This is a genomic window from Geobacillus thermopakistaniensis, from assembly GCF_000498995.1.
Classification (GTDB): Bacteria; Bacillota; Bacilli; order Bacillales; family Anoxybacillaceae; genus Geobacillus; species Geobacillus thermoleovorans.
In genome coordinates, this window is sequence record NZ_AYSF01000024.1 from 1 (window position 1) to 55,262 (window position 55,262).

At 52.3% G+C, this 55,262-nt stretch carries 48 protein-coding genes, 12 tRNA genes, 2 pseudogenes and 1 riboswitch; of the genes and pseudogenes, 11 read left to right on the forward strand and 51 right to left on the reverse strand.

All coding sequences use genetic code 11. The features are described 5' to 3' along the window. Nucleotides 1-110: 110 nt before the first annotated feature. From T260_RS136360 to T260_RS136300, 13 genes are all read right to left on the reverse strand, one after another. A tRNA-Gly gene (locus T260_RS136360) sits at nucleotides 111-184 on the reverse strand. Between the two features lie 169 nt (nucleotides 185-353). Then, a tRNA-Pro gene (locus tag T260_RS136355) sits at nucleotides 354-427 on the reverse strand. Nucleotides 428-431: 4 nt separating this feature from the next. Continuing rightward, a tRNA-Arg gene (locus T260_RS136350) sits at nucleotides 432-508 on the reverse strand. A gap of 76 nt (nucleotides 509-584) precedes the next feature. Continuing rightward, a tRNA-Leu gene (locus tag T260_RS136345) sits at nucleotides 585-667 on the reverse strand. A gap of 15 nt (nucleotides 668-682) precedes the next feature. Beyond that, nucleotides 683-764 (reverse strand) — tRNA-Leu (locus tag T260_RS136340). Nucleotides 765-769: 5 nt separating this feature from the next. Further along, nucleotides 770-845, reverse strand: a tRNA-Lys gene (locus T260_RS136335). A gap of 294 nt (nucleotides 846-1,139) precedes the next feature. After that, nucleotides 1,140-1,214: transfer RNA gene (locus T260_RS136330), tRNA-Gln, on the reverse strand. 14 nt (nucleotides 1,215-1,228) lie between these two features. Beyond that, nucleotides 1,229-1,304, reverse strand: a tRNA-Asp gene (locus tag T260_RS136325). A gap of 32 nt (nucleotides 1,305-1,336) precedes the next feature. Further along, nucleotides 1,337-1,408, reverse strand: a tRNA-Glu gene (locus T260_RS136320). Between the two features lie 19 nt (nucleotides 1,409-1,427). Beyond that, a tRNA-Ser gene (locus T260_RS136315) sits at nucleotides 1,428-1,520 on the reverse strand. A 7-nt stretch (nucleotides 1,521-1,527) separates the two neighbouring features. Further along, a tRNA-Asn gene (locus tag T260_RS136310) sits at nucleotides 1,528-1,602 on the reverse strand. A 67-nt stretch (nucleotides 1,603-1,669) separates the two neighbouring features. Next, nucleotides 1,670-1,744, reverse strand: a tRNA-Asn gene (locus T260_RS136305). A 636-nt stretch (nucleotides 1,745-2,380) separates the two neighbouring features. Further along, on the reverse strand, nucleotides 2,381-2,830 hold the full coding sequence (locus T260_RS136300; protein WP_013144047.1) for a SprT family protein: 450 nt from the start codon (nucleotides 2,828-2,830) through the stop codon (nucleotides 2,381-2,383). An 89-nt stretch (nucleotides 2,831-2,919) separates the two neighbouring features. On the opposite strand from T260_RS136300, the gene cmpA reads away from it, so the two are divergent. Further along, the gene (cmpA, locus tag T260_RS1000000139370; RefSeq protein WP_013144046.1) at nucleotides 2,920-3,033 is read left to right on the forward strand and encodes a cortex morphogenetic protein CmpA; all 114 of its coding nucleotides are present in this window, start codon (nucleotides 2,920-2,922) and stop codon (nucleotides 3,031-3,033) included. Nucleotides 3,034-3,051: 18 nt separating this feature from the next. Here the strand turns inward: cmpA and T260_RS136295 are convergent, their stop codons facing one another. The 6 genes from T260_RS136295 to acpS form a co-directional block, all read right to left on the reverse strand. After that, a complete protein-coding gene (locus T260_RS136295) occupies nucleotides 3,052-5,217 on the reverse strand; it encodes a Tex family protein (RefSeq protein WP_020278947.1) in 2,166 nt (721 codons plus the stop codon). A 331-nt stretch (nucleotides 5,218-5,548) separates the two neighbouring features. Beyond that, entirely contained in the window at nucleotides 5,549-5,899 is a 351-nt protein-coding gene (gene ndoA / locus T260_RS136290) for a type II toxin-antitoxin system endoribonuclease NdoA (RefSeq protein WP_003253417.1), read from the reverse strand. A gap of 4 nt (nucleotides 5,900-5,903) precedes the next feature. Further along, nucleotides 5,904-6,185 (reverse strand): CopG family ribbon-helix-helix protein, encoded by a 282-nt coding sequence (locus tag T260_RS136285; protein ID WP_011229742.1) that lies wholly within the window; start codon nucleotides 6,183-6,185, stop codon nucleotides 5,904-5,906. A 126-nt stretch (nucleotides 6,186-6,311) separates the two neighbouring features. Continuing rightward, the gene (gene alr / locus T260_RS136280; RefSeq protein ID WP_011229741.1) at nucleotides 6,312-7,466 is read right to left on the reverse strand and encodes an alanine racemase; all 1,155 of its coding nucleotides are present in this window, start codon (nucleotides 7,464-7,466) and stop codon (nucleotides 6,312-6,314) included. Between the two features lie 248 nt (nucleotides 7,467-7,714). Continuing rightward, on the reverse strand, nucleotides 7,715-8,728 hold the full coding sequence (locus T260_RS136275; RefSeq protein ID WP_014194683.1) for a LolA family protein: 1,014 nt from the start codon (nucleotides 8,726-8,728) through the stop codon (nucleotides 7,715-7,717). A gap of 79 nt (nucleotides 8,729-8,807) precedes the next feature. After that, entirely contained in the window at nucleotides 8,808-9,197 is a 390-nt protein-coding gene (gene acpS / locus T260_RS136270; protein ID WP_011229738.1) for a holo-ACP synthase, read from the reverse strand. A gap of 113 nt (nucleotides 9,198-9,310) precedes the next feature. Here acpS and T260_RS136265 point away from each other — a divergent pair, with 113 nt between their 5' ends. After that, entirely contained in the window at nucleotides 9,311-9,928 is a 618-nt protein-coding gene (locus T260_RS136265; protein ID WP_014194682.1) for a rhomboid family intramembrane serine protease, read from the forward strand. Nucleotides 9,929-9,939: 11 nt separating this feature from the next. On the opposite strand, the gene cshA is transcribed toward T260_RS136265, so the two are convergent. The 7 genes from cshA to T260_RS136230 all read right to left on the reverse strand — a co-directional run bounded on the left by cshA (nucleotide 9,940) and on the right by T260_RS136230 (nucleotide 17,429). Beyond that, entirely contained in the window at nucleotides 9,940-11,343 is a 1,404-nt protein-coding gene (gene cshA / locus T260_RS136260; protein ID WP_014194681.1) for a degradosome RNA helicase CshA, read from the reverse strand. A 60-nt stretch (nucleotides 11,344-11,403) separates the two neighbouring features. After that, nucleotides 11,404-12,126 (reverse strand): alpha/beta hydrolase, encoded by a 723-nt coding sequence (locus T260_RS136255; protein ID WP_021322022.1) that lies wholly within the window; start codon nucleotides 12,124-12,126, stop codon nucleotides 11,404-11,406. Between the two features lie 72 nt (nucleotides 12,127-12,198). Then, on the reverse strand, nucleotides 12,199-13,575 hold the full coding sequence (locus tag T260_RS136250; protein WP_021322023.1) for a UDP-N-acetylmuramoyl-tripeptide--D-alanyl-D-alanine ligase: 1,377 nt from the start codon (nucleotides 13,573-13,575) through the stop codon (nucleotides 12,199-12,201). A gap of 6 nt (nucleotides 13,576-13,581) precedes the next feature. Then, nucleotides 13,582-14,685 (reverse strand): D-alanine--D-alanine ligase, encoded by a 1,104-nt coding sequence (locus tag T260_RS136245; protein ID WP_021322024.1) that lies wholly within the window; start codon nucleotides 14,683-14,685, stop codon nucleotides 13,582-13,584. 253 nt (nucleotides 14,686-14,938) lie between these two features. Then, complete coding sequence (locus T260_RS136240; RefSeq protein ID WP_023633370.1) at nucleotides 14,939-16,081, reverse strand: MGDG synthase family glycosyltransferase; 1,143 nt, start codon at nucleotides 16,079-16,081, stop codon at nucleotides 14,939-14,941. Nucleotides 16,082-16,093: 12 nt separating this feature from the next. Next, the gene (locus tag T260_RS136235; RefSeq protein ID WP_021322026.1) at nucleotides 16,094-16,690 is read right to left on the reverse strand and encodes a DedA family protein; all 597 of its coding nucleotides are present in this window, start codon (nucleotides 16,688-16,690) and stop codon (nucleotides 16,094-16,096) included. Nucleotides 16,691-16,700: 10 nt separating this feature from the next. Next, nucleotides 16,701-17,429, reverse strand: coding sequence for a polysaccharide deacetylase family protein (locus T260_RS136230; protein ID WP_014194676.1), 729 nt, complete (start codon nucleotides 17,427-17,429; stop codon nucleotides 16,701-16,703). Between the two features lie 273 nt (nucleotides 17,430-17,702). Between T260_RS136230 and murG the strand changes: the two genes are divergently transcribed. Continuing rightward, nucleotides 17,703-18,776: an undecaprenyldiphospho-muramoylpentapeptide beta-N-acetylglucosaminyltransferase gene (gene murG, locus T260_RS136225; protein ID WP_023633371.1), complete on the forward strand. Its 1,074-nt coding sequence runs from the start codon at nucleotides 17,703-17,705 to the stop codon at nucleotides 18,774-18,776. Between the two features lie 302 nt (nucleotides 18,777-19,078). Here murG and T260_RS136220 read toward each other — a convergent pair whose 3' ends face one another. The 8 genes from T260_RS136220 to T260_RS136190 all read right to left on the reverse strand — a co-directional run bounded on the left by T260_RS136220 (nucleotide 19,079) and on the right by T260_RS136190 (nucleotide 27,163). Beyond that, the gene (locus T260_RS136220) at nucleotides 19,079-19,900 is read right to left on the reverse strand and encodes an undecaprenyl-diphosphate phosphatase (RefSeq protein ID WP_013144033.1); all 822 of its coding nucleotides are present in this window, start codon (nucleotides 19,898-19,900) and stop codon (nucleotides 19,079-19,081) included. 183 nt (nucleotides 19,901-20,083) lie between these two features. Then, a complete protein-coding gene (locus T260_RS136215) occupies nucleotides 20,084-21,022 on the reverse strand; it encodes an ROK family protein (protein ID WP_011229727.1) in 939 nt (312 codons plus the stop codon). Nucleotides 21,023-21,175: 153 nt separating this feature from the next. Next, on the reverse strand, nucleotides 21,176-21,679 hold the full coding sequence (locus T260_RS136210; protein WP_011229726.1) for a spore coat protein: 504 nt from the start codon (nucleotides 21,677-21,679) through the stop codon (nucleotides 21,176-21,178). Further along, a complete protein-coding gene (locus tag T260_RS1000000139380) occupies nucleotides 21,672-21,848 on the reverse strand; it encodes a hypothetical protein (protein WP_156100176.1) in 177 nt (58 codons plus the stop codon). The genes T260_RS136210 and T260_RS1000000139380 overlap by 8 nt, the downstream gene beginning before the upstream one ends. After that, a complete protein-coding gene (locus T260_RS136205) occupies nucleotides 21,811-22,794 on the reverse strand; it encodes a sporulation protein (protein WP_023633373.1) in 984 nt (327 codons plus the stop codon). Before T260_RS136205 ends, T260_RS1000000139380 begins: the two co-directional genes overlap by 38 nt. Nucleotides 22,795-22,861: 67 nt before the next feature. Further along, on the reverse strand, nucleotides 22,862-23,500 hold the full coding sequence (ytaF, locus tag T260_RS136200) for a sporulation membrane protein YtaF (protein ID WP_023633374.1): 639 nt from the start codon (nucleotides 23,498-23,500) through the stop codon (nucleotides 22,862-22,864). A 105-nt stretch (nucleotides 23,501-23,605) separates the two neighbouring features. Then, entirely contained in the window at nucleotides 23,606-25,441 is a 1,836-nt protein-coding gene (locus T260_RS136195; RefSeq protein ID WP_023633375.1) for an APC family permease, read from the reverse strand. Nucleotides 25,442-25,535: 94 nt separating this feature from the next. After that, a riboswitch (cyclic di-AMP (ydaO/yuaA leader) is annotated at nucleotides 25,536-25,675 on the reverse strand. A 150-nt stretch (nucleotides 25,676-25,825) separates the two neighbouring features. Next, entirely contained in the window at nucleotides 25,826-27,163 is a 1,338-nt protein-coding gene (locus tag T260_RS136190) for a TrkH family potassium uptake protein (protein ID WP_023633376.1), read from the reverse strand. Nucleotides 27,164-27,613: 450 nt separating this feature from the next. Here T260_RS136190 and ltaS point away from each other — a divergent pair, with 450 nt between their 5' ends. Beyond that, the gene (ltaS, locus tag T260_RS136185; protein WP_021322035.1) at nucleotides 27,614-29,569 is read left to right on the forward strand and encodes a lipoteichoic acid synthase; all 1,956 of its coding nucleotides are present in this window, start codon (nucleotides 27,614-27,616) and stop codon (nucleotides 29,567-29,569) included. Between the two features lie 18 nt (nucleotides 29,570-29,587). Here the strand turns inward: ltaS and T260_RS136180 are convergent, their stop codons facing one another. The 7 genes from T260_RS136180 to T260_RS136150 all read right to left on the reverse strand — a co-directional run bounded on the left by T260_RS136180 (nucleotide 29,588) and on the right by T260_RS136150 (nucleotide 37,047). Next, the gene (locus tag T260_RS136180; protein ID WP_023633377.1) at nucleotides 29,588-30,916 is read right to left on the reverse strand and encodes a S8 family serine peptidase; all 1,329 of its coding nucleotides are present in this window, start codon (nucleotides 30,914-30,916) and stop codon (nucleotides 29,588-29,590) included. A 129-nt stretch (nucleotides 30,917-31,045) separates the two neighbouring features. Then, on the reverse strand, nucleotides 31,046-31,729 hold the full coding sequence (locus tag T260_RS136175) for an N-acetylmuramoyl-L-alanine amidase family protein (protein WP_011229719.1): 684 nt from the start codon (nucleotides 31,727-31,729) through the stop codon (nucleotides 31,046-31,048). 210 nt (nucleotides 31,730-31,939) lie between these two features. Then, nucleotides 31,940-33,085: an ABC transporter permease gene (locus tag T260_RS136170; protein WP_023633378.1), complete on the reverse strand. Its 1,146-nt coding sequence runs from the start codon at nucleotides 33,083-33,085 to the stop codon at nucleotides 31,940-31,942. Nucleotide 33,086: 1 nt separating this feature from the next. Continuing rightward, nucleotides 33,087-34,190, reverse strand: coding sequence for an ABC transporter permease (locus T260_RS136165; protein WP_023633379.1), 1,104 nt, complete (start codon nucleotides 34,188-34,190; stop codon nucleotides 33,087-33,089). 37 nt (nucleotides 34,191-34,227) lie between these two features. Further along, nucleotides 34,228-35,163, reverse strand: a complete 936-nt coding sequence (locus T260_RS136160; RefSeq protein ID WP_023633380.1) for an ABC transporter ATP-binding protein — start codon at nucleotides 35,161-35,163, stop codon at nucleotides 34,228-34,230. A 102-nt stretch (nucleotides 35,164-35,265) separates the two neighbouring features. After that, nucleotides 35,266-36,372 carry a sensor histidine kinase gene (locus tag T260_RS136155; RefSeq protein WP_023633381.1) on the reverse strand — a complete coding sequence of 369 codons (1,107 nt, stop codon included), beginning with the start codon at nucleotides 36,370-36,372 and terminating at the stop codon, nucleotides 35,266-35,268. 9 nt (nucleotides 36,373-36,381) lie between these two features. Continuing rightward, nucleotides 36,382-37,047: a response regulator gene (locus T260_RS136150; RefSeq protein WP_011229715.1), complete on the reverse strand. Its 666-nt coding sequence runs from the start codon at nucleotides 37,045-37,047 to the stop codon at nucleotides 36,382-36,384. Nucleotides 37,048-37,155: 108 nt separating this feature from the next. Between T260_RS136150 and T260_RS136145 the strand changes: the two are divergent. Then, nucleotides 37,156-37,413, forward strand: a pseudogene (locus T260_RS136145) (sensor histidine kinase); the annotation flags it as partial. A 64-nt stretch (nucleotides 37,414-37,477) separates the two neighbouring features. Next, nucleotides 37,478-37,942 carry a DinB family protein gene (locus T260_RS136140; RefSeq protein WP_013144019.1) on the forward strand — a complete coding sequence of 155 codons (465 nt, stop codon included), beginning with the start codon at nucleotides 37,478-37,480 and terminating at the stop codon, nucleotides 37,940-37,942. Between the two features lie 111 nt (nucleotides 37,943-38,053). On the opposite strand, the gene T260_RS136135 is transcribed toward T260_RS136140, so the two are convergent. After that, entirely contained in the window at nucleotides 38,054-38,761 is a 708-nt protein-coding gene (locus tag T260_RS136135; protein ID WP_031212168.1) for a DsbA family oxidoreductase, read from the reverse strand. A gap of 140 nt (nucleotides 38,762-38,901) precedes the next feature. On the opposite strand from T260_RS136135, the gene T260_RS136130 reads away from it, so the two are divergent. Next, on the forward strand, nucleotides 38,902-39,303 hold the full coding sequence (locus T260_RS136130; protein WP_023633383.1) for a DoxX family protein: 402 nt from the start codon (nucleotides 38,902-38,904) through the stop codon (nucleotides 39,301-39,303). A 105-nt stretch (nucleotides 39,304-39,408) separates the two neighbouring features. On the opposite strand, the gene T260_RS136125 is transcribed toward T260_RS136130, so the two are convergent. The 5 genes from T260_RS136125 to T260_RS136105 form a co-directional block, all read right to left on the reverse strand. After that, nucleotides 39,409-40,620, reverse strand: a complete 1,212-nt coding sequence (locus T260_RS136125; protein WP_023633384.1) for an iron-containing alcohol dehydrogenase — start codon at nucleotides 40,618-40,620, stop codon at nucleotides 39,409-39,411. Nucleotides 40,621-40,636: 16 nt separating this feature from the next. Next, nucleotides 40,637-42,178, reverse strand: coding sequence for an aldehyde dehydrogenase family protein (locus tag T260_RS136120; protein ID WP_023633385.1), 1,542 nt, complete (start codon nucleotides 42,176-42,178; stop codon nucleotides 40,637-40,639). A 37-nt stretch (nucleotides 42,179-42,215) separates the two neighbouring features. Then, entirely contained in the window at nucleotides 42,216-42,470 is a 255-nt protein-coding gene (locus T260_RS136115) for a hypothetical protein (protein ID WP_011229708.1), read from the reverse strand. 388 nt (nucleotides 42,471-42,858) lie between these two features. Then, nucleotides 42,859-44,019, reverse strand: a complete 1,161-nt coding sequence (locus T260_RS136110) for an acyl-CoA dehydrogenase family protein (protein ID WP_011229707.1) — start codon at nucleotides 44,017-44,019, stop codon at nucleotides 42,859-42,861. After that, a complete protein-coding gene (locus tag T260_RS136105; protein WP_013144012.1) occupies nucleotides 43,991-46,063 on the reverse strand; it encodes a sigma-54-dependent Fis family transcriptional regulator in 2,073 nt (690 codons plus the stop codon). The genes T260_RS136110 and T260_RS136105 overlap by 29 nt, the downstream gene beginning before the upstream one ends. Before the next feature lie 864 nt (nucleotides 46,064-46,927). On the opposite strand from T260_RS136105, the gene T260_RS136100 reads away from it, so the two are divergent. The 4 genes from T260_RS136100 (at nucleotide 46,928) to T260_RS136085 (ending at nucleotide 50,713) form a co-directional block, all read left to right on the forward strand. After that, nucleotides 46,928-47,719 carry an ABC transporter ATP-binding protein gene (locus T260_RS136100; RefSeq protein WP_023633387.1) on the forward strand — a complete coding sequence of 264 codons (792 nt, stop codon included), beginning with the start codon at nucleotides 46,928-46,930 and terminating at the stop codon, nucleotides 47,717-47,719. A 6-nt stretch (nucleotides 47,720-47,725) separates the two neighbouring features. Next, on the forward strand, nucleotides 47,726-48,652 hold the full coding sequence (locus T260_RS136095; protein WP_023633388.1) for an iron-hydroxamate ABC transporter substrate-binding protein: 927 nt from the start codon (nucleotides 47,726-47,728) through the stop codon (nucleotides 48,650-48,652). Between the two features lie 67 nt (nucleotides 48,653-48,719). Beyond that, nucleotides 48,720-49,727, forward strand: a complete 1,008-nt coding sequence (locus tag T260_RS136090; RefSeq protein ID WP_011229702.1) for a FecCD family ABC transporter permease — start codon at nucleotides 48,720-48,722, stop codon at nucleotides 49,725-49,727. Then, on the forward strand, nucleotides 49,724-50,713 hold the full coding sequence (locus T260_RS136085) for a FecCD family ABC transporter permease (protein WP_011229701.1): 990 nt from the start codon (nucleotides 49,724-49,726) through the stop codon (nucleotides 50,711-50,713). Before T260_RS136090 ends, T260_RS136085 begins: the two co-directional genes overlap by 4 nt. Before the next feature lie 198 nt (nucleotides 50,714-50,911). On the opposite strand, the gene T260_RS136080 is transcribed toward T260_RS136085, so the two are convergent. The 4 genes and pseudogenes from T260_RS136080 to T260_RS136065 form a co-directional block, all read right to left on the reverse strand. Continuing rightward, nucleotides 50,912-51,520, reverse strand: a complete 609-nt coding sequence (locus T260_RS136080; RefSeq protein ID WP_011229700.1) for a DedA family protein — start codon at nucleotides 51,518-51,520, stop codon at nucleotides 50,912-50,914. A gap of 236 nt (nucleotides 51,521-51,756) precedes the next feature. Continuing rightward, nucleotides 51,757-52,995 (reverse strand): Glu/Leu/Phe/Val family dehydrogenase, encoded by a 1,239-nt coding sequence (locus tag T260_RS136075; protein WP_014194643.1) that lies wholly within the window; start codon nucleotides 52,993-52,995, stop codon nucleotides 51,757-51,759. A 26-nt stretch (nucleotides 52,996-53,021) separates the two neighbouring features. Then, on the reverse strand, nucleotides 53,022-54,221 hold the full coding sequence (locus tag T260_RS136070) for an ornithine--oxo-acid transaminase (protein ID WP_011229698.1): 1,200 nt from the start codon (nucleotides 54,219-54,221) through the stop codon (nucleotides 53,022-53,024). A gap of 115 nt (nucleotides 54,222-54,336) precedes the next feature. Beyond that, nucleotides 54,337-55,233: pseudogene (locus T260_RS136065) on the reverse strand (aldehyde dehydrogenase family protein); the annotation flags it as partial. Nucleotides 55,234-55,262 lie beyond the last annotated feature (29 nt).

Here is a 55,262-nt window from a genome sequence, read left to right on the forward strand (position 1 = left end):
TTGGCTTTTTGCTTCAGCCGCAGCACCAAAGGCGCTAAACGACCTCCGCTTTTCGTCGCGCTTCGTTTCGTTCAGTTTTCAAGGAACGAAATAATCCTATGGACTCTTCATGGAGCGGGTGATGGGAATCGAACCCACGACATCAGCTTGGAAGGCTGAGGTTTTACCACTAAACTACACCCGCATAATTTTTGATGAAACACCCATCACAATCTTTCATGCCCCTTCCTCTGCCAGCCGATTCAAAGAAGCTGGATGCGTCGGGGCAACTCGAAGCGTATTCGGCGAAGTGAAGGCTCGTGGCTGAGGTTTTACCACTAAACTACACCCGCATAATATTTAGTTTAACAAAATCGGGAAGACAGGATTTGAACCTGCGACCCCATGGTCCCAAACCATGTGCTCTACCAAGCTGAGCTACTTCCCGATGATGGCGCGCTCGAGAGGATTCGAACCCCTAACCTTCTGATCCGTAGTCAGATGCTCTATCCAATTGAGCTACGAGCGCAATAGATTATTGCACCAAAGAGACGGATTATATTTTAGCAACTCGCTGTGTTGCTGTCAATAGTTTATCTAAAAAATGCGGTCGAGAGGACTTGAACCTCCACGGGGTCGCCCCCACTAGGCCCTCAACCTAGCGCGTCTGCCATTCCGCCACGACCGCATATTGACTAATCAGTGCGGGTGGAGGGACTTGAACCCCCACGCCGTGAGGCGCCAGATCCTAAGTCTGGTGCGTCTGCCAATTCCGCCACACCCGCTAATATGGTGAGCCATGGAGGACTCGAACCTCCGACCCTCTGATTAAAAGTCAGATGCTCTACCTACTGAGCTAATGGCTCATGGTTGGGTATACACTCACAGTGAACGTTGTCCCTTCCTCTGCTAGCATATTCGAAGATGTCGGATGCGTCGGGACAACTCGAAGCAAATCTGAAGATGCTTTGCTCGTTGCTCTACCTACCTGAGCTAATGGCTCATGGTGATCATAACACTCTAAGTACTGATGAACTCTACCTGCCTCTTCCTCTACCAGCTGTTTCAAGGAAGCCCGGTGCGTCGAGGCAACTCGAAGCAAACTCGAAGATGCAGCGCTCGTTACTGAGCTAATGGCTCATGTATTTAACACATAAAAATGGCTGGGCCAGCTGGATTCGAACCAGCGCATCACGGAGTCAAAGTCCGTTGCCTTACCGCTTGGCTATGGCCCAGCGATTTAGTGCAATGGCGGTCCCGACGGGACTCGAACCCGCGATCTCCTGCGTGACAGGCAGGCATGTTAACCACTACACTACGGGACCACAAATCGCGGGGATCACCCCGCGCTATTCAGTGACCCGTACGGGATTCGAACCCGTGTTACCGCCGTGAAAGGGCGGTGTCTTAACCACTTGACCAACGGGCCACGCATATACGTATTGGAGTGGCGGAGAAGGCGGGATTTGAACCCGCGCGCCGTAAAGCCACGACCTAACGGTTTAGCAAACCGTCCCCTTCAGCCACTTGGGTACTTCTCCAAAGAAATGGCTCCGCAAGTAGGATTCGAACCTACGACCTACCGGTTAACAGCCGGTTGCTCTACCGCTGAGCTATTGCGGAATGATGAANCGACCTAACGGTTTAGCAAACCGTCCCCTTCAGCCACTTGGGTACTTCTCCAAAGAAATGGCTCCGCAAGTAGGATTCGAACCTACGACCTACCGGTTAACAGCCGGTTGCTCTACCGCTGAGCTATTGCGGAATGATGAAAAAATTATATGTCATGCATATCTTTACGATGTGCTCGTTGCCTCTTCCTCTGCCAGCTAATTCAAGGAAGCGAGATGCGTCGAGGCAACTCGCAGCCAATTCGAAGATGTGAGGCTCGTCGCTGAGCTATTGCGGAATGATGTTTGACAATCGACATTGTTTATTATATTGAGCAACTTGTCGTTTGTCAATACGTTTTCCCGCAACTTCCTCTGCTGTTTTCCGCCGTTTAGCGACGACTTTTATAATTTAGCACACGATCATCCTGATTGTCAACCTTTTTTCGCAAAATGTTTTGTTTGATTATTGGCATTGACTGGACATTATAGTTTAACAATTCCTGACGAAAAGGCAGCTTGTCTATTTTCTCGACTGACGAACACCAAGGCGTGACGGAAGAACGAACAACCACCCGCTTCACAGACCCATGCATGGGTCTGAAAGCGGCATTGTTCAGTCGCCCGACAGTCGATCAAATGCCGAGGCTATGGAAAAGCTGCAAATGTTAAAGTTTCAAATTGCATCTACTCTGAAAATACCTGAGCTTCAAAATGTGTAAAATTGTAATATTCGACATAGAGATATTTTCATCCTTCCGATGGCAACCAAATTTTTCTGTCATGGAAGCCTAGGATCGTTTGAGCTTGCTTCGGCAGCGGCCGCAAACATAACGGTCTATGTTGATCCGTCTTTTGCGGCGGTAGGTGAGGCCGCATGACGTGCAAATGTATGTGTAGATCGTTTTCGGCGCTTTTGTATTTCGAGCAAGCGGACGACAATAGCGAGGCGCCCCCACTTTTTGCAGCAGTTCGCGGAAGTCGCGGTCGCGGTGGCGGTAGCCTTTTCCCTCAAGGTGCAAGTGGTAATGGCAAAGCTCGTGTTTGATGATGGCGATCAATTCTTCCTCGCCGAACTGCTCGTAATGTTTTTTATTGAGCTCAATGTTGTGCGTTTGCAACATGTAGCGCCCGCCGGTGGTGCGCAAACGAGGGTTGAAGAAAGCGGTATGGCGAAACGGCTTGCCGAACACGCGAATGGAAATTTGTTCGACAAGGGCTTGCAGCTGCTTTTGGTCCATGGCGGGTCTCTCCTTCATCTTTTGGCACAGGACAATTCACCATTACATACATATATATTACCTTTCCACTGTCAGGGAGGTGACTGATTTTGCCTACATGGCTGAAAAATCAGATGAGACGAGCCTACTATGAGAAAAACCGTGAGCAAATTAAACTGTTGAACCAATGCTGGTTTTTTTATCGGAGAAAACACTGCTCCTAAGGCAGTGCTTTCTCCATTTCACTCTTTCGGCGGCACCATCGACAGCGATATTCTTCCCTTCGCCACATCGACATGCTCGACCCATACTTTGACGACGTCGCCGACCGAAACGACATCGAGTGGATGGCGCACGTATTGTTTGCTTAGTTTGGAAATGTGCACGAGCCCGTCCTGTTTGACCCCAATGTCGACAAAGGCGCCGAAGTCAACGACGTTGCGCACGGTTCCTTCCAGCTCCATGCCTGGCTTCAAATCTTCCATCTTCAACACATCTTTGCGTAATAGCGGCTTGGGCAGCTCGTCGCGCGGATCGCGCTCTGGGCGGCACAACGCGTCAATGATGTCGCGCAACGTCAGTTCTCCGATGCCGAGCTCGGCAGCCACCATCTCGACTTCGATGGCTTGCAGCGCCTGGCGCAGTTCATCACTGCCAATGGCGGCGGTCGTAAATCCTAACTTACGCAACAGTTGCTTCACTTCCGCGTACCGCTCGGGGTGAATCGGCGTGCGGTCAAGCGGTTCGTCGCCATCAACGATGCGCAAAAAACCGATGCACTGCTCGTACGTTTTCGCTCCGAGCCGAGGAATCGTTTTCAGCTCTTCGCGGTTGCGGAATTTCCCTTGCTCTTCGCGACGCTTGACGATGTTTTCTGCAACGGTTTTCGTGAGCCCGGACACGTACTGAAGCAGGGAGACGGAGGCAGTGTTGACGTTGACACCGACTTGATTGACGACCGTCTCGACGACGAAACGAAGCGACTCGGCAAGCTTTTTTTGCGACACATCGTGCTGGTATTGGCCGACGCCGACCGATTTTGGATCGATTTTGACAAGCTCGGCGAGCGGGTCTTGGACGCGGCGGGCGATCGAGACGGCGCTCCGCTCTTCGACTTGCAGGTCGGGAAACTCAGCGCGTGCAAGGTCGGAAGCAGAGTAGACGCTCGCTCCTGCTTCATTGACAATCAAATAAAAGATATCGCGTTGCACATGCTTCAGCGTGTCGGCGACAAACTGTTCGGTTTCCCGAGATGCTGTTCCGTTGCCAATCGCGATCATATCAACGTGATGGTCATCAAGCAGGCGAAGAAGTTTCGCGCGCGCCTCTTCTTTTCGCTCTTGCGGCGGATGCGGATAGATCACATCAATGCGAAGCAGTTTCCCCGTTTCGTCGACAACTGCGAGCTTGCACCCAGTCCGATAGGCTGGGTCGATGCCGAGCACCGTTTTTCCTTTGAGCGGCGGCTGGAGAAGCAGTTTGCGCAAGTTTTCAGCGAAAATATGGATGGCCCGCTCCTCCGCTTTCTCCGTCAACTCGTTGCGGATGTCGCGTTCAATGGCAGGCTCCATCAGCCGCTTGTATCCGTCCTCGATCGCTTCTGCCACGATGGGAGCGGCCGGGGACGATTCATCAGCGACTGTTTTTCGCCGCAAATAGCGAATGATGTCCTCAACAGGCGCCTTGATCGAGACGCGCAGCACCTCTTCCTTTTCACCACGGTTTAACGCCAACACGCGGTGCGGAACGATTTTAGCGAGGGGTTCCTCGTAGTCGTAGTACATTTCGTACACACTCTTTTCGTCCTTTTCCGGCGCTTTGGCAACCGAAGCAATCGTTCCTTTCCGCCGTGTCTCGTCGCGCACCCATTGACGAAGAGCAGCGTCATCTGCCACTTTTTCGGCGATGATATCTTTCGCACCTTGAAGCGCCTCTTCAACGGTTGCGACTCCTTTATCTTCGTTGACGAACATTTCGGCCTGTTGTTCCGGAGTTGGGGCCGGTGGACACGAAAGGAGCCATTCGGCAAGGGGTTCAAGCCCTCTCTCTTTTGCGATTGTTGCTTTCGTGCGCCGCTTTTGCCGATATGGGCGGTATAAATCTTCGACTTGTTGCAACTTCGTGGCCTCAAGAATGTCGCGCTTTAACTCTTCCGTCAACTTCCCTTGCTCATCAATGAGGCGAATCACTTCCTCTTTCCGTTGCTCTAAATGCTGCAAATACTCCCATCTCTCAAGTACTTCACGAATTTGCACTTCATCGAGCGCCCCAGTCATTTCTTTCCGGTAGCGGGCGATAAACGGGATCGTGTTTCCTTCTCGATGGAGCGCAATGACGTTTTCGACTTGCTTCGCTGCCAGCTGCTGCTCGGCGGCAATGACTTCAATGAGCCGCTGTTCGTTAGCCAAGCGATTCCCTCCTTAATGATATGGGACTTGAACGCTCTCCCACCTACGCTAACGCTTCGAGGTGGAAGTGGGGGATGAATCGGTTTAGGATAATAAAAAAAGCGCTACCTGTACGCAGCTGCTTTGTGAAACAGTATACATAGATGAAAATGGAAGGACAGATCGTTCCGGGAAGACCGATCTGCCCGTCTCACTAACGTGAACACTCGATAATCAAGACCGATGCCGCACGTCAACGCCGCTTTCCCCATCCGCTCGGCCGCCCGTTGGCAACCGAAAACGCCGTTTCTCCTGTTCGCTGTTATGCCAAAAGCAAAGGTTTTTCGCTCTATCAAAAGTCGATCAGCCCTAAGCTAATTTGCAGCGCCTCATCGACTTTATCCATCATTTCATCGTCCAAATGAGTGATTTTATCGGTCAGCCGTTGCTTGTCGATCGTGCGAATTTGCTCAAGCAAAATGACCGAATCGCGTTCAAACCCGTAGCGTTTCGCGTCAATCTCGACATGCGTCGGCAGCTTCGCTTTTTGGATTTGCGCCGTAATCGCCGCGACAATCACCGTCGGGCTAAAACGATTGCCGATATCGTTTTGGATCACCAACACGGGGCGCACGCCGCCCTGCTCCGAGCCAACAACCGGGGAAAGGTCCGCAAAATACACGTCGCCACGTTTGACAATCAAAGCATTACCCCCCGCTAACTAAGCGTTCAACGGTGTGGTCGGCCTCGTATTCAGCATGAAACGCTTCAGAAGCGATAGATAAATTGATTTTCGCCATTTCCATGTAGCCTCGTCTCATCGCCTCGCGAATTTGCCGTTTCTTCCGCTCGCGAATGTACATTTTCGTCGCTTGATAAATGAGTTCATTGCGGTTGCCGTTTTCCTGCTTTACGAGCACGTCCAGTTCTGTCAGCAGCGACTGCGGCAAACGAACGACGATTTCCGCTGTTGCGCCAGATTCCGACACAAATATACACCTCCACGAACTGCAGCCATTGATTGCTTCCACTTCATGATACCATTAAACAACGGCGCTGCAAAGTCATTTCTCCATTTTCTATCCTTTGTCTTCCGAAGCAGATTATGCATCGCTTCATCCGCGACCAACGGCGTTTCTCACTTCCATTATACGCTTATTTCGGAAAAAAATACGGGGCACCCGGTAGCCGATCGTGCACGGCACTTCATAATTGATTGTGCCCAAATGGCGGGCGACATCATCGATGGAAATGACTTCGTCCCCTTGGCGGCCAATTAATGTCACCTTCGTCCCGACAGGCAGCGGCTCCGGCAGGCGGATCATGCATTGATCCATGCAGATACGGCCGACGATCGGCGCCCGCTGCCCGCCAACAAGCACATGAAAGTGCTGCAGGCGGCGCAGCCAGCCGTCCGCATAACCGATTGGAATCGTGCCGATCCACTCTTCCGTCTGCGCGGTGTACGTCGCACCGTAGCTCACCTTTTCGCCTGGTTGCAGTTTTTTGACGTGTACAAGGCGGCTATGGAGCGAAAACGCCTCTTTCAATTCGTATGGGAGGAGCGGCTTGATGTCCGGCGATGGGGCGAGCCCGTACATCGAAATGCCAAAGCGAACCATGTTGAACGCTCGATCGGAAAAACGAAGGGCCGCCGCGCTGTTGGCGCAATGAACGAGCGGCGGCCGCGACGGCAGCCAGTCAAGCATATGCAAAAAGCGGGCGTATTGATAAGAAAAGTAATCCGTATTCACTTCATCAGCGGTCGCAAAATGCGTATACACCCCTTCAAGCACAAAGGGCGGATGGCGATCGATCAAGGCCGCTATTCGCTTTGTCTCCTCTTCGTCTTTAACCCCAAGCCGTCCCATTCCCGTGTCCATCTTTAAATGGAAATGAATCGGGGTCGAACCGTTATATAGCGATGACGCCTTCTCGAGCCAATCAGAGCGAAACACGGTTAAGGCGATGCGGTGTTCGGCGGCCAACGCCACATCCTCGGGACGAGACGCCCCAAGCACTAAAATCGGGGCATCGATGCCTTTTTTTCGTAAGGCAAGCGCCTCGTCCAAAAAGGCGACGGCCAAGCGGGAAGCGCCCGCTTCGAGCGCCGTTGCCGCCACTTGGGCATCGCCGTGCCCGTAGGCGTTCGCCTTGACAACGGCCATAATTTGCGTACCCTCCGGCAAAAAGCGGCGCAAATTCGCGACGTTGTCGTAAATGGCGTCCAAATCAATTTCCACCCACGTATCGCGGTGAAACTCGTCCATCCTCTCTCGCTGCCTTTCTAGTCATAGCCAGTTTGAAAGCGCTTGAATCGATTGGATTCCTTTTTTAGTTTACCATGTTCCTAGGGAAGAAGGAATAGGATGAGCGGCGGAAAAATGAGAAAAACGGCGGAAAACATTGGAGATCGCAACGATTCGTCCACTGTCCTGCCTTCACTGCTTCTGCACAAAAACAAAAAGCAGCTTCTCCGCTTCAACGCGGAAAGCCGCCTGTTTGCAAAACCGCACTGTCATTTTGCCGCTTTTTCTTGCACTGAGCTGGCGACCATCACCATTTCTTCCGGCGTCAAATCGTCCGAGGCGAGCGTAAACTCCGCCCCATTGTACCACCATGTCAACGTTCGGTCGGTGAGGGCGCCAATGGTGAATCCTAAATCAACCGGGTCGCCGTTGACAAGAACTGGCATGCTTGTCGCCGGAAGCACATCCGCTTTTTCTTGCACAAGCGTAAACGATTTTTTGCCGCCGAATGTCATAATGACGCGCGTGCCGTTTTCACCTTTCACTTCTTTTTCCTCGAGCGCTTGAACCCCTTTCGGAAGCTGACTCGGGTACATGACGGCCATCACTTGCTCTTTTCCTTCGGCCATCGTTGGCACCTCAAGACGGGCGCCAGTCATGTTTTTCTTTGTATCAAACGCGTCATCATCAAACTTTTTGTTAAACTCGACGTTGGAAAACTCGACCGTCAACAGCGCTTTCCGGTCCGTATCCATCACTTTGACCGAGACGGGCGCCAAATCTTTTTTGCGCAGCGTAATCTCTTGGGTTGGAATGACTTCGCTGTTCGGGTAGTTCGTTTTCGTCTCAAACACATAGTAATCGTCCGTCGCCTTAAACTTCGCCTTCGAATCGCTCAAAATGTCTTTGACGAGCGATTCGTACAAATACGCTTGGCTGCTGTTTTTCGGCCAATCGCTCACAAACTTGAAGGTTTTGTTGAGCGCCGGCGTGAAGACGAACACCCCTTCGTCATTGCGCAAAATCATTTGGCTTTGTCCTTTGTCGGCGTTTTTCAAGCTGACGCGGTAGTAGGACGGCTGCTTGTGCCACACTTCAACATGATACACTTGCGGCTTCTCACCGGTGCGGAACGTCATTTTCGCCTCAGCCTGATAACCCGTCATCTCATCGACCTTTTCATCAAGCGCCTTCAGCACCTCTTCCTGCGATTTCGACCCGCAGCCAGCCAAAGCAAACAGAAAAATGATGCCGACCAACGCCATCAGCACGTTTCTGCCCATCGCTTCAACCCCTTTGCCTCATATATCGATTTCTACCCATGCACTACAATATATGAGACAACTTTCGGGAATATGCAGACTAGCCATGGCAAGCATCAGCCGGCGTCATCGGTCCAAGGCGCTCAATGACGACTTGGGCGACGGCGTAATCGCGGCTATGGGAAATGGACAGATGAACCGTCTCGCCATCGCGGCGGGCAGCAATGCTCGGCTTTCCGTGCTCATCGGAAACGATCTCGATGTCTTGAAACGATAGATGCCGCCCGATCCCCGTTCCGAGCGCTTTGGCGTACGCTTCTTTAGCCGCAAATCGCCCGGCGAGAAACTCTGCCTGTCTTGCGGGCGGCAACTCGCCAAACTGCGCTTTTTCACGCGGCGTCAAAATTCGCTCTGGAAATTTGCGGCTCCGCTCAAGAAGGGAGCGGATCCGTTCCAACTCTACAATATCAATGCCAATGCCGACGATCACTGCTTCCTCACCTATCCTATCCGCCCTGATGGTCGGACAAATTTTTTATGAGAGACCCGCATAAGATGGCTTATAAAAAACGCCCCATTTCCGCGAAGAAGGGAGACCAACCCGTGTTTCAACATGCAAGCGATGTCCGCTCATTTGTCCGCCTTTATCCCGTCGTTGCCGCCTTATTATTGGTCCATATCGCCGCATGGCTGTTGTTTTCTCTTCCCTTGACAGCGCTTGAACCCATTTGGCAATACGCCGTCGGGACGAACGGCGCGATCCGCCATGGAGAGTGCTGGCGGCTTGTCAGCCCAATCGTGCTGCATCGCGATTTCCACCATATGGCCGCCAACAGTTTGTCCTTATGGCTGTTTGGCCCCTGGCTGGAGCGCGCACTTGGGAAAAGAAAGTTTTTGTTTCTGTATATCGGAGGCGGAATCGGCGCCAATGTCGCCACTTTATTCCTTCTGCCGCCGCTGTACACCCATGTCGGGGCGTCGGGCGCCATTTTCGCCTTGTTTGGCATGTACAGCTACCTCGCCCTATTCCGCCGCGACTTAGTCGCCCCCCGCCACGCCCAGCTGCTGCTTTCGGTCATGGCGGTTCATTTGCTGATTGGCATCATGACACCACATGGGAATTTATTGGCCCATCTATTTGGCTTCGCCGTCGGCGGCCTGCTTGCCCCCTTTTTGTCCATCCGCCCCAAGCGGCCGTCGTTTTACATGCCTCGGCTATGAAAAAACGGCGCTTAATGCGCCGTAATCCGCCGTTTCTTCGTCCGGCTGCGGGCTGAGCCGTCCGGGCGGCCGCCCCGTTTTTTCTCCCGCTTGACCGCTAAAGGCGGCTCTTCCGTCAATTGCACCGGCGTCGTATCCGGCTCGCGCGTCAACATTTTCAAGCAGGCAGCGACAATCGTTACCGAATCGTGCTCTTCAAGCAATTCTTCCGCTGCCCGTTTGTAAAATGACAGGTTTTCGGTCTCCACGACGTTGAGAAGCTTTTCGATAGCGATACGCTGTTGGCCTTCGAGCGCCTCATCAAGTGTCGGCGGCTTCATCCGCTCCATTTTCCGCTTCGTCGTCCGCTCAATATGGTGAAGCTGGCCGATCTCCCTTGGAGTGACAAACGTCATCGCCACCCCTGTCTTGCCGGCGCGCCCGGTGCGCCCAATCCGGTGGACATAGCTTTCCGGGTCTTGCGGAATATCAAAGTTGTACACGTGCGTTACGCCGGAAATATCCAAGCCGCGCGCCGCAACATCCGTCGCCACTAAAATTTCAATCGCACCTTCCTTAAACTTGCGCAGCACCGACAGCCGTTTCGCTTGGCTTAAATCGCCATGAATGCCTTCCGCTGCATAGCCTCGCAAGTTGAGCGCCTCTGCCAGCTCATCGACACGACGCTTCGTGCGGCCGAACACGATCGCGAGCTCCGGCGCCTGAATATCAAGAAGCCGCGTCAAAATGTCAAATTTCTTTTTCTCGTGCACTTCTAAGTAGTACTGTTGAATGTTCGGCACGGTCATTTCCTTTGCCTTCACTTTGACAAGTTCCGGCTCGTTCATGAAGCGCTCGGCAATGCGGCGAATCGGATCCGGCATCGTCGCCGAGAACAGCAACGTCTGCCGCTCGGCCGGCACATGGCTTAAAATCGCCTCAATATCTTCGATAAAGCCCATATTGAGCATTTCATCCGCCTCATCGAGAACGACCGTATGCACATGCTCAAGGCGGAGCGTCCCACGGTTGATATGGTCGATAATACGGCCCGGCGTCCCGACGATCACGTGCGGATGTTTTTTCAAAGCGCGGATTTGCCGGTCGATATCTTGACCGCCGTAAATCGGCAAGACGCGCACGCGCTTGACGGCGCCGATTTTGTACAGCTCTTCTGATACTTGGATGGCGAGCTCACGCGTCGGCGCGACAACGAGCGCTTGAACAGCGCTGTTTTTCACATTCACTTTCTCAACGATCGGAATGCCAAACGCCGCCGTTTTCCCCGTTCCGGTTTGCGCTTGACCGATTACGTCTTTATTTTGCAGACTGAGCGGAATCGTCTTCGCTTGAATCGGAGTCGTCTCTTCAAACCCCATCCGCTCGATCGCTTTCATCACTTCTTGGCTTAATCCTAATTCTTGAAATGTCGTCAATGTTATCCAAACTCCTTATAAAAAATCGTCCCTTTATCCGAGAGAAAGGTTTGACAGTTATCATACCATGTTATGCGGTGATTTGCAATGATGGGCATGGGCAGCGCGCAAAAATGTTTCCACCTCAGCAAACAGAACGTGCCGATCGATGCTATGACAAACATGATGGAACGAATTGGGCAAAAGCAACAGCTTTTTTTCTGAAGACCCCATGCGTTCATATAAATAGCAGGCGCTTTTTAACGGCACGATCCCATCTTTTTCTCCTTGCACAATGAGCGCGGGTGCCGCGACGCGCGGAAGTCGGGGACGCACATCGCGAACGAGTTTGCGAAACTCCCTGACAGCTGAAAACGGCGTCGCCATCATTTTGTTTCGATAGCGGAGAAACAGTGGGTGCTCCCGCGCTCCTTTCCATCCATTGGCAAACATCTCGCGGATGTCGCGCCATAATTGGCGCGGGTTGACATAGTAAAACGCAGCGCTTAGCAGCACGAGTTTGGCGACCGGGTATTTTTCCGCCAAGTAGACGGCGATCACTCCACCCATTGAAAACCCAATGACATACACCACACTGCAACGGTGATGGAGCGCTAAAAACGCTTGTTCCGCCGCCGCGATCCATTGGTCGTATGTAATTCCTTTCAACCGCAGTTCGCTTCCGTGGCCCGGCAAGGTCGGCGTTTCGATCATCCAATCGGTCCGCTCCCGCAAATAATCGGCCAGCGGCGCCACTTCTTCTGGACTTCCCGTAAACCCGTGAATACATAAACAGCCGATCATCATTTCCACCCCCGCCCGAATGAAAAGCGGCGCCTGTGACGCCGCTTTTAGTTTCTCTCGGGTTGCTTGATGTTACACCCAATATCGAAGCAACTCTTCCAATTTCATGCCGCGCGATGCTTTCAATAAAACAATGTCATCCGAAGTCGCGACGGAACGCACGGCCTCGGCCAACGCTGCTTTATCGTCGAACTCCCTCACCCGCCCATCATCAAAAAATGGGGCAGCCGCCGCGGCGATATGGTGCGCCAGCGGCCCGTAAGTGAACACATAGTCCACCATTCCCGGCCGCAACACCTCCCCGATCTCTCGATGAAACGCCACTTCTTCGTCACCAAGCTCCAACATATCGCCCAATACGGCGATTTTTTGCCGGTAGCCGCCTAATTCCCCAAGCAGCGTCAAGGCGGCGCGCATCGATGTCGGGCTAGCATTGTAGGCGTCATTAATGACGGTAAAGCCATATTTCGTCTTGACGACTTCCGTACGCATGCGCGTCACTTGCAGGCGGGAGAGAGACGCATCAATGCCTTCCCAATCGATGCCGAAAAAGCGGGCGACCGCAATGGCGGCGAGCGCGTTGTACACATGATGCTTGCCTAATACCGGCATAAACAGCGTCCGGCCGGGGAGCGCATTGATGACAAACGATGTTCCTCCCGCTTCAATGCGCACATCGGTCGGATAGTAATCGTTCTGTTCGCCCGCCCCGAACGTCACGACATGGCGGGGAAGCGGCAACTTCGGCACGCGCTCCGTCAAGAGCGGCTCATCGCCGTGGTAGACGAATAAACCATCATGGTGCAAACCCGCCAAAATTTCCAACTTCGCCTTGGCGATGCCTTCCCGCGACCCGAGCTCCTGCAAGTGTGCTTCTCCGATATTCGTGATGACCGCTGCGTCCGGACGGGCGATCATGGTCAGCCGCTCGATTTCGCCAAACCCGCTCATCCCCATTTCGACAACGGCCATCTCCGTCCCTTCGTCAAGCGAAAGAAGCGTCAGCGGCACGCCGATGTGATTGTTCAAGTTCCCTTCGGTCTTTTGCACTCGATAGTGGGTTGAAAGCAGCGCGGCAATCATATCTTTCGTCGTCGTTTTGCCGTTGCTGCCAGTGACGCCGATCACCTTCATTCCAAGCTGCTCGCGGTAGCGGGCGGCGAGCCGCTGCAATGCCAAAAGCGTATCATCCACAACGACCACTGGCACACCTTCCGGCGGCGTTCCTTCCCTTTCCGCCCACAGTACGGCGGCGGCTCCTTTTTGCACCGCTTCTTGCACGAAATCGTGGCCGTTAAAGGTCGCACCGCGCAACGGAACGTACAAGTTGCCGGCTTGGATCGTCCTTGTGTCGGTTGACACACCGCTTACGACCATATTCTCCCATTCCGGCTTTAAACACTGTCCGTCAGCCATTTCGGCGATTTGCCGCACTGTCCGTTTGATCATCGGCTCTCACCTCTTTTCTTTTTTGAACGTGTACGTGATCGTCTGCTTTTCTTGATGTCGTTCCAATGCGAGCGCGATAAGCCGTTCAATCAGCTCCGGGTACGGCACACCGCTGTGCTGCCAAAGAAGCGGGAACATGCTGTATGGCGTAAAGCCTGGCATCGTGTTTACTTCGTTGATATAAACAGCGCCATCTTCGGCGAGGAAAAAATCGACGCGCGCAAGTCCAGACAAATCCAGCGCCTGAAACGCCGTAATGGCCATTTGTTTGATCGTCTCATACTGTTCTTTCGTTACGTCCGCTGGGATGATCAATTCGGTTTGCCCGTCTTCGTATTTCGCTTCATAGTCGTAAAATTCCTTTTTGGGAACAATTTCGCCAACGACCGAACAAATCGGCTCATCATTTCCGATCACGCCGATTTCAATTTCGCGGCCGACGATCGCCTCTTCAATAATAATTTTTCGGTCATACTGAAATGCCTCGATAAATGCGGCTTTTAAATCGCCGCGCTGCTTGCATTTGGAAATGCCGACGCTCGAACCGGCGTTGGCTGGCTTGACAAAGCACGGGTAGCCAAGCTCTCGTTCGATCCGGTCATACACCGTCTCGCCTCTTTTTTGCCAATCGTACTTCGTCACGGCGATATATTTTGCTTGGCGCAACCCGGCCTGCGCAAACAAGTTTTTCATCATCACCTTATCCATGCCGACCGCGGAAGCAAGCACCCCGTTGCCGACATACGGAATGTTCAATATCTCAAGCAACCCTTGCACCGTTCCGTCTTCGCCGTTCGGCCCATGCAAAAGCGGGAAAATGACATCGATCGTTTCCTCGTTTCCTCCCGCAGCCGAATCGGCAGCCGGAACTTGGTTCAAGGAAACCGGAATCAAGGCGGTCGCCGCCGAAGTGAATTGCAGCTGCTTGATTTCCTCGATCGGTCCGGTCAGCTGTTCGCCCTTGATCCATTGACCTTCCGGTGTAATATAAATCGGAATGACATCGAATTTATGAGGATCAATGGCGTTCATCACCGCCATCGCCGTCGACAACGATACTTGGTGCTCCGGTGATTTGCCGCCGTATAACACGCCAACTCTCGTTTTCATCATCGTTCCTCCTCTTTCCTTGGCCATCGTTCCTATTGTAACACGTTTCGCGCCCAACGGTCTGATATTTTATATGTACGATGCAGGTTGTTTCGCCACCCCCCATAAGCGATAAGGAACAAAAAAGTGAGGGTGTCTAAAAAGGTGGTTCTTCTTTCAACAAAGCACAACATATCGTTTTCCAGCATTTGTTTTACACGTATATACAGGAATAAGAAAAGGTGCCCCGACCGTTTTGGGACACCTTCTGTCGCTACGGATGCAACACGCGCCAAGCCATGCGTTGCGGCATGGCCGCTACCACTTCGGCGAGCGCTTCTTGCCCCGTTTTTTCCACGCCGGCAAAATAATCGGACACACGGCGGAAAAACCGGTTTTTCTCCACGTCATCCATCAACAAGCGAAGCATGTGCTGCTCGCCGCTTTCTGGCCCGACCAAATGATAAATGAGACCATTTTGCTGTAAATATTGCAAATTGATGCGCTCCTGCCCAGGCAAGCAATCGATCGTAAAAATCGGAATGCGCTTATGAAGCAACTCGCTGACCGTCACCCCGCCTGGTTTCGTAATGACGGCATCCGCCTCTTCATACAGCCGATTCATCTCTTCCGGGTCAGCGATGTATGGAAGCGGCCGGATATGAGGCAGCTGCCAGCTGGCGATTTCCTCGTACAGCTGGCGATTGGCGCCGCACAGCACCGAATAGCGGAACAACGTTGACGTGCGGGCCGCCCGCAAAAACGCCAGCATATTGCCAAGCCCTTGGTTTCCACCGGCGACAAGCACATGAGCAGGCTGCCGCTTGCGTCTCGCTTCCGACCGATTCATAAACACATCGTGCACTGGGATGCCAGTGACGATGATGCGTCCTTTGTCAACCCCGTACTTCGTGATCAGCTCCCATTTCGCCTCTTGATGGGGAACAAAATGATAGTCAATAAACCGTTTCCCCCAGATGCTGTTCATAAAAAAGTCGGTGTAGACATTGACAACTGGAACCGTCAGCACCCGTTTTCGCTTCAGCCGCTGCAAAATGCGCGACGGAAACGAATGGGTGCAGACGATTAAATCCGGCCGTTCTTCTTCCACCATCTTTTTCATTTTGCTTTCAAAATAAGGCAGCCATGGCTCAAACGAAATGAACTCAAACCGGGGCGGCTCTTGGTACATCAGCGTTTTGTACACACGGTGGTACGAAGCAGGATGCGAGCGAATCCAGCGCAAGTAGGCCTCTGACACCATTTTTTCCATCAGTTCATTGCAATAGCTCAAAAAATCGATCTTTTTGCTTTCGACCGCCGGAAACTGGCGGCGCAAAAAATCCATCAACGTATCGGCTACTTTATGGTGTCCCGTATTCATTTGAAACAGCGGCAAAAACAATACTTTCATCATCGATCGCACCCTTTAGCTTTCGAAAGATTTTTTGCGCCTCCGCTGCCCAACCCATGCCGCAAGCAAAAAAAGCAAAAACAACGCCAAACCGGCAAGCGGAAAAGAAATCAGGGGGATATGGATGCGCTGGCCGAGCCAAAGCCCCGCCGCGGTCAACGGAACGGCCCAACCTGCCGTTCCAAGCGCCGACAGCAACAAAAACGGCCCGAACGGAAACCGGCTCACTCCCGCCATATACGGGCAAATTTGCCGCACCCCGGGAGCATAGCAGCCGAACAAAATCCCCCATTTGCCATAGCGGCCAAACCAGCGGCGAGCCCGCTCCCAACGTTCAGCCGTAATTCCGACGCACTTGCCGTACTTTTGCACAAACGGCGCCCCCCACCACCGGCCGGCGCCATAGGCCGCCACCATGCCCGTCATCGCTCCGCCCCAGCATGAAGCGAGCGACGGTCCAAGCAGCAACTGCTCCTTGGCAACCATCACGCCGACCAAAAAGAGCAAGCTTTCCTCCGGCGCCGGAATGCCGACAATGCCGCAAAACAAAAATAAAAACAGCATCACATATCCATATGACTGGACATACGGCAACCATACGCTTGTATCCATAGCTCCCCCGCTACATCGCCGAGATTTGTGTATTAGTTTGCACATTTCTCAGTTCCGTAATCGTCACCCAACGCATCTTTTTCGCTGCTTCATCCTTAAACAGCAGCTCGAGCGCTGACAACATTTGCTCTGGCGCGCGTTTGTCAGCACCTAACGCATCCCCATTGTCATGAAGCACAATCACCGCCCCGCCGCGTATGGACGAACGCAAGCGGCGGAACAATTCCATTGTACCAATTTTTTCGTTCCAATCGCCAAGAATATGCGACCATAACACCGTTGTATACCGTTTTTGCACGATCGGCGTCCAAGCGTTAAAATGCCCCCACGGCGGGCGGTAATACACCGGGCGTTGGCCCGTCGCCCGCTCAATCGCCGCAGCGGCGCGGCGCACCCCCCAATCCAACCAAATCGGCGGCAACAGCCAATTGCTGATGTGGCGGTAATTATGAATCCCAATTTCATGGCCTTCTTCGGCCATCCGCCGCACAATATCCGGATAGCGCTCGACTTTGCGGCCGACAACGAAAAACGTCGCCTTCACGCCATATTTCTTTAATAAATCAAGCAACTTTGGCGTATAATACGGGTCGGGGCCGTCATCAAACGTCAGCGCCAGACAATCGGATGCCGTCCCCTCCCGAAACAAACGCACCCGCTTTTTGCGAATGATGATCGTCGGTACAATGCCATAAATGGCAATTCCCACAATGAAACAAACGAACAGCCAAACCCACATGGCATTCACCTCTTGATTGTACTTTACCAATATTTCTTCTCTCTGAAAATAGAAAAATGAACTTTCTGTATTCGAGATCATCACGCTGCAGATGTTTTATCATATAACAAACAAATGAGAAATCGAAAAGAAAATCATGAAAATTTCATGCAGACCGTCCAGTTTTCTTACTATACGAAAAACGCCACCGCTTGGTTTCCTCCCGAAGCTAGGTGGAATCTGCTATAATACATAACGATACACGAGCGATTAAAAAAAGACAGGTGATCCGCATTGCGAAAAAAAATCATCTTAACCGGCGGCGGCACAGCCGGCCACGTGATGGTCAACGTCGCCCTCATCCCGAAATTGAAAGAGCTGGGATGGGATATCGTTTACATCGGATCTCATCAAGGGATTGAACGGGAGATTATCGGCCGCATCGACGGCGTCCCGTACTATTCGGTTTCGACCGGAAAACTGCGCCGCTATTTTGACTGGAAAAACTTTAAAGATCCATTCAATGTGCTGAAAGGCGTTTGGCAGGCGTACCGCCTGATCCAAAAAGAAAAACCGGACGTCGTCTTCTCAAAAGGCGGATTCGTCTCCGTTCCCGTCATTCTCGGCGCTTGGCTGAACGGTGTGCCGTCGGTGATCCATGAATCTGACTTAACCCCGGGGCTTGCGAACAAAATCGCTATGCCGTTTGCGACAAAAATCTGCCTCACCTTCCCGGAAACGAAGCAATACGTCAATGCCGATAAAGCCGTCTACGTCGGCGCCGTCGTCCGCGAAGAGTTGAAGGATGGCAACGCCGAACAAGGGAGGAAGATGTGCCAGTTCGACGGAAAAAAACCGGTCTTGCTGGCGATGGGCGGCAGCTTAGGCTCGAAAAAAATTAACGACGCCTTGCGCGCCAACCTATCGACGCTTCTTGCCGAATTTGACATCATCCACATTTGCGGCAAAGGAAACATCGACCCAAGCCTCGCAGGCCAAAAAGGATACAAACAGTTCGAATACGTCAACGAAGAGCTGCCCCACTTACTCGCCTTGGCCGACATCGTCGTCTCCCGCGCCGGGGCGAACGCCATTTTCGAACTGCTCTCCTTGCGCAAGCCGATGCTGCTCATCCCGCTCTCGAAAGCGGCAAGCCGCGGCGACCAAATTGCAAACGCTCGTTCGTTTGAAAAAGCAGGCTATGCGGAAGTGCTGATGGAAGAGGATTTAACGAACGAATCGCTGCAAGCCGCCATTCACCGCCTATATGAAAACAAAGACCGCTACCAAAAAAACATGGAGAAAGCCGGCGCGAGCGATCCGCTGCAAACGCTGCTTGCAATCATTCAAGACACCGCCCGTTTGTAAAAACAGGCGATGCCCGATGCGGCCAACCACGGCCGTTTTTCGGCATCGCCTCGTTTTGTTTTCATCACCACACAACGAGCCTTCTCTCCTTTACACCGGCTCAAGCCGATAACGGTTGATACGGAACACATGGTCGCACAAGAGATCGATATCTTCATGATGTTGTACTGGAATTGTGATGCTGGCTCAGTCTTAGCACTCAGCTAGCACTACGGGTTATTTTTATTCAAATTTTTTCTCTTTCCATTTCCTTCCCCCAACCAGAAAACCGCCCGGCGGAACAACCCCGCCAGGCGGCACGACTAGAAGTATAAGAAATAAATGACAACGGCCAGCACGATCCGATACACCGCAAACGGCACGAGGCGGATGCGGTTGATGAGCTCAAGGAAAAAGCGGATCGCGAGCAAGGCGAAGACAAAGGCGCTAAAAAAACCGGCGATGAAAAACGGGATATCGGCGGCGGTGACATATTGCCAGTTTTTCAACAGCGACAGCCCGCTCGCCCCAGCCATGATCGGAACAGCCATAATGAACGTGAAATCGGCGGCGGCGCGATGGCTCATGCCGACAAGCACCCCGCCAGAGATCGTCGAGCCGGAGCGGGAAAAGCCGGGCCACAAGGATAAACATTGCATCAAACCAACAAAAAACGCCTGCTTGTACGTAATTTGGTCGACCGTCTGCGTCCGCGCGGCTTTTTTGGCGAATTTGTCGGCGGCGATCATCAACAACGCGCCGAGCACAAGGCCGATCAGCACCGTTTTTGTCGAAAACAAATGTTCATCGATGTAATCTTCAAACAAGACGCCGAGCACCCCAGCCGGCAGCAGGCCAATGATGACGTGAATGAGGTTAAGGCGCGGATGTCCGCCCGGATGGCGGCCGCGAACGCCAAGCAAGTCGAGAAATCGGTCTTTAAACACGACCACAGCGGCTAAAATCGAGCCGAGCTGAATGACGACTTTAAATGTATTCGCCGCGTACTTGCCTAAAAACTCTGTGGATTTCAGCCAAAGATCGTCGACAATAATCATATGGCCGGTCGAGGAAACAGGGGCGAACTCGGTCAGCCCTTCGACCATCCCTAAAATGATCGCCTTCCATAATTCCATCCAGTGCATGTCCTTCCATCCTTTCTGCGCGGGGTCGTCCTTTCTATACATATGGGCCAAGCGGGTGGAATAACACTCCGCTTTTGGCCGCGCCTGCTCTATTGTACTACAAATCTTTGTCTTGTACTACCCGCGCTTTTTCTAGGCAGCGACCTTGTTTTCGAGACAGAATCATCGACTTCCTGTTGCTAGTCAATGGGACGGGCCGGACGCTTCCCCTAACTCCCCGCGCCGCTCTAAGTAATGATACAAAGCGCCGAGCAAGTTCGCATCGTTTTTGAATTGGCACGTCTCCACCACTGGCTGGACTTTGGCAATTGGAACGAGCGACAATAACACCGAAAGCCGCTTGTTGATTTCGTCGACGAAATCGGGGCGGCTGCTAATGGCCCCGCCCAAAATGATTTTTTCCGGGTCGTATGCGTACTGCAAGTTAAAAATCCCTTGGGCCAATGAAAAATAAAACCGGTCAATGGCCTTTTGCGCGGCTTCATCGCCTCTCTCGGCCAACGCAAATACTTTTTCTCCGTCCAGCTCCCTCTCCGGCATCCCCTTTTCCTCAGCCGCCATCCGGATCAGCGCACTTGTCGCCGCCAGTTCGCTCCATGTTTTGCATTCGATCCTTCCGTTCCCATAGCGGACATCCATCAACATATAGCCAAATTCCCCGCCGTGCAAATGCGCCCCTTTATGGATGCGTCCGTCTTTCACGATCGCCCCGCCAATGCCGGTGCCGACAATGACAAAGGCGATGTCGCGGCAGTGCCGCCCCGCTCCTTTCCATAATTCACCGAGCGCTGCGCAGTTCGCGTCATTTTCCAGTTCCACCGGCAGGCCCGTCGCTCCGCCGAATACTTCTTTAAAGTTTGGGCCGTGAATGCACGGCAATGCGCTGCTTCCGCCGATGATGCCAAGATCGCTGTCAACGCTTCCTGCGGAACTGATCGCGATGCCGGAAAGTTCATAGTTCGCCTGCGCCTGGCGGACGGCGTTAAGCAAGTCATCGCGAAATTGATGAAAGTCATGCCGCTCCGAACGGTAACGCCCCTTTTCGAAAAAGTCGCCATGCTCGTTCATGACGGCATGTTTGACATATGTGCCGCCAATATCAAAAACGATATAGTAACGCACCGATGACGCCTCCTTCGTTTATGATCTTTCCTCTCTTCTAGCTCCATTAGGCTTAGCTGTTTCTCCGCTTTTATGTATTCGCCGTCGGTCCATCCGCTCCTCCCCGCCGCAATGAAAGAGGCCGCTCCACTTGGCGGGAGCGGCTCGTTTCTGTTATCGTTCATATCCCATCGACAACGCTTTTTGCGCGTTGCGGACGTCGTTGTGAAGGAGCTGGACAAGATCGTACGCTGGATAATAACTGCGTTCATACATATAGTTGAACGCTTTTTCGTGCGTGTCAATGGCTTTGAGCAGATGTTTGACAAACGTTTTGCGCAGCACCGGCGTCGCCGCCTCGGTAATGGCAGCAGCATAATTGCGCACTGCCGTTTTTGAAAAGCCAAGCAAGTCGCCAGCGTGCAAGGCGCGGTCGCCATCATCATGGTCGCGGCTTTCTTCCATCATAGGTGCCGCCGGAATGAAGGCAAGCAGCTCGCGCAAATTCGTTTCCAGCCCTTGAATCGTCTCAAGGTACAATCCTTTTAATTCAGGACAGTCGATTTTGCCGACCGCCTTTTTCATTTTTATGAGCCCGTTTGCTTGAAAAGCGATCAGTTCATGCAACTCCAACGTTTCATGCCAAGCCAAATGGCGATGACCGTACGTATCATTCATTTTGTTTCCTCCTTGTTTTATTTTTCCATTTATTGTATATGCCCACTAAGGAGAAACGGTCACCGTTGTACAAGACATCCGCATCAGCAAAAAAGCGCTTCGCGAAATGCGAAGCACCTTCCATATCATCATTACAGCCAATCTCCCCCATCAAATCCATCGCCGCCATCAAACCAATCATCCACGTCCAACCCGTCAGCGACATCATCGATCACATCGTCAAGCAACTCTTCCGCCACCATTCCCGCCAGCATCCCGGCCGCAAACCCACCAATGGCACCAGCCCACCCGTGTCCGCCATGATGCGAATGATGGACGGGTGGATAATGGCCTACTGGATGGCTATAGATTGGCGAATGCGGCGTTGCCAATGGATGCCCGCTCAGCTGGCCGAACGCCCCGGCCGCCCGCACCGCCTCTTCAATGGCTTCTCGAAGCAGACGGGCTGCCGTCGCCGAATCGCGAAGCTGTTCATGAGTGATCAACAGCTCCCGTTTCATTTCGCGTTCCCCGCCAAAGCCGTGGCGGACGTCGATCTCCAGATACAAACGCACCCCTTCTCCCTCGACAAGGGCAAAAAACTCGACTTCTTGGACGATCCCTTGAAATTCGCTCGTCGGGAAGAACGCAAATTCCTGGCCATGCGGCGTAATGCTTCCGGATGTCGCTTTCTCCCGGAATCCCAGGGCGGCCAAAGCGGAAAACACTTGCTCCAAGGCCGTCGGCGGCAAAATGTGAATGGCGTCTTGGTCATATGCATCCGCCCCATCGGCAATATCGAGCCGGGTGACGAACGTATAACGGACCGTTGGGCGGCTGATCGGCAAATGGAGCGGCAGTGCGTACGAAAACGGGAGCACTTTCCGCTCACCGGGCTGAATCGTAAACGAGGAAGCGACCGGGATCACCGCTGCGGTTCGGCGATATGCCTTTCCTTCCGCGTGCACCTCCAATTGCAATACGACATCTAGGTTCCGAATGTGTTGGGCGACCGAACCACCTTCCAGCAAAAATTCCCCTTCCAACGTTTCACCAAGGCGCACATGAGGGCGATGCAGCACGAGATCCACTTTGGCAGCGCCAATGCCGAATTTCGATAAAAACTTTTTCCACATCGGACCTCTCTCCTTTTTCATCAACCTATTTTCACATTTGAATTACGAACGAGCCGCCAAAATGGTGTCACCGAAATAATTTGATCAACCCTAGGACAATCAACACAACCCCAGGCAGCATTGTCGCCTTTTTCATGATTCCCGTTTTCGACACCATGTACCCCAACGATAAGCCGACTCGGATGAACATGAGAGTAAATACGCCAACCAACAGGGAAAACGAAAGCGGCGGGAAATGCAAAAGCGACGAACTGATCCCGGCGCCAAATGAATCCATCGACAAAGCGATCCCGATCAACAACGCTTCTTTTTGGCTGATCGTGCCTGAACGATCAAGATCCCCAAGTTCAGGCCGTTTCAATACTTGAACAGCGCCGCTGAATCGGTTAGCCTCCCCTGTTCCATCACATTCCATAGAGGAATCGCTTCCGTCTCCCTTTGGCTTATAGACGTTATAAATCGCCCAACCGCCAAGCGCCATGAGAATGACCGAAGCAAGCCCTCGCTCGACTTGCAACGGCAAAAAAAGCGCCAACAGACGGCCGATGTTCATGGATGCAAACACCACCGCCCCGGACATGGATGCGATAAGCGCCAACGAAAAGAAGGAAAAACGGACACCACCCATTCCATACGTCATGCCTACGCTCAAGCTGTCCATGCTCACGCTGAAAGCGAGCAAAATCATGGACACCCATAACCACATAGGAATCCCCCCTGCCGTACGATATGCAATTCCGTACGGAGAGGGGACTTTTTTGCCATTCGACACGCATCGATTTCCGGGGAAATGTTTCCCCTTTTCTCGACATTATTCCCGCAAATGATACGGCAATGTCGCAATGACCACATCTTTTTTCATGATCAAGAAAAAGCGCAAGATGATGGCTGTTTGGTTATGCAAAAATGTATGCCACCATTTTTTCACAATAAATTGTGGCAAGAGTACTGTCACCGGCGCGCGGTCTGCTTCTTTTTCCGCTTTCGTGATGTATTCTAACAATGGCGACAAAATGGTTCGGTACGGTGAATAGATGACTTTCAACGGAATGTCCGGATAAAACTTCTCCCACTTTTGCCGCAGCTTTTGTTCGTCTTTTTCGTCGAAAATAATCGACAGTGCCGTAATGTCGTCGGAAATGCTGCGAGCGTACTGAACGGATTGGGCGACCACTTTGCTGACGCCGGAAATGGGAATAATGACTTTTGGTTTCAACAGTTTCCCGCGCTGTTGCCACTCCCGTTCGTCAAGCCGCAATTGCTCGCCAAGTTTTTTGTAATGCTCGTGAATTCGGATGAACATCCAGACGAACAACGGAATCGCCACGATGACGATCCAGGCCCCCTGCGTAAATTTAGCGATCATCGTGACGAGCGTGACGATCCCGGTGACCACCGCTCCCGTTCCGACGGTGAGCAGCACGCCGAATTTCCGTCCTTCTTCCCGATTCCATAATTTTTTAATCAACCCACTCTGGCCGATCGTAAAGGAAAGAAAGACGCCAACCGCATAAAGCGGGATGAGCGAATGGGTTTTGGCATGAAACGCGATGATCAATGCGATCGCCAGCACGCTCAACAATATAATGCCATTGGAAAACACAAGGCGATCGCCCCGGGCCGCCAAGCTTCTCGGCAAAAAACCGTCCTTCGCCATAATCGACGTCAACTGCGGAAACCCGGCAAAACTCGTATTCGCCGCGAGCACTAAAATGACCATCGTCGCCAGCTGAAACAAGTAAAACAAAAGACCATTCCCAAACACATGGCGTCCGATTTGCGAAATGACCGTTTGATGCTCGGTCGGAGTAACGCCGAATCCCGCCGCCAACACGGTGATGCCTAAAAACATCACGCCAAGCAATGTGGACATCCATCCCATCGTAATGGCGGCGTTTTTTGAACTGTCTGGCCGGAACGCCGGCACGCCGTTGCTGATCGCTTCGACCCCAGTCATCGCCGAACATCCCGATGAAAAGGCGCGCAGCAAAATAAACAAACTGTAACCGGACGCAAACATGTGAGCTGTGGAAGCATGCTCATGCATCGTAAACCCATGCCATCCTTCCTGCCACAACTGCCACCCGCCGACAGCGATCATCACAAGAACGAAGCCAATGAACACATACGTCGGGTAGGCGAAAACCGTTGCGGATTCGGTAATGCCGCGTAAATTGAGCACCATTAAAAGCAAGATAAGAGCGACAGCGAGCTCCACTTTCCACGGCAGCAGCCCCGGAAACGCCGATGTCAGCGCGGCGACGCCGGAGCTGATGCTGACGGCGACAGTTAAAATATAATCGATCATCAGCGCCGCCCCGGCCACTAAACTAATTTTCGTCCCCAAATGGTCGCGGGCGACGACATACGCCCCGCCGCCGGACGGAAACGCGTAAATGATTTGCCGATACGACAAGGTCACTAACAAAAGCAATACTAAAATCGCCACCGCGATCGGCAGCGAATAGAAAAAGACGCTTGTCCCTAATAAAGCAAGCACAAGCAAAATTTCTTCCGTCGCGTAAGCCACCGATGACAGCGCATCGGAAGAAAAAACGGCCAACGCTTTCCATTTCGGCAATTTTTCATGTTTGAGCCGTTTTGTCTCCATCGGTTTCCCAATCAACAAACGTTTTAACGAAGCCATGCTTCCGTTCCTCCCAAAGCATATTCGAGTTGATTCAAAAAGAAAAAACCGCTGAGGACGCGCTCAACGGCTACGTTTGGTTCAAAACCATACTCGTCCCTCCCCAAAGCGCTTGCGAGGTTAGCTGTCGGGTTCGGGCTTGGAGAGATGCCCGTCCTTTCGGATTCACCCCTAGCAACGAGCGTTGCAACAAGTGGGTCCCCCGCTCCATGACGGATTCAGCGCTAAATATTCAGTTGTTTCTGCTTCCATATATTACTCCTCCCCCTTTTCTCCGTAAACAGTGAAAAAGCGGAAAAAACAACGATTTTCTCTGCCTTTGAGCCGCTTTTTCGCATAAACCGTCCTTATCTTTATGCTTTCTTTCTTTTTCCTGTCTTGCCTCTATCCAATCATAATTTTCCCTTTCGGATAGCGGAACGGATCAGGCTGACGGCGCAGCGTGACCGCGTACGCGATCGTCAGCGGACCGACGCGGCCGGCAAACATCGTCAAGATAATGACCGCCTTTCCGAGCGGAGACAACTCTGGAGTCAGTCCCATCGACAGTCCGACGGTCCCAAACGCCGACGTCGCTTCGAATAAAATCATGAGAAAGTCTTTTCCGCTCTCGGTGATCGTCAACACCATCGTTACAAACATGACGATAAACAGCCCGCTCATGGTCACGGTCAGCGACTTGTATACCGTATCGTAGACGATTCGTTTTCGGAACAAAATGACGTCTTCCTTCCCGCGAATTTGCGACCAAACCGCGCCGAGCAACGTCGTAAAGGTCGTTGTTTTGATTCCGCCGCCCGTCGAACCCGGGGAAGCGCCGACAAACATGAGAAACACGATCAAAAACAGCGTCGGCTGCGTCAAATCCGGGATGTTAAGCGTATTCGAGCCCGCCGTTCTCGGAGTGACCGCCTGGTAAAACGCGGACAGAAACTTGCCTGAGAGCGACAGCGGCCCCATCGTCTTCGGATTGTTCCACTCCAGCAGCAATATCAGCGCCATGCTGGCTACTAGCAGCCATGCCGTCGTGATGACCACCACCTTCGTATGAAGAGACAGCCGCCGTGTTTGCCGGTACTCATACACTTCATTCATGACAATAAATCCGATGCCGCCCAGTATAATTAAAATCGGCACGACAAGGCTCACGACCGGATCTTCCACATAGCCGGTCAAACTGCGAAACTCGCCCATCAAGTCAAAGCCGGCGTTGTTAAAGTTGGAAATCGCATGAAAGAACCCAAAGTACACGGCTTTCCAAAACGGCATATCGAACGAGAAACGAATCGCCAACAGCAATCCGCCGATGCCCTCAATGACGACGGTAAAAACGAGAATGCGTTTCACGAGCCGAACAATCCCTTCGATGCTCAGCTGATTGAGCGCCTCTTGCAGCAACAACCGCTCTTTCAAGGAAATCCGCTTGCCGAGCAAAAAGGCAAACAACGTAGCAAATGTCATAAATCCAAGCCCGCCCACTTGGATCAGCGCTAAAATGACCAGCTGGCCGAACAACGTGAACGTCGTCCCCGTATCAACCACAACAAGTCCGGTCACGCACGTAGCAGATGTCGCCGTAAACAAGGCGTCTAAAAACGGAAGTCCTTTTCCGTCAACGGTCGCCGTCGGCAGCATCAACAAGAAAGCTCCAACCAAAATAATCAAGGCAAAGCCGGACACTAATACTTTCGGCGGATCGAAAAATTTACGGTTCGCATTCAAAGCCCCATCCCTTCCCCCTCGCTCACATAATCGCCTCTTTATAGTTGTGGATGATGCATAGAAAAAATATACCAAAAACAAGCTTGTTCGGGTACTCTAAACCATTTTCATCATAACATTCTTTCTGCATAATAAAATGGATAAAGGGCATGGCCACCGACTTCAAGAATGTGGATGCATTGAAACCTTTTCCGTCTCCGTTCGTCTATATGAATGGCAAATGGCAGTCCGACTGGGACCACACAGGCATTGAAGCGCGGAAGGGGGCTTGCACCAGTCCCATAAAAACATTCCATTGACTTTTGGCAACAGACGTATTATGCTACTTGACATGGAGACGTTCCGATGTAAAATCATGTAAGAATAAAACGTTTGTTGCTGTGGGCAACGGCTGTTGATATAAACATAGAAGCATCGTTAAGAATACGAGGCAAAGGAGGAGAAGAGGACGTGAAGGCAATTTGGGAAAAATGGTTGAAAAAATGTCGTTCTCTCCCTAACCAATACATTGGCTTTTTTATTTTTGCCGTGCTCTTATTTTGGTTGAAGACGTACGCCGCCTATTTAGCGGAATTTAACCTTGGCATCAGCAACTCCATGCAGGAGTTTTTATTGTTCATCAACCCGATCAGCTCGGCGGTATTCTTCCTTGGGTTGGCGCTGTTGGCCAAGGAAACGCGTGTGTACAAATGGCTCATTATTATTAATTTCGTTTTATCGTTCATTCTATACGCCAATATCGTTTATTATCGTTTTTTCAGCGATTTTATTACATTCCCGACGTTGACGCAAACGAAAAACTTCGGCGATCTCGGCAGAAGCATTTGGGAGTTGCTCCGCTGGTATGACGTGTTCTATTTCTTGGATACGATCATTTTGGCGGTGATCGTTTTCTCGAAGCGATTCTCGCTCCCGGAAGTGCAGGCCGGCCGATTCAAAAAAGGCGCCATTTTCGCTTCGGCCATTCTGATGTTCAGCATCAACTTGGCGCTCGCTGAGACCGACCGCCCGCAGCTCTTGACAAGAACGTTCGACCGCAACTATATCGTCAAATATTTAGGCGTGTACAACTATTTGATTTACGATGCGTTCCAAAGCATGAAATCATCGACGCAGCGGGCGTTCGCAAACAAAAGCGACATCACGACTGTGCTGAACTATGTGCAGGCGACGTATGCCAAACCGAACCCGAAATATTTCGGCGTGGCGAAAGGGAAAAACGTCATTTACATTCATTTAGAGTCGCTGCAAAACTTTGTGATTAACTATAAGTTGAACGGTGAAGAAGTCACCCCGTTCTTAAACTCGCTCACCCGCGATCCGAACACGTTCTATTTCGATAACTTCTTCCATCAAACAGGACAAGGGAAAACGTCGGATGCGGAGTTTATGCTCGAAAACTCGCTGTTTGGCTTGCCGCAAGGCGCTGTCTTTACGACGAAAGGACAAAACACGTATCAGGCGGCTCCGGCCATTTTGCACCAATACGGCTATACAAGCGCCGTCTTCCACGGCAACTACAAAACGTTCTGGAACCGCGATGAAATTTACAAGTCGTTCGGCTTTGACCATTTCTTTGACGCCAGCTACTACGATATGAACGACGAGGACGTCTTGAACTACGGTCTGAAAGATAAACCGTTCTTCCGGGAGTCGATCCCACTATTAGAAACATTGAAAGAACCGTTCTATGTGAAATTTATTACGCTGTCGAATCATTTCCCATACCCGATCAGCGAGGAGGATGCGACGATCCCGCCGGCGACGACAGGCGACGGCTCGGTCGACCGTTATTTCCAAACGGCACGCTATTTGGATGAAGCAGTGAAAGAGTTCTTTGACTACTTGAAAAAATCGGGTCTGTACGACCGCTCGGTCATCATTTTGTACGGCGACCATTACGGCATTTCGGAAAATCATAACAAAGCCATGGCGCAAATTTTAGGAAAAGAAATTACGCCGTATGAACATGCGCAATTGCAACGGGTGCCGCTGTTCATCCACGTGCCGGGCATAAAAGGCGGCGTCATTCACGAGTTTGGCGGCCAAATCGATTTGTTGCCGACGGTCTTGCACCTGCTGGGCATTGATACAAAAAATTACGTCCATTTTGGAACGGATTTGCTGTCACCTGAACATCAAGAAATCGTTCCGTTCCGCAACGGCGACTTTGTCACGCCGAAGGTGACAGCGGTCAACGGCAAGTACTATGACACGAAAACAGGCGAACCTCTTGAAAGCACGCCGGAAATTCAGCGGCTCGAACAAATCGTCCGTACGAAGCTTGACCTATCGGATAAAGTCGTCTATGGCGATTTGCTCCGGTTCTATACACCGAAAGGCTTCAAGCCGGTCGATCCGTCAAAATATGATTACAATAACCGTGAAGAGGGAAGCGATCAATGATCGCCTCCCTCTTTTTTTCTAGCGCTGCAGCAGTTGCTCAATGGCCCGTTTCGCATTCACGTAACCTGCTCCATATACGTTCGGGTCTCGCCCTTTCCACAAATCGGCGCCGTCTTTTAACGCCCGCTTGATTTCATCCGGCGTTGCATTTGGTTTGGCCTGAAGCATCAACGCGACAATGCCGGCGCAAATCGGCGTCGCCATCGACGTGCCGGACATCGATATATAATGGTCACCGACCCGGCTTTGCTTATTCATCTTGTCAAGAAATGAACGCGGGGCGCGAAGCGAAATAATGTTGACCCCTGGGACGACGAGATCCGGTTTTGTCACCCCGTACTCCGTCGGCCCTCGGCTTGAAAACGACGCCACATCATCGTCGGCGCGCGTTGTCGCCGTATCATGATCGTCAAGAGCACCGACGGTAATGATGCGGTCGCTAATGCCGGGGCTTGAAATCGTCCCATAATTCGGCCCTTCATTCCCTGCCGCCGCACAGACGACAATACCCTGCTCCCACGCCTGCTCCGCGACTTGCACGAGCGGATCATCATTTTCTATCGGAAACGGCTGCGGTTCCCCTCCAAGCGATAAGGAAATAATATGGATTCGCTTGGTCAAGTTTTTCTTATTGTAATCAATGCACCACTCAATGCCGCGTATGATCGTCTCGAGCGTCCCGCTTCCCGAACGGTCGAGCACCTTAACGCCGATAAGGTTTGCCTCGTACGCCGGTCCAGCATACAGCCCATCGGACATGCGCCCGTTCCCAGCGGCATCACCAGCGCAGTGCGTACCGTGTCCGTTGTCATCATATGGCGTCGTACGCCCATTGACGAAATCTACAAAGGCAGCAATCCTCCCCTCCAAGTCCGGGTGCGGGTAAATCCCCGTGTCGACAATAGCGATCGTCACTCCCTTTCCACTCAACTCCGTCCCGTTGACCGCCACGCGTTTCGCATTGGCCGACGGCACTGCGTTGTTTAATAACGCTTTCACCGTACGGTTAAAATACACTTTCTTCACTTTTGGATGTTCAAGCAGTTGCTCAAGCGCCGCCGGCGTCACCCGTGCGCTGTAGAAGGGAACATGGCGAAAATGGTGGCGTACTTTCATACGGAAATGATCGCGTTCCGCCTTGGCCACTGCCTCCATCCCTTCAGCATTTTCGACTTCAATCAAGACGGAAAGCGTCCGCCATTTCCGCAGCCAGCGCTCGATCCAGCGGTGAAAAATGCACGGCATGCGTGTCATCGGCTTGTACATATTGACAAGCGCATGGCGGAGAGGACGGTCCAGCCGCCCCGCGTGCCGGCGGGCTAACTGCACTATTGAATAGCCAAACATGTCTTTTCCCCCTTCCTTTGTTTCTCGCTATACTCATATGACGGCTGGACAAAGGAGGAGGCGGCCTTTCCACTAGGACGAACGAACGAAAAAACGCTCGCCTAGCTGAAAACTAGGCAAGCGTTCCCGTCATTCCTCGACTTGCTCAAGCACAATCCGCTTCGCTCTTCCTAAATAATGCTCCACTTGGCGCAGCACGTTTTCCCTTTCGGCAAAAACGACGACTTGCGTCCCATCAACAATCACGCGCGTTAATGCTGTTTTTCGCTTTTTCTGCAGGCCAAATGCTCGCGCGATTCCGTTTACATGCCCTCGTGCGACCGTTCGCAGAAACTGGGTGTCATTCAGTTTTTCTGCATCCTCTTCCCGGTCAATAAACCCGTTCTCCGTGAGCACGGCTGGCATCGCGGTCTCCCTTAGCACATGAAAATTCGCTTTCTTTTTCCCACGATCGCGAAATCCCGCAGCTTTGACGACTTCTTCATGAATGGCATCGCGAATGCGGGCTGTTGCCGAATTGTCATCGAGCCGATTATAAATATAATCTTCATATCCAGTGCCGCCACCCGCGTTCACGTGAATGGAGACGTACAAATTGGCCCCCCAGCGATTGGCCCGGTCCGTCCGCTCATCAAGCGGCACCGTTTCATCTTTTGTCCGGCTCAACTGCACGGAAACTCCTTCATACTCATTTTGCAGCAGACGATTGATTTCGAGAGCGATAAACAACGTAATGTCTTTTTCCAACAACCCGTTGCCGACCGCGCCAGTATCGTTCCCACCATGCCCTGGATCGAGAAAAATTTTGACCATCTTTCTTCTCCTTTCACATTCTTCGTCGTTTAGGAATATAGCACTATTAGCATAAGCGTGGCACTCCAAAATGCCATAGATACTTCCCCAGGGCCAACAAATAAGGCGCAGTCAAAAAGAACGACTGCACCTGACATTCCCGCTGATCGACTTGTTCGATATGATGAAAGCCCCCACACAGCCATACAAGAAAACATAGACCGCTGGGCATTATACAAACTGTCCACTCTGTTGGCTTCGGCTAAACTTGTAAACAGCCAGAAGGAAAAAGGTCAGCGCAAAGGCGAGAAGAATCAACAGATGCCAATACAAACTTCCGAAAGAGCGCCCCTCCTGCAGCTTTACCAAAAAATCGAGCGCCCACCGTTGCGGTATAAAATATGCCGCTTTTTGCAAAAATTTCGGCATCAGCTCGACCGGCCAAAAACAGCCGGCCAGCATACATGTCGGCACGGTAATCAATGGCTGCAGCGCCCCGGCGGAAGCAGAGCTGTTCGCAAACATCACTGTAATCAAAGACAAGCCGATCGCGGATAAAGAGAAAAGCAGGAGCACCAGGGCCATTTGCCACATCGAAATATTAGGATCAATATGAAAGATGTTCTTCATTGCCACGATTGTCACGATGATTTGTGCCGTCATAATCAACAAATTCACCACGATATTCGATAACACATACGTTCTCGCCTGAATCGGTGTTGTCAATAAACGAGAATAGGTGCGCTCTTCTTTTTCTTTGATGATGATCTCAGTCAAATTCCCCGCTGACATCAACATAATCATGACCAAATAACCGATCGTTTGATACGTGACCCCTTTTTGTTTGGCTGTGTCGGGCAGCGAGTGAACGGACAGGCGGAACGGCGCTTGTTGATACCGTTCATACATCTTCCAAAAGAGATCACGATCCCCATTGGCCAATCGCCCCAATGTCGCCAGATGATCGATGTATTCATGCAAGTACGACTTGATGAACATCGTGATTTCCGTTCCCTTGAGCGAGACAAGTTCTATCGGCCGGGGCTGGCCGTGCTGGACGCTTTCGGAAAACCCTTGGCGAAAAATCAGCACGCCATCCATCTTTTGCGAGGTGATTTGCTCATCGACCGCTGATAACTTCACGCTTTTCACGGAGAGATGATCAAGGCTTTTCAGAAAACGGATCGTATCATCGGTAATCCGTCCTTGATCCTCATTGACGATTCCAATGCGAACTTCCTTGACAGGGTTGCCCCCGGCCGCAAACAAAGACAAAAGGATCGCCGCCAACGGAGTTCCAAAATATAACAAAAAATTGATTTTCCGACGGAACGTTCGCTTTAACGTATATCTCACCAACCAGATGACGTCATTCACCTTATAATCCCTCCCGTCTCGCTACAGATGCCACCGCGATCAATAAAAACAACGCCGCTATACCGATATTAAGCAGCATAGTTGGAACGACGCTTGACAAATCGTTCGCATACACGATTTTGAAAATCGTTTCATTCATCCAAGAAAGCGGAGACAAATGGGCATACCATGCTGTTTCATCGATCGGAAAATAAGCGCCGCCGAAAAAGGAAGACAGCTGAATGATGACCATCGCAATCGTTCGCGCCGCTCCTTCCGTCCTTGCCATATAGCTCATCCCTAGACCAAAGCTGATGGCTAAGACCACCTCGGTCAACATAAGCAACCATACGAGACTTACGTGATGCCCCCAATCGGCATGAAACACCCATTTGCTGAACAACATGACGACCGCAACACAAAGAAAATTCGCCGCGACGTTCCCGGCCAGCTTTCCAATAAAAATCTCGCTTTTGCGAACAGGAGCAGCCAAAAGGCGATCAGCCGTCTTCCGCGTTCGCTCCCCCCGCAGCAACGAACTGCCCGGCAATGCGCTGTACAAAGCGATCATCGTCGTCATCGCCACCGCATAATAATCCATGGCTCCCGGTTTGCGCTTGGAATGCAGCGACCGTTCTTGAATATACTCATCATGCACACTTTTATTTGATGGAACAAAACCGGGCTTCACCTCTGAAACGGCCATCGCCAGCTCGTATCGGCCGACAAACGCGGCCATCACCCCCTCAACAAGACTTCCTTTGATCTTGTTGCGTTCATTGGTGTACAACTCCACTCCACGCGGGCCGATCTCGATGTATCCATCCGCTTTTCCTTCCTGCACCGCTTTCGTTCCTTTTATCCGGTCGGATGCCTTTTGAAAATCGATGTGGGCTTTCTTCCCTGCTTGGATCATCGTTTGAATATACGGCGACAACGGCCCTGCTTTTTGATCGTTGTACAAGACGTGTACATCACCGACGGAAATCGTCCAGTGAAACGTGTTGGAAAGGGCTGTTCCTAAGATGAACATCAGTACGATCGGAAACAGCAGCATAAAAAATAGCGTCCGGACATCACGAAAATCGCTTTTGATTTCCTTGGCTGCAATGCGAAAAATATTCAAAAGAAGCACCTCCCTCGCATGATGGCACTCCAAACAGCTAATCCCGCAAATTTCTCCCCGTCAGCGCCAGAAAGACCGTTTCCAAGTTCGGTGATTTGTCTTCAAGCGAACGGATTTCGACACCGTCATTGATCAGGCATTGCACAATTTCGTTTAAATTATTGACACTGATATCCGAACTGATTTTGATCATATTTTCTTCACATTGCACCGCCTTGACCCCGGGAATGTCTTGAAGATGCTGCTTGTTGAGCCGATCCATCCCCCTGATTTCCAGCCAAATATCTTTTGTATCGGTGATAATCGCTTCCAGCTGCTCCTTTGTCCCCTCTGCGATGATCTTTCCATGATCAATGATGGCGATCCGTGTGCAAATCTCCTCCACTTCCTCCATATAGTGGCTTGTATAAATGATCGTGCATCCCATCTCATTGAGCTTTTTCACCGAAGCCAAAATATAATTTCGCGACTGCGGATCGATGCCGACTGTTGGTTCGTCCATAATGATGAGCTTCGGCCGATGGGCAAGAGCGCAGGCGATATTGAGCCTCCGTTTCATTCCCCCTGAGAAATGTTTCGGATAAATTTTGCGCTTATCGCTTAAACCGACAAACTCGAGCGCCTCTTCAACCCGCTGGCGCAACTCCGGGCCGCGCAGTCCATACAACCCGGCAAAAAATTCAACATTCTCATACGCCGTCAAATTTTCATAGATGGCAATTTCTTGAGGCACGATGCCGATCTGTCGTTTGGCAAACTGGCGATGCTTGGCGATGTCCTTGCCGAGAATCTTGATTTCTCCTGCATTCGGGCGCAGCAACCCAGCAATCATATTGATAGTTGTGCTTTTTCCCGCGCCATTGGCTCCGAGGAAGCCAAAAATTTCCCCTTCGGCAACCGTAAGAGACATATGATCGACAGCGATGAAGTCACCAAATTTTTTGGTCACTTGTTTGATCTCTAAAATGTTCATCGTTCCACCTTCTTTCCATGCTTGGTATTATGGATTATAGAAAAAAAGATGAACTCCTGTAAGTGCAGGAATTCATCTCGTTGACATGAGAAAATTCACGATTTACTCATGAATCGGAAGCAACGTCGTGACAGAGAAACCGTTCGTTCCATCGACAATGACCGTGCCATGAACAGAGGCCGCCCGTTCCTCCATGCCGATGATCCCAAGTCCTTTCTTGATCTTGGCCGCACCTTTCCCGTTATCTTTCACTTCCACCTTGATGACTCGATTCAACACGTGAATTTCAACGGCAATGGCCGTGGCCTCAGCGTATTTGCTCGCATTCGTCAACGCTTCGGCAATGTTCTCATAAATCACTTTCCATTGGATTGGTGTAATCACATCCAAATCCCCTTTGCATACGAGCGGAACCGGGAGATGATGTTGGGCGGAAAATTCCTCAATGAATAATTTCACCCGATTCAGCCCGATTTGCTCGAGCGGTGGCTTGATCTGTTTTAATGTCATCCGGATTTGTTCCATGCCTTCTTTGGAAATATGGATGGCGTTTTCCAACAGTTGTTTCGCCTTGTCGCGGTCCGCATCCATCAACCGTTTGGCCGCCTCCATCTGAATGAGCGCTCCAGCGAGCGAGTGGCCGATTTGGTCATGGATGCGCTGCGACAGACGGTTCCGTTCTTCCAACTGCAACGTATATTCCGACTGCTTGATGTATTGATGATATTCGCTGATCCTTCTTGTCAGCCGATGCAAATCGTTGCGCATTTGATCCAAACGATCTTCTTGTTGTTCCATCCGCTCGATGTGCCGCTTGACTGCCGTCACGCTGACAAAACTGAACAATGCCACAAAGCCGTATAATTTCCCCGCCGATGGATCAAGCCAAATCATCGGCGTCAACAACACCGCCCCGATCCCCCAAACTCGGTGGATATACACGGAGGCCAGCTCATACCCATTGAGAGGCAGCAACAACGCCCACAGCGGCTCCACAAAGGCGGCGGCTAGAACGAGAAGAACAACGGAACCAAACGCCGCTCCCCTTTTCCAACTCATATGGCGAACGATCAGGGCAAACAGCTGAAGACAAAAATAGATCAGAGAGACTAGAACAAAGCCCGCTCCCGTTCTCTGTTTCGATGAAATGTAATCGAATGCCGCATAGCCCCATACAATCAGCTTGTAAATGATCAGCAGCGATTCCATAACATCCCCTCAGCCGACTTTTCCCGTCAGATAATAAACGGCAATTTGCGTTCGATGTTGCAGTCCGGTTTTGTCCAAAATCGATGTGATGTAATTGGCCACCGTTCCCTCGGAGAGAAATAGCTGTTTGGCAATCTCTTTATTCGAAAGCCCCTTCGCAATGAGCGCCATAATGTCCAACTCTCGTTCCGTAAACAGGCTTTTATCGATTTTCGGGGCTGCTTCTGTTTCTTCTTTTAAGTTGGACTTAATTTTGTCCATCACAATCTCCTGCATCACCACTTGGCCGTGATACACCGCTTTGATCGCTTCGCGGATTCGTTCCGGGTCCGTATTTTTTAAAAAATATCCTTTTGCGCCGTATTGAATGGCGTCTAGAATGTATTCATCATCATCAAACGTCGTCAAGATGAGCGGCTTTGTCTTCGTCTGCTCGCATAGAAGCTTTGTCGCTTCCACTCCATTCATGTTCGGCATGCGCACATCCAATAACGCGACATCAACTTCATGATGTCGACAATATTCCACTGCCTCTTTCCCATCGCCTACAGTCGCGGCGACATCAAACTCGTCATACGTGCTTAAGATGATCCGCAGCCCTTCGCGGACAAAGGGATTGTCATCGGCGATGAGCACTTTTATGCGCGGAACATGGGACGAAGAGTGATGTTCCATCTTTACCCACCCCTTTTCATCATGACACGTGCGATTTTGTGGGATCACACCTGCCCAATACCTTGCGTGCATGATTTTCATGATTTACTTTCATTGTAATGAATAAGGGGGATTTCTTCCATTGCCATTAAGGGAAATGAGCCAAAGCAAGAGGTTTCAGATACAGGCATCGGCATCGCGCCGGAGCATTTGCCTTTTTTGTTCGATCGATTTTACCGCACAGATGAAGCCAGAACGCGAAATCGCGGGGGAACCGGATTGGGTCTTGCCATTGCCAAAGAATTCGTATCGGCTCACGGCGGAACAATCGATGTCCATAGCACCCCTGGCCAAGGGACCACCTTTCGGGTCAAGCTTCCCCGCTGACGATAGAGAAGATGTTTATGGTAAAATGGAAAACAGAATTCCATAACTAGAAGGAGGAAGAGCCATGTCCCGCGCAAAAAAATGGGTGCAATATTTCCTTTCCCACCGCCATGTCACGATGGAACTGATCCACAAAATCGACGAAGCGCATTATGATTACAAACCGACGCCGACCTCGATGACAGCGAAGCAGCTGGCGACGCATATGCTGTTCAGCTTCTACAATTTCGCTAACACGGCAAAACACGGCGATCCATCGCTGTTCCGGCAAAAAATCGAGGAACCGGAGACGAATTTGGCCAAGCTGGCGGAAACGTATACGGAAAAGACGAGGCAGCTCATCGAATCGATGAGCGATGACGACTTCGACCGGACGCTTGATTTAACTGCCATCTTTGGCACACAAATGTCCACAGCTCAGTTCCTGCAATTGGCAATGGACCATGAAATCCACCATAAAGGCCAGCTGTTCGTCTACGTCCGCGGCATGGGGCATACGGACTTGCCGCTGTTTGTGAAACGCGGTTAATCTTCCCCATTTTTGTTTCATCTAACTAAACGAGAAGCTTCTCCGTGAAAATAACAAAAAAAGCCGGCTAAGAAAACCCCTAGCCGGCTTTTCCTTTTTGGTTGAGGCGATTTAGTCAATCAAGCAGCTTCCGTCTGCGCACATTCCGCCTTCACCCGCCAACGACCGCAACGGGGAAGCTTGTTGTTCTTCCTCCCATACTTTCTCTAGCGCCCGCCGGAACACGTCAACCGGCTGGGCCCCCGAAATCGCATACTTCCCATTCAGCACGAAAAACGGTACGCCGCGGACGCCCAACGCCGCTGCTTCTTCCTCGTCGCGGCGCACCTCTTCTGTATAACGACCACTGTTCAACACCTCTTCGGCTTCCGCCCGGTCAAGCCCGGTTGCTTCGGCGATCGCAAGCAGCACATCGCGGTCGCTGATTCGCTTTGACTCCGTGAAATATGCATAAAACAGCCGTTCCACCATTTCATTCAACTTCCCTTTTTCCTTGGCATAATGAGCCAAACGGTGGGCGTCAAACGTATTCGTCGGCTTCATCGTCTCAAAGCGGAATGTCAATCCGACCGCTTCCGCCTGCCTGCCGATATCGGCATTGGCCCGCTTCGCTTCCTCGATTGAAATGCCGTATTTGTTAGCAATGATTTCGTGAATCGTCAATGGCGTCTCTTTTTTCGCATTCGGATCCAATTCAAAGCTGCGAAATACAACCTCAACATCTTCTCGGTGCGGAAACTGTTCAAGCGCCTGTTCCAAGCGACGTTTGCCGATATAGCAAAACGGGCAGACAAAATCGGACCATACTTCAATTTTCACGGCCATATCCTCCTCTACTTTTGACGCGCTTCCCCTCCATTGTAGCCCATTGCCGGTCGAATGGCTAACGAAAGGCATGGGGGCGGACCTGCCCGCATACATTGTACTACCATGCTGTTGGGACAAGGAGGAAGAAATCGATGCATTCTCACGAACTAGGCGCCTTTCTATTGCGGATTGTCATCGGATTCATCTTTTTCGCCCATGGGTGGGTGAAATGGCAGCGGGGGCTTGAGGCGGCAACGGATTCGTTTGTTGCTATGGGCCTTCCCGGCTGGCTCGCCTACATCGTGACGATCATAGAGCTTGCTGGAGGCTGGGCGATGATGCTTGGCCTTGGCACACGCCCGATCGCCGCGGCGTTTGCCGTCATCATGGTCGGGGCCATCGCCACGGCGAAAGTCGACGCCGGTTTGCTCGGCAACGGCCGGGAAACGGGCTATGAATTCAATCTCGCCTTGCTCGCTATGTCCGTATATTTGTGGCTGAACGGCAGCCGGCTTTGGTCGTTAGACACGGTCATCGGGCGGCCGCGGGGCTAAGTCGGCACAAAAACGGGTGTCCCTCACAGCGGGACACCTTTTTCTTGCTTAATAAGGCTGAATAAGACTGGACAAATCTTGTCCTTGCTTGTCGGTACCACTGCTTCATCCTTTTTCCACTGTCAGCTTGACGACGCGCTCGCCGATGGCCCGAATCAACTCCGGCGGCATCGGGAAACTGACTGCAGCCGGGTCAGATGCCACCGCTGGAATCGTCGCCGCGAATTGTTCTTCCGTCATCGGATAGTCGGCAAAATCAGCCGGCAGCCCGATGTCATCGCGCAATTGGCGAATTCGCTCAATGGACTTTACCAACAGCGCTTCATTGCCTTGACCGTGATCATAAATGCCAAGCGCTTGAGCCAACAGCTTCGCTTTCGGCAAATACAATTCCGGAATCGCTTCCATCACGACTGGCAAAAAGACGGCGTTCGCCAAGCCATGTGGAATGCGGAACATCGCTCCGTACGCATGGGCGAAATTGTGCACCGGAATGGCGTTTAACGCAAAGCTGAACGCGGTGATGCCAAGCAAGCTCGCATGCAGCATCTCCAAGCGGGCGCGGATGTCCCCGCCGTCACGAACCGCCTCCGGCAAGTAGTCACGAATCAAACGGATCGCCTGCAAGGCGCATGCATCGGTGAGCGCGGTCGCCATCGGCGAGGCGAGCGCTTCAATGGCATGGGTGAGCGCGTCCATGCCGGTAAACGCCGTCACCTTCGGGGGAAGCCCTACCGTTAAATCCGGATCCAAAACGGCCACATCAGCGTTGATAAACGGATTGATGATGTTCGTTTTCAAGCGCAGCTCTTCATTATAAATGACTGCGATCGGCGATACTTCCGACCCCGTGCCGGCCGTCGTCGGGATGGCGATGTGCGGGATCGGTATGAATTGCGCTTGCGGGAACGACTCGTACCGCAGCCCGCCTGGAATCGCCTCTTTAATATCACGCAACCCTTTAAACAGGGCGTATTTCACCCCTTTGGCCGTATCCAGCACACTGCCGCCGCCGACCGCCAACAAGGCGTCAGCTCCGACAGCGCGCGCATAGCGCACCGCTTCATTGACGCATTCACTTTCCGCATCCTGGCGGATATCCAAAAAGATGCCGACAAGCTCTGGTCCGACTCCATGCGTCGTCAAGTCAAAGAGGCTCGCTACTTTTTCGACAACCCCAGCTTGCTCGAGCCCACGGTCAGAAAGCAATAGCACCCGTTTAGCGCCCAGCCCGCGAAACAAATCCGGCACGAGCGCTCGGGTGTTCGACCCGGTGTAAATTGCCGTGCGCAGCCAAAAGTTCGCTAACGTCGTCATGTTCCTTCATCCCCCTTTACTTTTTCATCATGGTGTGCAGGCGAGAAAACAGCACTTGATACCATTTCCGTTTCCCAAGCTCCGGCACCATTGATGTGTGCACATGCTTCAGCTGCGTGTAAGCATCAAGTGAATATTTGCCCATCTCGCGCCCGATGCCGCTTTGTTTGTAGCCGCCAAACGGCGCGTCATTGCGAAGCATATGCCAGTCATTGATCCAGACGACGCCAGCCTGCAGGCGCCCGGCGATGGCGTACGCCTTGTTGACGTCTCGCGTCCAGACGCCGGCCGCAAGCCCGTAGATCGTGTCGTTGGCCATCGCCACCGCTTCTTCCACGTCATGATAGCGGATGATCGACAACACTGGACCGAAAATCTCTTCTTGAGCGATTTTCATGTCATTCGTGACATTCGAAAAAATCGTCGGCGCGACAAAATGGCCGCCTTCACAGCCGGGCACTTCGACTTCATGACCTCCGCATACAATGGTCGCACCTTCTTGCTTGCCGGCTTCAATATAGGAGAGCACTGTCTCTTTTTGCCGCTTGGAGATAACCGGCCCGACGTCGGTCGCCGGATCGAGCGGATGGCCGATTTGCAGCGTCTTCGTCAGGGCGACAAGCCGCTCGACCACTTCATCATGGAGCCGGTCAGGCACAAACAGCCTTGTTCCCGATTCGCACAACTGACCAGAGTGCAAAAAGACGCCAAACAAACTGCCGGGAACGGCAAGGTCCAAATCGGCATCTTCGAGCAAAATGTTCGGCGACTTGCCGCCAAGCTCAAGCGTAACGTTTTTCACCGTTTCCGCCGCCAACGCCATAATGCGGCGGCCGACTTCCGTCGAACCGGTGAACGCCACCTTGTCCACTTGCGGATGGCGGACAAGCGCCTCCCCGACATCGGCGCCGGGACCAGCCACCACGTTGATGACCCCCGGCGGCACGAAGGACGAAATGATTTCCGCCAGCTTCAGTGTCGACAGCGGTGTGTAGCTCGCCGGTTTCACGACGATCGTATTGCCCGCTGCCAGCGCCGGGGCGATTTTCCACGACGCGATCATGAGCGGCAAGTTCCATGGTGTGATCGCCGCGCAAACCCCGATCGGCTCGCGCCAAACAAAGTTATGCGCCGGTCCGGGAAACGGCGGAATCGGCAGTGTTTCCGAAAACGGGTACTCTTGGACGATGTTTGCCATCGTTTGGAATAGATCGACCGTCTGCAAAATATCGATCGAGCTGATGCGCCGGATCGTCCCTCCGCTTGAGATTGCTTCCAAATAGGCGAGCTCTTGAGCGTTGGCGGCAATGGCTTGGGCGATCGCATTCAGCACGCGCGCCCGTTCTTTCGGTTTCATTGCCTTCCAATCGGTCTCGTCAAACGCCTTGCGCGCCGCCTTCACCGCCCGGTCAACATCATCCGCTGTCGCCTTCGCGACAGTCGCCACCACCTCTCCGGTCGCCGGATTGTATACGTGAAACGTTTCCCCGCTCGTTGCCGGCTGCCATTGGCCGTCAATGAAGAGTGGAAAATGATGCACTTGCACATGAGTGGTCATGACGATTTCTCCCTTCCTTGTTTTCGACTCTCAACCTCTAGCCAACGTTTTCGCTTTCCTCAAGACCGAACAGCTCGTCAAACGGTTTCTCCTGCGCTTTTTTCAACACTTCCATCCTCGTTGCCAGTTGGCGAGCGGTGAAATTCATGATATCGGCATGGTGGTCGGGTCCGAAAATCGAATCGTGGGCCGCTGCTTCCAACCGCTTTGCCTTTTGGTAAAGCCGAAACGGGAACGAATCCTCCTGCAGCCCGCGGCTGCCTGTTGTGACCAACGGCTCGGCACGACGCACGCTCACCACTCCTTTTCCATTTTTCTTGAAATGTCGGCTGGTGTTGTACTTCTGGATAGATGAACGCGGGGACAACCAATCAATGTAAAGGCTTACAAATAGGCTGTTGCGACAATAGGCGGGTTGCTGGCAAAAAGGCAGGTTGTAAAAATGACCAAAATGTTATGAATAGTCAATCATTTTCCCTCATTCTAGCAACCTTCCCTTTCTTTCGTCAACAAAAAGCGAATGACATTTTCCGACAATAACGCTAAAAAAACAGAGGGGGTCACAACAGCATCGAGACCTCCTCTGCCACGGCCGTATATCCGCATCGAGCTGATTTGTTATTCAATCTCTCGCACTCCTCTTGAAAGCCAGCACCTCGTTAGGACAGCACCTACTCCGGTCATGCCCGCACTTTTCCGTATTCTTTCCGCAGTTCGCTCGCAATGATGTTGCGCTGGATTTCCGAGGTACCTTCGTAAATTTTCGTAATGCGGGCATCGCGGAAGTAACGTTCGATCGGGTAGTCTTTCATGTAGCCGAGGCCGCCGTGGATTTGCACGGCCATGTCAGCGATTTTGTTGTACACTTCCGAACCGAACAGCTTGGCGATGGCCGCTTCTTTGACGACGCGCATCTTTTGGTCGACCATCCAGGCGACGCGGTAGACGGTCGAACGCAGCACTTCGATCAACATGCTCATTTCCGCCAGCATATGCTGGATCGCTTGCTGCTCGATAATCGGCTTGCCGAACTGTTCACGCTGTTCGGCGTATTCCATGCAGTATTCCAAGAGGCGGATGCACGAGCCGAGGTTGCGCGCGGCAAGACCAGCACGGCCGTTCGCTAAAATCTTCAAGGCGTTGACATACCCTTCGCCTTCTCTCCCGAGCACGTTTTCGGCCGGCACTTCCAAGTTGTCAAAAAACAGCTCAGCCGAATGCGATCCGCGCAACCCCATTTTCCGCTCGACTTTTCCGACGATAAAGCCGGGAAAATCTTTTTCTACGATAAAGGACGTGATGCCTTTCGGGCCTTTCGACGGATCGGTGACTGCCATGACGGTAAACACATGGGCGTCGACAGCGTTCGTAATATAATGTTTCGAGCCGTTAATGATGTAGCGGTCGCCTTTGCGGACGGCGGTCGTTTTGATCGCAGCGGCGTTTGATCCGGCGCTGGGCTCAGTGAGAGCAAAAGCGCCGATCCATTCGCCCGTCGCCATCTTTGGCAAATAGCGCTGCTTTTGTTCTTCCGTGCCGAGCTCAACGATGCCGACGGTGCCGATGCCGGTATGGGCGCCGATTAACGTCGTATAGCCGTTATGCGTTTTGCCGAGCTCTTCGTAAATGGCGCATTTGCCGACCATTGACAAACCGAGGCCTCCGTACTCTTCCGGAATGCTTAATCCAAACAGCCCCATTTCTTTCGACTTTTCAATGATATCTTGCGGAATCTGGTCATTTTCCTCAATATCCATCGCCACCGGTTCGACAACTTCTCTCACAAATTTGCGGACGTTTTCTTTTAAAAATTCAATCTCGGCTGGCAGCGTGAAATCCATCTTCTTCCCCTCCCCATGATTGAATTCCATATTTTTGCGCCTTGCGCACGAGTGTCGACGCATCGACACCAAGCAGTTTCGCAGCCCGCCGATACGTCTTCGCCTTGTGAAGCGCCTTGATGATCAGCTGGCGCTCGACCTCAGCCGTTGCCTGTTTGAGCGGGATGATCTCTCCGACCGCCACCGGGCTCGCAGCTGGCTCCGGTTCAAGGTGGAGCCATTTCGCCACTTGGTGTTCGTCAATGACTGGGGAAACGGCGGTCACAAACATACGTTCTACAGCATTAACGAGCTCTCGAACGTTGCCGGGCCAGTGATAGTCCATCATCGCCGCCAGCGCTCCGTCGGTAAAGACAAGCGGTTTTTGATACTTTTCCGCAAACCGCTTTCGGTAATGGTCAACCAAGAGCGGAATATCTTCTTTCCGGTCGCGCAGCGGCGGAATGGCAATCGGCATCACGTTCAGCCGGTAAAACAAATCAGCGCGAAACCGCCCAGCGGCAACAAGCTCCTCAAGCGGCTTGTTCGTCGCGGCGATGACACGCACATCGATCCGCTTCGGCGCCTCCGCCCCCAACCTCATGATTTCCATCGACTGCAACACGCGAAGGAGCTTCACTTGCAGGTGAAGCGGAATTTCACTGATTTCATCGAGAAAAATCGTCCCGCCATCCGCCTGCTCGAAATAGCCTTTTTTCCCTTTCTTCGCCGCTCCGGTGAACGCCCCCGGCTCGTAGCCGAACAGTTCAGACTCCATCAACGTCTCGGGGATCGCCCCGCAATTCACTTTCACAAACGGTCGGGCGCGGCGGGCGCTTTGTTTCCAAATGTAGTTCGCCAATTCCTCTTTCCCGGTGCCCGACTCTCCGGTCAACAACAACGTCACATCGACAGCCGCCGCTTGGCGGGCGATATTGACAACATGCGCCATCGCTGGAGCGCGATAAATGAGATGATCTTCTTCCTGACGGCCCAACATATGAAGGAGCCGTTTCGTCTCCTCCAGTTCCGAGCGCAGCTGTTCCATCTCGGTCATATCTTTGACGTAGAGAACAACCCGCTCTGCCCGCCCATCTTCCTCGATGATCGGCACCGCGGAAACGATCCAAATATTTCCTGTTTCCATCCCCTGATGAAGCATCGAACAGGGCTGACGTCCATCAAGCGCCTGTCGAACGACCCGGTCAAGCGGGGCGGTCACCCGCTCTTGCTCCGTTCCTAGAAACAGCGCATCCCATTTTTTGTTTCGCCGTGTGATCATTCCACTGCGGTCCGTGATAGCGATGCCGTCGCTGGATGCCTCCATCACCGTTTGCAATTCATTGACGATGCGCTTGACGGTCTCAAGTTCGTTGGAGATAAATTCAATCTCGGAAATGTCTTGAAACACCCCGACCGCCCCAACGACCTTCCCCTCGTCGATAATTGGCGAGCGGTTTGTAATATAGACGCGCTTGCCGACGCGGTATTTTTCCGTATGCCCTTTGCCGGTGCGCACGACCTCGAGCAAGCCAGACGGGATCACGACATCGGTCAAAAACTTGCCGATGGCTTCTTCTTTCGTCGTCCGCGCCATTTTCTCAGCCGGTGGATTGATCGATGTAATCCGTCCTTTTGCATCGATCGATAAAATGCCGTTATGGGCGGCGTTGAAAATGGCATCCAAATGTTTTAAGCGGAGTTGTGCCACCTTCGCATATGCCGTCAAATGCTGCTCTTTCGTCAACACACCGACAAGGCGTCCGCTCTCATCGACAACGGGCCGGAGCGGACCGCCGCCAAACTCGATCACTTCCACACGGTCGTGAATGGAAAGCGGCGGCAGCGACGGGCGCATCACCTCACGCACAGTTGTTTTCCCTTGGACAAGACCGAACAACACGTCTTTGACCGCCACCACGCCGACGATTTCCTCACTGCAACGGCATACGACCATCCCATCAAGTCCATATTCAACGAATGTCCGAGCCGCTTCATCAAGGGAATCGCTTTCAAAAATTACTGCCTTTGCCTTCACCATGATGTCTCCGACCATCATTGCCATTTCCTCTCCCACCGTTCCGCCTTATTTTCTACTCAAGCAATTTTTGTGCCAAAAAAGTTCCCGCTATTCAGAAAAAACAAACCCCTAGAAGGCTGGTGAAAAACAACGAATTCGCTCGGTTTGTGAGAAATCGTAAGGAAGGAGGTTATGGTGTTGCAAGGTTTTTCAATTTGAGAAACACTGTTGGAGAGCAGCATTTCCCCTTAAATCACCAACCTTCTAAAATTCATCTTACTTGATCGCTTGTTGCCAAACAACAACATATTGTTGCAATCTCGCAACAAACNAAGGAGGTTATGGTGTTGCAAGGTTTTTCAATTTGAGAAACACTGTTGGAGAGCAGCATTTCCCCTTAAATCACCAACCTTCTAAAATTCATCTTACTTGATCGCTTGTTGCCAAACAACAACATATTGTTGCAATCTCGCAACAAACAGAACGAATTTGTTGCAGTTCTGCCGTTATTCAGCTAAAAAATGTTGTTATTTCGCAACACTCATTAGTCACTTCTTTGCAACTATATAGATGCAACAAAGAAGTTTAACATATCCTTGACAGAAAAGTGGTTTGCCCATTTTCGACTGTCGAAGGCAAGCGTGTGGCTTGCCTCCGTCACGCCTTAGCGTGACGGAAGACCGAACAACGACTCGCTTCACAGACCCATTCATGGGTCTGGAAGCGGCGTTGTTCGGTCACTCGACAGTCGGATGCAATGACCGGCAAAGACGAAAAATGTTAAAGCTTTAAATTGCATCTATATAAAATTGATTCCCATTTTCAAAAAATCATTGTTTTTTTCATTGGATGCGCTATAATAATATTGATATTGATTCTCATTTTCTTGATCCGGAAGGAGGTGGCCTCATGGTCCGCCTATACGCCGAGGAGTTGACCGTCTGCTACGATGACCGGACGATTTTCGAACGCTTGTCCGTCCGCATTCCCGACCGACAAATCACAGCCATTATTGGACCAAACGGATGCGGAAAATCGACGCTGCTCAAGACGTTGACGCGCATCATTTCCCCGCAGTCCGGCGCCGTCATTTTGGACGGCCGGGCCATTTCGCAACAGCCAACGAAAGAACTGGCGAAAAAAATAGCTATTTTGCCGCAGACGCCGGAAGCGACAAGCGGATTGACCGTCGCTGAGCTCGTCTCGTACGGCCGCTTCCCTTATCAAAGAGGATGGGGCCGCCTAACGAAACAAGATTACGAAGCAATCGACTGGGCGCTTGCCGTAACGAAAACAGCCGATTTGAAACACCGGCCGGTTGACGCCCTCTCCGGCGGACAGCGGCAGCGCGTCTGGATCGCCATGGCGCTCGCTCAAGAGACGGACATCATCTTTTTGGACGAACCGACGACGTATTTGGACATCGCCCACCAGCTCGAGGTGCTCGAGCTGCTTGAACGGCTGAACAAAGAAGAAGGGCGGACAATTGTGATGGTGCTCCATGACATTAACCAAGCGGCGCGGTTTTCCGACTATGTGATCGCCATGAAGGCGGGCACGATCGTCAAAGCCGGGCCGAGCGAAGACGTCATTTGCCGCGATGTGCTTCGCGACGTGTTTGGCATTGACGCTGACATCGGCCGCGACCCGCGGACGAACAAACCCATTTGCTTCACTTATCAACTGCTTAGGGAGGCTTGATTCGTCATGAGGAAAACATGGCTTTCCTTGCTGCTTCTTTTGGCGCTTGTGCTAAGCGCCTGCGGCAACGCGGCGGACGACAACAAGAACAGCAGCGCTTCACCAAAAGAAAAAAAGCCGGAAACGATTACATACCAATCGGAAAACGGACCGGTGGAAGTACCGGCTGATCCAAAACGCGTCGTCGTCTTATCGACGTTTGCTGGGCATGTGCTGGCCTTGGACGTCCCCATTGTTGGCGTGGATTCGTGGTCGAAAATGAGCCCGCTTTTTCAGGACAAACTGAAAGACGCACAAGTGGTGACAGACGAAGACATTGAAAAAATTATGGCGTTAAAACCGGACTTAATTATCGGATTATCCAATACGAAAAACGTCGATAAATTAAGCAAAATCGCCCCGACCGTCACGTTTACATACGGAAAGGTCGATTATTTAACACAGTTTCTAGAGATTGGTAAACTGTTAAATAAAGAAAAAGAAGCGAAAGCATGGATTGACGACTTCAAACAACGGGCGCAACAAGCCGGGGAAGAAATCCGGGCGAAAATTGGCGAAAACGCAACGGTCACCGTAGCCGAAAACTTTGATAAGCAGCTGTATGTGTTCGGCAACAATTGGGCGCGCGGCACAGAAATTTTGTATCAAGAAATGAAGCTGAAAATGCCAAAAGCGGTCGAAGAGCAGGCGCTCAAACCGGGCTACTATGCCGTTTCCCTTGAAGCGCTGCCGCAGTTTGTCGGCGATTACCTCATCTTAAGCAAAAACGGCGACGGCGATACATCGTTTATGGAAACGAACACGTTTAAAAACATCCCTGCTGTCAAAAACGGCCGTATGTTCGTCGCTGATGCCAAGGCGTTTTATTTCAATGACCCGATTACGTTAGACTACCAGCTCGATTTCTTTAAAAAGCATTTTTTAGGCCAATAATGACGAGACGGGGCGTTCACGGACAGTGAATGTCCCGTCCTTTCTTGTGAAAAGGAGGAAACCGCCGATGGAAGCAAACCGCCGGCTATGGCCGTTTCGTTATACGTTTCTCTTCTCTCTTATCCTGCTGATGGCCATCTGGTTCGGATCCATGGCCATCGGCGTCGCTGATACGACATGGAGTGACGTATGGCGCGCGCTCTTTTCCGATGAACAAGGTAAACAACTGGACTTGATTCGCGAGCTCCGTTTGCCTCGGGAAACCGCGGCGGCCTTTGTCGGCGCCGGACTCGCCGTCGCTGGGGCGATCATGCAAGGAATGACACGCAACCCGCTTGCTGACCCAGGACTGCTCGGCTTAACCGCTGGAGCGAACGCAGCGTTGGCCATAACGATGGCCTTTTTTCCTTCCGCCCATTATCTCGCAATCACCATCGCCTGTTTGCTTGGGGCGGCTGTGGGAGCAGGGACGGTCTTTGGCATCGGCGCCGCCCGCAAAGGCGGCTTTTCTCCATTGCGCATCGTCCTAGCCGGCTCGGCGGTCTCAGCGCTTTTGTTTGCCGTCGCTGAAGGAGTTGGCCTTTATTTTCATATTTCCAAAGACGTTTCGATGTGGACATCGGGCGGGGTAGCCGGAACGTCGTGGAAACAGCTGTCAGTCATCATTCCGCTCATCGTGATCGGGCTCGCCATTGCCGTATGGTATTCGCGGCAGCTGACGATTCTTAGCTTGAGCGAAGACGTCGCCGTTGGCGTCGGACAAAAAACAACAGCCGTCAAAACGTGGCTGTTTTCCGCTGTGTTTTTATTAACAGGAGCATCGGTCGCCATCGCCGGCAACATCACCTTCATCGGCTTGATGATCCCTCATCTTGTGCGCGCAATCGCCGGCGCCGATTACCGATTTATCATCCCGCTGTCGGCCACGGTCGGCGCGACCGGCATGATCGTCGCTGATACGGCGGCCCGCACGGTCAATGCCCCATTTGAAACGCCAGTGGCAGCCATCGTTGCGGTGATCGGCTTGCCGTTTTTCCTGTTTGTCGTGCGGAAAAAAGGGAGGGGCTTTGAATGAGAATGCGCATCACAGCAGTGTTAGGCATGCTTTTGTTGCTTATTGCCGCAACAGCCGCCATCGCGTTGGGCACCGGCGAAGCGCCGCTCTCGTACGGACGCATCGCGCCGACACTGTTCGGCTACGGTTCGATGCAAGAAGCGTTTATTTTGTTTTCTCTCCGCCTGCCGCGCATCGTGATTACGTTGCTCGCCGGGATGGCGCTCGCCTTGTCGGGAGCGATGCTGCAAGGCACCACCCGAAATGAGCTCGCCGATCCGGGCATATTGGGCATCAACGCCGGTGCCGGCGCAGGCGTCGCTATATTCTTTTTATTTTTCCCGATTGAAGCCGGGACGTTCCTTTATGCTCTGCCGCTCGTCGCCTTAGTGGGAGCACTGTTGACGGCGGCGGCCATGTACGCCGTTTCCTACCATCAAACAACCGGGCTGCAGCCGGTATCGTTCGTCCTGACCGGGATCGGGTTTTCGATGGCGCTCTCCGGGCTCATGATCATCCTCATTTCCGCCGCGGACCGAACGAAAGTCGACTTTATCGCCAGATGGCTTTCCGGAAACATTTGGGGCGATGATTGGCCGTTTGTTTGGGCGATGCTGCCGTGGCTTGTCATCGGTGCATTGATCGGTCTATATCGGGCGAAACGGCTAAACCTTTTGCATTTAGGCGATCCGGTCGCCATCGGCGTCGGCGTTCATGTTCGCCGCGAGCGGCTCGTACTGATGGCGACAGCGGTCGCCGTCGCTGCAGCGGCCGTCGCTGTAACCGGGGGCATCTCTTTTATCGGCTTAATGGCGCCGCACATCGCCAAAATGATCATCGGCCCGCGCCATGAGCGGGCCATTCCGGCAGCGATGCTCATCGGCGGCTGGCTGCTGCTTGCCGCTGACACGATCGGGCGCAACGTTCTCGCCGAACCGCTTCCGGCCGGAGTTGTTGTGTCATTCATCGGTGCACCATACTTCATTTATTTGTTATTGAAGCGTTGAACCTTTTGATGGCCATGAGACGGATCAAGGATGGCGGATAAGCTCGTTCAACTGCCTTCATCTTCATCTCTCTACTCCCGTTTCACTTTGAAACGGGAATTTTTCCGTTTGCGATGCGAAAAGGGCTGGCTCCAAGACCGAAAAACAGCCTTGGGCGCGCAGCCCTTTTTGGCAAAACCATTCCTTAAAATGCCGGAATTAAGAAGCCCGGCGCCGCTTCCAAAAGCGGACAGCTCCAATCAAAATGATCGCAGCAATAATGACATACACCACTTCGGCGTACATCCCAATCACTTCGGATACTTTCCCCCACGACTCACCGAGCGCCGCCCCGATCGAGATTAAAATCGTATTCCAAATGAGCGTGCCCAGCACCGACAGCCAGACAAACAGCCCTATATTCATCTTCGCCATGCCCGCCGGGATGGAAATCAAGCTGCGTACAAGCGGAACCATGCGCCCGAAAAAAACGGCCCACACCCCATAGCGGTGAAACGTCAGGTTCGCCTTGGCGATGTCTTCCGGCTTCACCCGCAGCCATCCGCCCCAACGGTCAACGATCCGCTCGAGCCGCTCAACCGACAACAGCCGGCCGATGCCGTACAGCACCAATGCCCCGGCAACCGAACCGGCGGTCGCCGCCGCAATAACGCCAGGCACCGTCAAAGACGTGTACGTCGTCATAAACCCGCCAAACGGCAAAATGACTTCCGACGGAATCGGCGGAAAGATATTTTCCAGCGCGATCATAAAAAAAATGCCGATATAGCCAAATTGCTCCATAAAATCAGTGATCCACGCCTGCATGGCGCCATTCTCTCCCTTCCGCACGGCTCATTGTATGTACGCATGTCTCTTTCCTCATAATGTATGTATATGATATGGTAGTACAAAAAAAGATCCTTTGCAAAAAAGAAAAGCAGCTTGCTTTCGCTCTCCCTTCGATATCACCGGCTTCATCGGCGTCTCGCAAACGAAAGGCCGCCCACCCCCAAGCAGATGAGGATGGACGGCACGCCCCCCTAGCAACAACCTTTCCATGATTATACCCAACCGCGGTAGCGAGCTGCTTCTGCTGTTTGGCGCAGCCCGATCATGTACGCCGCCATGCGCATATCCACACGGCGCGATTCCGCCAATTCATAGACGCGATGAAACGCGCTCGTCAATTTCTCTTTCAACTTCTCGACGACTTCCTCTTCCGTCCAATAATAGCCTTGGTTGTTTTGCACCCATTCAAAATAGGAAACCGTCACCCCGCCAGCGCTCGCCAGCACATCAGGCACCAATAGCACGCCCCGCTCCGTCAAGATTTTGGTCGCTTCCAGCGTCGTCGGGCCGTTGGCCGCCTCGACCACAATTTTAGCGCGAATATTCGCGGCATTGTCACGCGTAATTTGATTCGCTACCGCGGCCGGAACTAAAATATCACACTCTTTTTCCAGCAGCTCTTGATTGGTGATGACATTCTCAAACAGCGTTGTCACCGTGCCAAAACTGTCGCGGCGATCCAACAAATACGGAATATCCAGTCCGTTCGGGTCATACAACGCGCCATACGCATCGGAAATGCCAATGACGCGAGCTCCAGCTTCATGCAAAAACTTGGCCAAAAAGCTGCCTGCATTGCCGAATCCTTGAATAATGACCCGCGCCCCCTGCAACTCGATTCCCGCTTTTTTCGCTGCTTCTTCGATGCAAATCGTGACACCGAGCGCTGTCGCTTTTTCCCGGCCTTGGGAGCCGCCGAGCACAAGCGGCTTGCCGGTGATAAACCCAGGCGAGTCAAATTCGCGGATGCGGCTATATTCATCCATCATCCACGCCATAATTTGCGAGTTGGTAAACACGTCCGGCGCCGGGATATCTTTGGATGGCCCCACGATCTGGCTGATCGCCCGCACATAGCCGCGGCTGAGCCGCTCCAGCTCACCCATCGACATGTTCCGCGGGTCGCAGACGATGCCACCTTTGCCGCCGCCATACGGCAAGCCGACAATTCCGGCTTTGATCGTCATCCACATCGACAGCGCCTTGACTTCTTCCTCGGTGACATCCGGATGAAAACGAATGCCTCCCTTGGTCGGCCCTACGGCATCGCTATGCTGGGCGCGGTAGCCGGTAAACACTTTCACCGTTCCGTCATCCATACGGACGGGAATGCGTACGGTAAGGACGCGCAAAGGTTCTTTGAGCAGCTCATACATCTCCTCGCCGTAGCCAAGTTTGGCCAGCGCCTCTTTGATCACGCGCTGGGTGGAGAGAAACATATTTTCTTCCATCGTCTCATTCGCCTCTTTGACTCGATTTATGGACGGGACAAGACATTCGCAATCCGTTCGAACGCCCAATCCAATTCCTCTTTCGTAATGATGAGCGGCGGTGCGAAACGAATGACCGTCTCGTGCGTTTCCTTGCAAAGCAATCCTTGCTCTTTCAGCGCCTCACAGTACGGACGCGCCGGCACATGCAGCTCGACGCCGATAAATAAGCCGCGGCCGCGGATCTCTTTAATATCGTCGTTTCGGATTTGTTTTAGTTTCGAAAGGAAGTATTCGCCAAGCTCAAGCGAACGCTCCGCTAGACGCTCTTCTTCAATCACTTCGAGCGCCGCGATCGACACCGCACATGCAAGCGGATTGCCGCCAAACGTCGATCCGTGCGAACCGGGTTCAAACACCGACAAAATGTCGCGGTTGGCGACGACGCAAGAAATCGGGAACACCCCGCCGCCCAACGCTTTCCCTAAAATATACATATCGGGCACAACCTCTTCCCAGTCGCAGGCAAACAACTTCCCGGTCCGGCCGAGACCGGTTTGAATTTCGTCCGCGATGAACAGGACGTTGTTCGCTTTGCATACGTCATACGCCGCTTTTAAAAATCCTTGCGGTGGAATGCGGATGCCGGCTTCTCCTTGGATCGGTTCGACAAGAAACGCCGCCGTATTCGGTGTAATCGCCGCTTTCAACGCTTCGATGTCGCCGTACGGGATGATTTTCACTCCGGATAGCAGCGGTCCAAACCCGCGTTTATAAGCCGGTTCGGACGACAGCGACACGGCGGCAAGCGTCCGGCCGTGGAAGTTTCCTTCACAAACGATGATTTCGGCTTGGTTGTCCGGGACGCCTTTGACGTCATACGCCCAGCGGCGCGCCGCCTTGAGCGCCGTTTCCACCGCCTCGGCGCCCGTGTTCATCGGCAGCACCATCTCTTTTTTCGTCAACCGGCACACTTTTTCGTACCACGGGCCGAGCTGGTCGTTATGGAACGCGCGCGATGTGAGCGTTACCCGATCGGCTTGCTTTTTCAACGCTTCAATAATCTTCGGATGGCGATGGCCTTGGTTGACAGCGGAATAAGCGCTTAACATGTCCATATAGCGGTTGCCCTCTGGGTCTTTCACCCATACCCCTTCCGCTTCCGAAATGACAATCGGCAATGGATGATAATTTCGTGCTCCATATCGTTCCGTTTGTTCGATGAGCTGTTGCGATTTTGTCGTCATCAAAATCCCCCTTTTTTCCTCACTCTCCACCTTCACGGACAACGTTTGCCTTCATCCGACGATTGACGGACCAACGTTCCATTACAGGAAAAGGGCGGCTGCGGCCGCCCCGCCATTAAAACATTTCCGATACGGTTTTCGCTTGCATATGGAGAATCAAATAGTCCGGGCCGCCAGCTTTCGAGTCGGTGCCTGACATGTTAAAGCCGCCAAACGGCTGATAGCCGACAATGGCCCCTGTGCAGCCGCGGTTGAAGTACAAGTTGCCAACATGGAACTCGTGCCGCGCTTTTTCGAGATTCGCCCGGTTGCGCGAAATGACGGCGCCTGTCAATCCGTATTCCGTATTGTTCGCGATCTCAAGCGCATGGTCAAAGTCGCGCGCTTTCGCAAACGCCACGACCGGTCCGAAAATTTCCTCCTGCATGATGCGCGCGTTCGGGTCGACATCAGCAAACACTGTCGGCTGGATGAAGAAGCCCTTTGCATCGTCTCCTTCCCCGCCCGTCATGAGACGGCCTTCCTGTTTTCCGATCTCGATATATTCCATAATTTTGTTGTACGCGTTTTGGTCGATCACCGGCCCCATAAACGTCGCTTGCTCCGCCGGGTCGCCGACGTTAAGCTGCTTTGTCAGCTCGACGACGCGGCTGAGCACTTGATCATACACATCTTCGACGATGATCGCGCGCGAGCACGCCGAACATTTTTGCCCCGAAAAGCCAAACGCCGACGCGACAATCGATTGCGCCGCCAGTTCCAGGTCGGCTTCCTTGTCCACAACGATGGCGTCTTTGCCGCCCATTTCCGCGATGACCCGCTTCAGCCAAATTTGCCCTGGGTGCACTTTCGCTGCCCGCTCATAAATGCGGATGCCGACATCCCGTGATCCGGTGAAGCTGATAAATCTTGTGCGCGGATGGTCAACCAAATAGTCGCCGACTTCCGCGCCGCTGCCCGGGATATAGTTCAATACACCAGCCGGAAGCCCCGCTTCTTCCAACACTTCCACATTTTCGGCCCTATTTTATTAGGAAAATA

Bases quoted from the DNA above. Each gene is read 5' to 3' on its own strand.
- T260_RS136300 (WP_013144047.1), bottom strand. From the start codon at position 2,830: ATGGACCAAAAGCAGCTGCAAGCCCTTGTCGAACAAATTTCCATTCGC.
- alr (WP_011229741.1), bottom strand. From the start codon at position 7,466: ATGGACGAGTTTCACCGCGATACGTGGGTGGAAATTGATTTGGACGCC.
- T260_RS136275 (WP_014194683.1), bottom strand. From the start codon at position 8,728: ATGGGCAGAAACGTGCTGATGGCGTTGGTCGGCATCATTTTTCTGTTT.
- T260_RS136255 (WP_021322022.1), bottom strand. From the start codon at position 12,126: ATGATCGGCTGTTTATGTATTCACGGGTTTACGGGAAGTCCAGAAGAA.
- T260_RS136250 (WP_021322023.1), bottom strand. From the start codon at position 13,575: ATGATCAAACGGACAGTGCGGCAAATCGCCGAAATGGCTGACGGACAG.
- T260_RS136245 (WP_021322024.1), bottom strand. From the start codon at position 14,685: ATGAAAACGAGAGTTGGCGTGTTATACGGCGGCAAATCACCGGAGCAC.
- T260_RS136240 (WP_023633370.1), bottom strand. From the start codon at position 16,081: ATGATGAAAGTATTGTTTTTGCCGCTGTTTCAAATGAATACGGGACAC.
- T260_RS136235 (WP_021322026.1), bottom strand. From the start codon at position 16,690: ATGGATACAAGCGTATGGTTGCCGTATGTCCAGTCATATGGATATGTG.
- T260_RS136230 (WP_014194676.1), bottom strand. From the start codon at position 17,429: ATGTGGGTTTGGCTGTTCGTTTGTTTCATTGTGGGAATTGCCATTTAT.
- T260_RS136220 (WP_013144033.1), bottom strand. From the start codon at position 19,900: ATGCACTGGATGGAATTATGGAAGGCGATCATTTTAGGGATGGTCGAA.
- T260_RS136210 (WP_011229726.1), bottom strand. From the start codon at position 21,679: ATGAATGATACGTACGGTCATCGCCATTTGGCTTGGCATGAAACGTTG.
- T260_RS1000000139380 (WP_156100176.1), bottom strand. From the start codon at position 21,848: ATGGCGGCGATGGATTTGATGGGGGAGATTGGCTGTAATGATGATATG.
- T260_RS136205 (WP_023633373.1), bottom strand. From the start codon at position 22,794: ATGTGGAAAAAGTTTTTATCGAAATTCGGCATTGGCGCTGCCAAAGTG.
- ytaF (WP_023633374.1), bottom strand. From the start codon at position 23,500: ATGTGGTTATGGGTGTCCATGATTTTGCTCGCTTTCAGCGTGAGCATG.
- T260_RS136195 (WP_023633375.1), bottom strand. From the start codon at position 25,441: ATGGCTTCGTTAAAACGTTTGTTGATTGGGAAACCGATGGAGACAAAA.
- T260_RS136180 (WP_023633377.1), bottom strand. From the start codon at position 30,916: ATGTTTGGCTATTCAATAGTGCAGTTAGCCCGCCGGCACGCGGGGCGG.
- T260_RS136175 (WP_011229719.1), bottom strand. From the start codon at position 31,729: ATGGTCAAAATTTTTCTCGATCCAGGGCATGGTGGGAACGATACTGGC.
- T260_RS136160 (WP_023633380.1), bottom strand. From the start codon at position 35,163: ATGAACATTTTAGAGATCAAACAAGTGACCAAAAAATTTGGTGACTTC.
- T260_RS136155 (WP_023633381.1), bottom strand. From the start codon at position 36,372: ATGGAATCGCTGCTGATCATTTACAAGCTGATTGTATGGGGCTATGCG.
- T260_RS136150 (WP_011229715.1), bottom strand. From the start codon at position 37,047: ATGGAACATCACTCTTCGTCCCATGTTCCGCGCATAAAAGTGCTCATC.
- T260_RS136140 (WP_013144019.1), top strand. From the start codon at position 37,478: ATGTCCCGCGCAAAAAAATGGGTGCAATATTTCCTTTCCCACCGCCAT.
- T260_RS136130 (WP_023633383.1), top strand. From the start codon at position 38,902: ATGCATTCTCACGAACTAGGCGCCTTTCTATTGCGGATTGTCATCGGA.
- T260_RS136125 (WP_023633384.1), bottom strand. From the start codon at position 40,620: ATGACGACGTTAGCGAACTTTTGGCTGCGCACGGCAATTTACACCGGG.
- T260_RS136120 (WP_023633385.1), bottom strand. From the start codon at position 42,178: ATGACCACTCATGTGCAAGTGCATCATTTTCCACTCTTCATTGACGGC.
- T260_RS136110 (WP_011229707.1), bottom strand. From the start codon at position 44,019: ATGGATTTCACGCTGCCAGCCGAGATTGAATTTTTAAAAGAAAACGTC.
- T260_RS136105 (WP_013144012.1), bottom strand. From the start codon at position 46,063: ATGGCAATGATGGTCGGAGACATCATGGTGAAGGCAAAGGCAGTAATT.
- T260_RS136100 (WP_023633387.1), top strand. From the start codon at position 46,928: ATGGTCCGCCTATACGCCGAGGAGTTGACCGTCTGCTACGATGACCGG.
- T260_RS136095 (WP_023633388.1), top strand. From the start codon at position 47,726: ATGAGGAAAACATGGCTTTCCTTGCTGCTTCTTTTGGCGCTTGTGCTA.
- T260_RS136090 (WP_011229702.1), top strand. From the start codon at position 48,720: ATGGAAGCAAACCGCCGGCTATGGCCGTTTCGTTATACGTTTCTCTTC.
- T260_RS136085 (WP_011229701.1), top strand. From the start codon at position 49,724: ATGAGAATGCGCATCACAGCAGTGTTAGGCATGCTTTTGTTGCTTATT.
- T260_RS136080 (WP_011229700.1), bottom strand. From the start codon at position 51,520: ATGCAGGCGTGGATCACTGATTTTATGGAGCAATTTGGCTATATCGGC.
- T260_RS136075 (WP_014194643.1), bottom strand. From the start codon at position 52,995: ATGGAAGAAAATATGTTTCTCTCCACCCAGCGCGTGATCAAAGAGGCG.
- T260_RS136070 (WP_011229698.1), bottom strand. From the start codon at position 54,221: ATGACGACAAAATCGCAACAGCTCATCGAACAAACGGAACGATATGGA.